The organism is Enterococcus sp. BSD2780061688st2 D3, assembly GCF_005844145.1.
Classification (GTDB): Bacteria; Bacillota; Bacilli; order Lactobacillales; family Enterococcaceae; genus Enterococcus_B; species Enterococcus_B durans.
Genome location: NZ_SPHN01000001.1, coordinates 310,574 through 367,199, shown reverse-complemented (window position 1 = coordinate 367,199; position 56,626 = coordinate 310,574). Strand labels below are relative to the sequence as shown.

At 39.6% G+C, this 56,626-nt stretch carries 69 protein-coding genes (2 of these 69 cut by a window edge); 62 read left to right on the top strand and 7 right to left on the bottom strand.

Annotated features, from left to right (window positions below; translation table 11 throughout):
* From FGQ66_RS01700 to FGQ66_RS01690, 3 genes are all read left to right on the top strand, one after another.
* Positions 1-378, top strand: the 3' portion of a protein-coding gene (locus FGQ66_RS01700) for a hypothetical protein (RefSeq protein ID WP_138301466.1). Its footprint begins 39 nt before the window's first position; 378 of the gene's 417 nt are visible here — the last part of the coding sequence; its start codon lies off the left edge, out of view; it ends in the stop codon at positions 376-378.
* 83 nt (positions 379-461) lie between these two features.
* Entirely contained in the window at positions 462-671 is a 210-nt protein-coding gene (locus tag FGQ66_RS01695; RefSeq protein WP_086327818.1) for a DUF3173 domain-containing protein, read from the top strand.
* Positions 664-1,881 (top strand): site-specific integrase, encoded by a 1,218-nt coding sequence (locus FGQ66_RS01690; RefSeq protein WP_138301464.1) that lies wholly within the window; start codon positions 664-666, stop codon positions 1,879-1,881. The genes FGQ66_RS01695 and FGQ66_RS01690 overlap by 8 nt, the downstream gene beginning before the upstream one ends.
* Before the next feature lie 37 nt (positions 1,882-1,918).
* Here the strand turns inward: FGQ66_RS01690 and guaA are convergent, their stop codons facing one another.
* Together guaA and coaA are read right to left on the bottom strand one after the other, a co-directional pair.
* Positions 1,919-3,484 carry a glutamine-hydrolyzing GMP synthase gene (guaA, locus tag FGQ66_RS01685; protein ID WP_005880856.1) on the bottom strand — a complete coding sequence of 522 codons (1,566 nt, stop codon included), beginning with the start codon at positions 3,482-3,484 and terminating at the stop codon, positions 1,919-1,921.
* Positions 3,485-3,543: 59 nt separating this feature from the next.
* Positions 3,544-4,467: a type I pantothenate kinase gene (gene coaA, locus FGQ66_RS01680; protein WP_016177173.1), complete on the bottom strand. Its 924-nt coding sequence runs from the start codon at positions 4,465-4,467 to the stop codon at positions 3,544-3,546.
* A gap of 216 nt (positions 4,468-4,683) precedes the next feature.
* Between coaA and FGQ66_RS01675 the strand changes: the two genes are divergently transcribed.
* The 12 genes from FGQ66_RS01675 to deoD all read left to right on the top strand — a co-directional run bounded on the left by FGQ66_RS01675 (position 4,684) and on the right by deoD (position 17,450).
* Positions 4,684-5,289 (top strand): class I SAM-dependent methyltransferase, encoded by a 606-nt coding sequence (locus FGQ66_RS01675; RefSeq protein WP_005880853.1) that lies wholly within the window; start codon positions 4,684-4,686, stop codon positions 5,287-5,289.
* Between the two features lie 280 nt (positions 5,290-5,569).
* Positions 5,570-6,586, top strand: coding sequence for a LacI family DNA-binding transcriptional regulator (locus FGQ66_RS01670; RefSeq protein ID WP_081133705.1), 1,017 nt, complete (start codon positions 5,570-5,572; stop codon positions 6,584-6,586).
* A gap of 140 nt (positions 6,587-6,726) precedes the next feature.
* Entirely contained in the window at positions 6,727-8,028 is a 1,302-nt protein-coding gene (locus tag FGQ66_RS01665) for a pyrimidine-nucleoside phosphorylase (RefSeq protein ID WP_005880848.1), read from the top strand.
* Between the two features lie 15 nt (positions 8,029-8,043).
* On the top strand, positions 8,044-8,706 hold the full coding sequence (deoC, locus tag FGQ66_RS01660; RefSeq protein WP_016177176.1) for a deoxyribose-phosphate aldolase: 663 nt from the start codon (positions 8,044-8,046) through the stop codon (positions 8,704-8,706).
* Positions 8,707-8,722: 16 nt separating this feature from the next.
* The gene (locus FGQ66_RS01655) at positions 8,723-9,121 is read left to right on the top strand and encodes a cytidine deaminase (protein ID WP_171024541.1); all 399 of its coding nucleotides are present in this window, start codon (positions 8,723-8,725) and stop codon (positions 9,119-9,121) included.
* A gap of 65 nt (positions 9,122-9,186) precedes the next feature.
* Complete coding sequence (locus FGQ66_RS01650) at positions 9,187-10,275, top strand: BMP family lipoprotein (protein ID WP_005880842.1); 1,089 nt, start codon at positions 9,187-9,189, stop codon at positions 10,273-10,275.
* A 511-nt stretch (positions 10,276-10,786) separates the two neighbouring features.
* Positions 10,787-12,349: an ABC transporter ATP-binding protein gene (locus tag FGQ66_RS01645; protein WP_138301462.1), complete on the top strand. Its 1,563-nt coding sequence runs from the start codon at positions 10,787-10,789 to the stop codon at positions 12,347-12,349.
* Positions 12,342-13,475 (top strand): ABC transporter permease, encoded by a 1,134-nt coding sequence (locus tag FGQ66_RS01640; protein WP_005880838.1) that lies wholly within the window; start codon positions 12,342-12,344, stop codon positions 13,473-13,475. The genes FGQ66_RS01645 and FGQ66_RS01640 overlap by 8 nt, the downstream gene beginning before the upstream one ends.
* Entirely contained in the window at positions 13,475-14,431 is a 957-nt protein-coding gene (locus FGQ66_RS01635; protein ID WP_005880836.1) for an ABC transporter permease, read from the top strand. Before FGQ66_RS01640 ends, FGQ66_RS01635 begins: the two co-directional genes overlap by 1 nt.
* A 98-nt stretch (positions 14,432-14,529) precedes the next feature.
* On the top strand, positions 14,530-15,696 hold the full coding sequence (gene deoB / locus FGQ66_RS01630) for a phosphopentomutase (RefSeq protein ID WP_005880835.1): 1,167 nt from the start codon (positions 14,530-14,532) through the stop codon (positions 15,694-15,696).
* Between the two features lie 208 nt (positions 15,697-15,904).
* Positions 15,905-16,723 (top strand): purine-nucleoside phosphorylase, encoded by an 819-nt coding sequence (locus FGQ66_RS01625; RefSeq protein ID WP_081133708.1) that lies wholly within the window; start codon positions 15,905-15,907, stop codon positions 16,721-16,723.
* A 19-nt stretch (positions 16,724-16,742) separates the two neighbouring features.
* The gene (gene deoD, locus FGQ66_RS01620) at positions 16,743-17,450 is read left to right on the top strand and encodes a purine-nucleoside phosphorylase (RefSeq protein WP_005880831.1); all 708 of its coding nucleotides are present in this window, start codon (positions 16,743-16,745) and stop codon (positions 17,448-17,450) included.
* Between the two features lie 68 nt (positions 17,451-17,518).
* On the opposite strand, the gene gpmA is transcribed toward deoD, so the two are convergent.
* From gpmA to rpiA, 3 genes are all read right to left on the bottom strand, one after another.
* Positions 17,519-18,205, bottom strand: a complete 687-nt coding sequence (gene gpmA, locus FGQ66_RS01615) for a 2,3-diphosphoglycerate-dependent phosphoglycerate mutase (RefSeq protein WP_081133709.1) — start codon at positions 18,203-18,205, stop codon at positions 17,519-17,521.
* Between the two features lie 504 nt (positions 18,206-18,709).
* The gene (locus FGQ66_RS01610) at positions 18,710-19,291 is read right to left on the bottom strand and encodes a recombinase family protein (RefSeq protein ID WP_005880827.1); all 582 of its coding nucleotides are present in this window, start codon (positions 19,289-19,291) and stop codon (positions 18,710-18,712) included.
* Between the two features lie 131 nt (positions 19,292-19,422).
* On the bottom strand, positions 19,423-20,106 hold the full coding sequence (gene rpiA / locus FGQ66_RS01605) for a ribose-5-phosphate isomerase RpiA (protein ID WP_005880825.1): 684 nt from the start codon (positions 20,104-20,106) through the stop codon (positions 19,423-19,425).
* Positions 20,107-20,418: 312 nt separating this feature from the next.
* Here rpiA and rpsL point away from each other — a divergent pair, with 312 nt between their 5' ends.
* The 43 genes from rpsL (at position 20,419) to truA (ending at position 48,289) form a co-directional block, all read left to right on the top strand.
* Positions 20,419-20,832 (top strand): 30S ribosomal protein S12, encoded by a 414-nt coding sequence (rpsL, locus tag FGQ66_RS01600; RefSeq protein ID WP_002294318.1) that lies wholly within the window; start codon positions 20,419-20,421, stop codon positions 20,830-20,832.
* Between the two features lie 89 nt (positions 20,833-20,921).
* Complete coding sequence (rpsG, locus tag FGQ66_RS01595) at positions 20,922-21,392, top strand: 30S ribosomal protein S7 (RefSeq protein WP_005880823.1); 471 nt, start codon at positions 20,922-20,924, stop codon at positions 21,390-21,392.
* Positions 21,393-21,483: 91 nt separating this feature from the next.
* Entirely contained in the window at positions 21,484-23,571 is a 2,088-nt protein-coding gene (gene fusA / locus FGQ66_RS01590; RefSeq protein WP_005880821.1) for an elongation factor G, read from the top strand.
* A 174-nt stretch (positions 23,572-23,745) separates the two neighbouring features.
* On the top strand, positions 23,746-24,933 hold the full coding sequence (tuf, locus tag FGQ66_RS01585; protein WP_005880819.1) for an elongation factor Tu: 1,188 nt from the start codon (positions 23,746-23,748) through the stop codon (positions 24,931-24,933).
* Between the two features lie 190 nt (positions 24,934-25,123).
* Positions 25,124-26,611, top strand: coding sequence for a BglG family transcription antiterminator (locus FGQ66_RS01580; RefSeq protein WP_113845110.1), 1,488 nt, complete (start codon positions 25,124-25,126; stop codon positions 26,609-26,611).
* On the top strand, positions 26,595-27,080 hold the full coding sequence (locus FGQ66_RS01575) for a PTS sugar transporter subunit IIA (RefSeq protein ID WP_016177183.1): 486 nt from the start codon (positions 26,595-26,597) through the stop codon (positions 27,078-27,080). Before FGQ66_RS01580 ends, FGQ66_RS01575 begins: the two co-directional genes overlap by 17 nt.
* A 21-nt stretch (positions 27,081-27,101) precedes the next feature.
* Entirely contained in the window at positions 27,102-27,416 is a 315-nt protein-coding gene (locus FGQ66_RS01570) for a PTS fructose transporter subunit IIB (RefSeq protein ID WP_005880814.1), read from the top strand.
* 14 nt (positions 27,417-27,430) lie between these two features.
* Positions 27,431-28,510, top strand: a complete 1,080-nt coding sequence (locus tag FGQ66_RS01565; protein WP_138301460.1) for a PTS fructose transporter subunit IIC — start codon at positions 27,431-27,433, stop codon at positions 28,508-28,510.
* Positions 28,511-28,528: 18 nt separating this feature from the next.
* On the top strand, positions 28,529-29,380 hold the full coding sequence (locus tag FGQ66_RS01560) for a class II fructose-bisphosphate aldolase (protein WP_138301459.1): 852 nt from the start codon (positions 28,529-28,531) through the stop codon (positions 29,378-29,380).
* A gap of 16 nt (positions 29,381-29,396) precedes the next feature.
* Complete coding sequence (locus tag FGQ66_RS01555) at positions 29,397-30,296, top strand: ketose-bisphosphate aldolase (RefSeq protein ID WP_138301457.1); 900 nt, start codon at positions 29,397-29,399, stop codon at positions 30,294-30,296.
* A 359-nt stretch (positions 30,297-30,655) separates the two neighbouring features.
* Positions 30,656-30,964: a 30S ribosomal protein S10 gene (rpsJ, locus tag FGQ66_RS01550; RefSeq protein ID WP_005880808.1), complete on the top strand. Its 309-nt coding sequence runs from the start codon at positions 30,656-30,658 to the stop codon at positions 30,962-30,964.
* Positions 30,965-30,994: 30 nt separating this feature from the next.
* Positions 30,995-31,624, top strand: a complete 630-nt coding sequence (rplC, locus tag FGQ66_RS01545; RefSeq protein ID WP_005880805.1) for a 50S ribosomal protein L3 — start codon at positions 30,995-30,997, stop codon at positions 31,622-31,624.
* A gap of 27 nt (positions 31,625-31,651) precedes the next feature.
* Positions 31,652-32,275: a 50S ribosomal protein L4 gene (rplD, locus tag FGQ66_RS01540; protein WP_081133714.1), complete on the top strand. Its 624-nt coding sequence runs from the start codon at positions 31,652-31,654 to the stop codon at positions 32,273-32,275.
* Positions 32,275-32,565: a 50S ribosomal protein L23 gene (gene rplW, locus FGQ66_RS01535; protein ID WP_002290449.1), complete on the top strand. Its 291-nt coding sequence runs from the start codon at positions 32,275-32,277 to the stop codon at positions 32,563-32,565. The genes rplD and rplW overlap by 1 nt, the downstream gene beginning before the upstream one ends.
* 39 nt (positions 32,566-32,604) lie before the next feature.
* On the top strand, positions 32,605-33,438 hold the full coding sequence (gene rplB / locus FGQ66_RS01530; protein WP_005880801.1) for a 50S ribosomal protein L2: 834 nt from the start codon (positions 32,605-32,607) through the stop codon (positions 33,436-33,438).
* Between the two features lie 42 nt (positions 33,439-33,480).
* Positions 33,481-33,759, top strand: coding sequence for a 30S ribosomal protein S19 (rpsS, locus tag FGQ66_RS01525; protein WP_002288655.1), 279 nt, complete (start codon positions 33,481-33,483; stop codon positions 33,757-33,759).
* 22 nt (positions 33,760-33,781) lie between these two features.
* On the top strand, positions 33,782-34,129 hold the full coding sequence (rplV, locus tag FGQ66_RS01520) for a 50S ribosomal protein L22 (RefSeq protein WP_002288657.1): 348 nt from the start codon (positions 33,782-33,784) through the stop codon (positions 34,127-34,129).
* 13 nt (positions 34,130-34,142) lie between these two features.
* A complete protein-coding gene (gene rpsC, locus FGQ66_RS01515; RefSeq protein WP_005880799.1) occupies positions 34,143-34,799 on the top strand; it encodes a 30S ribosomal protein S3 in 657 nt (218 codons plus the stop codon).
* Between the two features lie 2 nt (positions 34,800-34,801).
* On the top strand, positions 34,802-35,236 hold the full coding sequence (rplP, locus tag FGQ66_RS01510; RefSeq protein ID WP_002288661.1) for a 50S ribosomal protein L16: 435 nt from the start codon (positions 34,802-34,804) through the stop codon (positions 35,234-35,236).
* Entirely contained in the window at positions 35,226-35,414 is a 189-nt protein-coding gene (rpmC, locus tag FGQ66_RS01505; protein WP_002288664.1) for a 50S ribosomal protein L29, read from the top strand. Before rplP ends, rpmC begins: the two co-directional genes overlap by 11 nt.
* A gap of 24 nt (positions 35,415-35,438) precedes the next feature.
* Positions 35,439-35,705, top strand: a complete 267-nt coding sequence (rpsQ, locus tag FGQ66_RS01500) for a 30S ribosomal protein S17 (RefSeq protein WP_005880796.1) — start codon at positions 35,439-35,441, stop codon at positions 35,703-35,705.
* A 57-nt stretch (positions 35,706-35,762) separates the two neighbouring features.
* The gene (gene rplN, locus FGQ66_RS01495) at positions 35,763-36,131 is read left to right on the top strand and encodes a 50S ribosomal protein L14 (RefSeq protein WP_005880793.1); all 369 of its coding nucleotides are present in this window, start codon (positions 35,763-35,765) and stop codon (positions 36,129-36,131) included.
* Between the two features lie 36 nt (positions 36,132-36,167).
* Complete coding sequence (gene rplX / locus FGQ66_RS01490; protein WP_005880792.1) at positions 36,168-36,476, top strand: 50S ribosomal protein L24; 309 nt, start codon at positions 36,168-36,170, stop codon at positions 36,474-36,476.
* Between the two features lie 28 nt (positions 36,477-36,504).
* Entirely contained in the window at positions 36,505-37,044 is a 540-nt protein-coding gene (gene rplE / locus FGQ66_RS01485) for a 50S ribosomal protein L5 (protein ID WP_005880790.1), read from the top strand.
* 18 nt (positions 37,045-37,062) lie between these two features.
* Positions 37,063-37,248 (top strand): type Z 30S ribosomal protein S14, encoded by a 186-nt coding sequence (locus FGQ66_RS01480; protein ID WP_002356214.1) that lies wholly within the window; start codon positions 37,063-37,065, stop codon positions 37,246-37,248.
* A gap of 35 nt (positions 37,249-37,283) precedes the next feature.
* Positions 37,284-37,682, top strand: coding sequence for a 30S ribosomal protein S8 (gene rpsH / locus FGQ66_RS01475; RefSeq protein ID WP_002288675.1), 399 nt, complete (start codon positions 37,284-37,286; stop codon positions 37,680-37,682).
* Positions 37,683-37,713: 31 nt separating this feature from the next.
* Positions 37,714-38,250 (top strand): 50S ribosomal protein L6, encoded by a 537-nt coding sequence (gene rplF / locus FGQ66_RS01470; RefSeq protein ID WP_113845115.1) that lies wholly within the window; start codon positions 37,714-37,716, stop codon positions 38,248-38,250.
* A 162-nt stretch (positions 38,251-38,412) separates the two neighbouring features.
* On the top strand, positions 38,413-38,769 hold the full coding sequence (gene rplR / locus FGQ66_RS01465; protein ID WP_005880747.1) for a 50S ribosomal protein L18: 357 nt from the start codon (positions 38,413-38,415) through the stop codon (positions 38,767-38,769).
* A 20-nt stretch (positions 38,770-38,789) separates the two neighbouring features.
* Entirely contained in the window at positions 38,790-39,290 is a 501-nt protein-coding gene (rpsE, locus tag FGQ66_RS01460) for a 30S ribosomal protein S5 (RefSeq protein WP_002288681.1), read from the top strand.
* Positions 39,291-39,304: 14 nt separating this feature from the next.
* Entirely contained in the window at positions 39,305-39,484 is a 180-nt protein-coding gene (gene rpmD / locus FGQ66_RS01455) for a 50S ribosomal protein L30 (protein WP_005880745.1), read from the top strand.
* A gap of 57 nt (positions 39,485-39,541) precedes the next feature.
* Positions 39,542-39,982: a 50S ribosomal protein L15 gene (gene rplO, locus FGQ66_RS01450; protein ID WP_005880742.1), complete on the top strand. Its 441-nt coding sequence runs from the start codon at positions 39,542-39,544 to the stop codon at positions 39,980-39,982.
* Positions 39,982-41,277, top strand: a complete 1,296-nt coding sequence (gene secY, locus FGQ66_RS01445) for a preprotein translocase subunit SecY (protein WP_081133715.1) — start codon at positions 39,982-39,984, stop codon at positions 41,275-41,277. The genes rplO and secY overlap by 1 nt, the downstream gene beginning before the upstream one ends.
* Before the next feature lie 65 nt (positions 41,278-41,342).
* A complete protein-coding gene (locus tag FGQ66_RS01440; protein ID WP_005880738.1) occupies positions 41,343-41,990 on the top strand; it encodes an adenylate kinase in 648 nt (215 codons plus the stop codon).
* Between the two features lie 191 nt (positions 41,991-42,181).
* A complete protein-coding gene (gene infA, locus FGQ66_RS01435; protein ID WP_002288695.1) occupies positions 42,182-42,400 on the top strand; it encodes a translation initiation factor IF-1 in 219 nt (72 codons plus the stop codon).
* Positions 42,401-42,432: 32 nt separating this feature from the next.
* Complete coding sequence (gene rpmJ / locus FGQ66_RS01430) at positions 42,433-42,549, top strand: 50S ribosomal protein L36 (protein WP_002288710.1); 117 nt, start codon at positions 42,433-42,435, stop codon at positions 42,547-42,549.
* A 17-nt stretch (positions 42,550-42,566) separates the two neighbouring features.
* Entirely contained in the window at positions 42,567-42,932 is a 366-nt protein-coding gene (rpsM, locus tag FGQ66_RS01425; RefSeq protein ID WP_002288713.1) for a 30S ribosomal protein S13, read from the top strand.
* Between the two features lie 27 nt (positions 42,933-42,959).
* Positions 42,960-43,349: a 30S ribosomal protein S11 gene (rpsK, locus tag FGQ66_RS01420; protein WP_002288714.1), complete on the top strand. Its 390-nt coding sequence runs from the start codon at positions 42,960-42,962 to the stop codon at positions 43,347-43,349.
* Between the two features lie 79 nt (positions 43,350-43,428).
* Positions 43,429-44,367 carry a DNA-directed RNA polymerase subunit alpha gene (locus FGQ66_RS01415; protein ID WP_005880735.1) on the top strand — a complete coding sequence of 313 codons (939 nt, stop codon included), beginning with the start codon at positions 43,429-43,431 and terminating at the stop codon, positions 44,365-44,367.
* Positions 44,368-44,394: 27 nt separating this feature from the next.
* Positions 44,395-44,775 (top strand): 50S ribosomal protein L17, encoded by a 381-nt coding sequence (gene rplQ / locus FGQ66_RS01410; protein WP_005880733.1) that lies wholly within the window; start codon positions 44,395-44,397, stop codon positions 44,773-44,775.
* Positions 44,776-45,049: 274 nt separating this feature from the next.
* The gene (locus FGQ66_RS01405) at positions 45,050-45,889 is read left to right on the top strand and encodes an energy-coupling factor ABC transporter ATP-binding protein (protein ID WP_016177188.1); all 840 of its coding nucleotides are present in this window, start codon (positions 45,050-45,052) and stop codon (positions 45,887-45,889) included.
* Positions 45,865-46,734, top strand: coding sequence for an energy-coupling factor ABC transporter ATP-binding protein (locus FGQ66_RS01400; protein WP_081133717.1), 870 nt, complete (start codon positions 45,865-45,867; stop codon positions 46,732-46,734). Before FGQ66_RS01405 ends, FGQ66_RS01400 begins: the two co-directional genes overlap by 25 nt.
* On the top strand, positions 46,724-47,521 hold the full coding sequence (locus tag FGQ66_RS01395; RefSeq protein ID WP_138301455.1) for an energy-coupling factor transporter transmembrane component T family protein: 798 nt from the start codon (positions 46,724-46,726) through the stop codon (positions 47,519-47,521). Before FGQ66_RS01400 ends, FGQ66_RS01395 begins: the two co-directional genes overlap by 11 nt.
* A 21-nt stretch (positions 47,522-47,542) precedes the next feature.
* Positions 47,543-48,289, top strand: a complete 747-nt coding sequence (gene truA, locus FGQ66_RS01390; protein ID WP_115234970.1) for a tRNA pseudouridine(38-40) synthase TruA — start codon at positions 47,543-47,545, stop codon at positions 48,287-48,289.
* Positions 48,290-48,338: 49 nt separating this feature from the next.
* Here the strand turns inward: truA and FGQ66_RS01385 are convergent, their stop codons facing one another.
* Both FGQ66_RS01385 and rpmB read right to left on the bottom strand, forming a co-directional pair.
* A complete protein-coding gene (locus FGQ66_RS01385) occupies positions 48,339-51,002 on the bottom strand; it encodes a YfhO family protein (protein WP_138301453.1) in 2,664 nt (887 codons plus the stop codon).
* Between the two features lie 382 nt (positions 51,003-51,384).
* Positions 51,385-51,573 carry a 50S ribosomal protein L28 gene (gene rpmB / locus FGQ66_RS01380; protein ID WP_005880725.1) on the bottom strand — a complete coding sequence of 63 codons (189 nt, stop codon included), beginning with the start codon at positions 51,571-51,573 and terminating at the stop codon, positions 51,385-51,387.
* Positions 51,574-51,843: 270 nt separating this feature from the next.
* Here rpmB and FGQ66_RS01370 point away from each other — a divergent pair, with 270 nt between their 5' ends.
* The 4 genes from FGQ66_RS01370 to plsX all read left to right on the top strand — a co-directional run.
* On the top strand, positions 51,844-52,206 hold the full coding sequence (locus FGQ66_RS01370) for an Asp23/Gls24 family envelope stress response protein (protein WP_005880723.1): 363 nt from the start codon (positions 51,844-51,846) through the stop codon (positions 52,204-52,206).
* Positions 52,207-52,258: 52 nt separating this feature from the next.
* Entirely contained in the window at positions 52,259-53,941 is a 1,683-nt protein-coding gene (locus FGQ66_RS01365) for a DAK2 domain-containing protein (RefSeq protein ID WP_005880721.1), read from the top strand.
* A gap of 121 nt (positions 53,942-54,062) precedes the next feature.
* On the top strand, positions 54,063-56,105 hold the full coding sequence (gene recG, locus FGQ66_RS01360; RefSeq protein WP_258547432.1) for an ATP-dependent DNA helicase RecG: 2,043 nt from the start codon (positions 54,063-54,065) through the stop codon (positions 56,103-56,105).
* Positions 56,106-56,152: 47 nt separating this feature from the next.
* Positions 56,153-56,626: the beginning of a phosphate acyltransferase PlsX gene (gene plsX / locus FGQ66_RS01355; protein ID WP_005880717.1), read on the top strand. 528 nt of this gene lie beyond the right edge of the window; the window shows 474 of its 1,002 coding nt (coding positions 1-474); the start codon lies at positions 56,153-56,155; its stop codon lies beyond the right edge, outside the window.

Here is a 56,626-nt window from a genome sequence, read left to right as displayed (position 1 = left end):
TTAGGGATTTTTGGGGCTTGTGGTAGTCAAACCAATAAACTTGATGAGAAGGCGCAAAAAGCGGAAAAAGAGGTGCTTAGTTATTGGAATGAACTACACAAAGAAAAACGAGAAGAAGAACATGGTTCTACATTTGAAGGAAAGCTAACAGAGAAAGATGTAGAAAAAGTTTATTACTCTGGAAAAGATTTTAATGAGTATATTTTTGTCACAAAAGTTCCATTGTATTCTGATCCTCAATTAAAGGAAAAAGAAAATGAAATTACTAATTACTATATGTATAAAAATGGTGATTCAAATTTAATTAGTGATAAAGAATTTGAACAATTGATTAAAGATAAAAGTAGTAATTTCGTGAAAATTTACGAAGCTGATTAAATAATATAGAATAAAAATAACAAGACAACACTACTATTTTTAGTAGTGTTCTTTTTTGTTTGAATAAAAAATGAGGTGTTTAAATGGTAGTTATAACAAAAAATGAATTAATGAGACTAGGATATGGAAAGTATCAGTCTGAAGGAATCATACGACAAGCAAAAGCAATTATGGTTTCAAAAGGTTATACCTATTATGAAAATAGAAGATTGGGACTGGTGCCTGTTGAATCTGTAGAAGAAGTTTTAGGTATGAAGATAGAGGTAGCGGAGGATTTGCAGAATCATGGTTAATTTTAAAAAAGATAACAATGGGAAATATTATTTTACTGCTAGTTTGGGATTCGACAAACGAACAGGAAAAAGAGTACAAAAAAAACGGAGAGGGTTTAAAACAATTAAAGAAGCAAAAAAAGCGTACGCCGAACTTGTTTCTAATTATGGAAAAGAAGCAGAAACTTCTCAAAGCACTATGCTATTTGAGGAGTTTTTTTATAAATTATTCCTACCTTATTATCAAGGGAAAGTGGAAGAAAGGACATATAAAAATCGGTTATCTACAATCAAAAAAACTTTCTCTTATTTCTTTAAAATGGAGTTAAGAGAAATACGACCAATTGACATTCAAAAGTGGCAAAATAGTTTATTGAGCAAATATAAAAACTCTTATGTAAGAAACATATATGGGATTTTCCAGATGTCATTAGATCGAGCAGTTGTTTTGGGATTACTTGAAAAGAATCCTGCAAAAATTATTGGAAATGTGAAGAAAAAGAAAACTACAGTTGATTTTTGGACAAAAGAAGAATTTGAAAAAGTCATTTCAACTTTTTATATTAATGATTTGTACCAACATTTTGGTTTTATTTGTATTTGGTTACTTTTTATGACCGGTATGCGTTTGGGAGAAGCCACTGCATTAGGTTGGAAAGATATTGATTTTGAAAATAAAAACTTGCGTGTGAATAAAACACTTTATTATAAGAATGCCAAAACCTATGAGTTTGTAGAACCAAAAACAGCTTCTAGTATCCGTACAATCGAACTAGATGATGATACAATTGCTTTTTTAAAAGCTTGGAAGGAACGTCAAGACTCAATAGGAGGTATGTCGTTTGTACTTTCTTATAATGGAACACCAACTCAGAAATATACAATCCGTCATATTATGAGAAGACATGCAACACTTGCTGGTGTTCATATGATCCGCATACATGGGTTAAGGCACAGTCATGCTTCTTTGCTTATATCACAACAAAAAGATGCACTTCGAATTAAGGAAAGGTTAGGACATGCTGATGTACAAACGACTTTAGGAACTTATGGTCATTTGTATCCAAATTCATTGAGAGAGATAGCGAATGATTTGACTGGATCTATCCAAACTAATTTTTCTAAAAGCAACCTGACACCTGAAACTAAGAATCAGTTTACGACAGATAAAAAAAGGAATAATGAACACAAGTGTGACCAAACTGTGACCACACCAAAAGAAAAACGCTAGAAAACCTATAATATAGGCATTTCTAGCGGTTTGTTTATTATTCCCACTCCACAGTTGCAGGTGGTTTAGACGTAATATCGTACACGATACGGTTGACGTGTGCCACTTCGTTGACGATACGAACAGAGATTTTTTGCAAGACGTCCCAAGGGATGCGAGCAAAGTCAGCTGTCATGCCATCGATGGAAGTAACAGCGCGGATACCGACAGTGTAATCATACGTACGGCCATCGCCCATAACACCAACAGAACGGATACCTGGTAAGACTGTAAAGTATTGCCAGATGTCACGATCTAATCCAGCCGCAGCGATTTCTTCACGCAAGATTGCATCAGATTCGCGGACGATTTCTAATTTTTCTTCACTGATTTCACCTAGTACACGGATACCTAGACCTGGTCCAGGGAAAGGTTGACGCCATACGATTGAATCGGGCATACCTAATTGTGTTCCTAATTCACGGACTTCATCTTTGAAGAGTGTGTTCAAAGGTTCGATCAATTCAAATTGCATATCTTCTGGAAGACCACCAACGTTGTGGTGAGACTTGATTGTTTGAGCTGTCTCAGTACCACTTTCGATCACGTCAGTATAAAGTGTGCCTTGTGCCAAGAAAGCAACGCCTTCTTCACCAGCTAATTTCGTTGCTTCATCATCAAAAACATACACAAATTCATTTCCGATGATTTTGCGTTTTTGTTCAGGATCAGAAACACCAGCTAGTTTATCTAGGAAACGTTTTTTGGCATCGACTTTGATGATGTTCAAGCCAAATTTACCGCCTAGGCTTTCCATTACTTGGTCAGCTTCGCCTTTACGCAATAGGCCATGGTCAACGAAGATCGATGTTAATTGATCACCGATTGCTTTTTGTAAAAGAACGCCGACAACACTAGAGTCTACGCCGCCTGAAAGACCAAGTAAAACTTTTTTGTCGCCTACTTGTTGACGGATTTTTTCGATTTGCATATCGATGAAGTTATCCATTGTCCAGTTGCCTTCGCAATGGCAGACATCAAATGCAAAGTGACGTAATAATTCGATCCCGTATTCGGAATGACGCACTTCTGCATGGAATTGGATACCATAGAAGTTGCGTGTTGTATCTTGGATTGATGCAATTGGGCAATCTTTGCTTGTTCCGACGATTTCAAAACCTTCAGGAACTTTTGTTACCAAGTCACCATGACTCATCCAAACAGTTTGTTGTTTTGGTGTTTCATTGAACAACACAGCATCGTCAGCAGTTACTTCTAAGAGTGCTTTTCCGTATTCGCGGTTTTTGGCTGGTTCAACTGATCCACCTAATTTATAAGTGATCAATTGCATACCATAACAAATCCCTAATACTGGAATTCCTAAGTTAAAGATCTCTGGATCGATTCCAAAAGCATTTTCATCATACACACTGTTTGGTCCACCAGAAAGAATGATCCCTTTCGGATTCATTGCTTTTACTTCTTCTGCAGTAATGCGGTGGCTCAATAGTTCGGAAAAGACTCCCAAATCACGGATGCGTCGTGTAATCAATTGGTTATACTGGCTACCATAATCTAATACGATAATCTTTTCAACGTTTGTCATATCGGCAACGTTTGTCACATTTATTACCCCTATCCCTTTAAATTTTATCTCAAAATAGATGAAACTATTTTAAAATGCTAATATTTTCGCATGAAAATCGAATCGATGATATGATTTTCAGTTTTATGGAGAATTATATCTGCTCTGCTGCGAGTAGGCAAGATATATTCGTTTAAATTCTTTAAATTCACATTTTTCCATACTTCTTTTGCCATTTTGAACGCATCTTCGCGATCGCCGATAGCAAATCGATAGTAATAGTTTTGTGGATTTTGAAAAGCTGTATCGAGCAAGGCACCGAAACGATCAAGGTACCATTTTTCGATCAGTGATGAATCTGCGTCAACGTAAACGGAAAAGTCAAAAAAGTCGCTGACGTAAATTTGTTGGTTGGCTGGTAGTTGAAGCGTGTTGATTCCTTCAACGATCAGAATATCTGGTTGTTGGATCAACTCATATTCATCAGGAATGATATCATAGACGTCATGTGAGTAGACTGGGACTTTGATTTCTTCCTGACCGGATTTGACTTTATTTAGGAAGTCAATGAGCATTTCCATATTGTAACTTTCTGGGAATCCTTTACGATCCATGATCCCTCGTTCTTTTAAGACCTTGTTAGGGTAGAGAAAACCGTCAGTTGTAATCAACTGAACATTTCTCCGCTTAAAGGTACGAGATAAGATTGTTTGCAGTAGGCGAGCAGTGGTGCTTTTACCAACGGCGACACTTCCGGCGATCCCAATGATGAATGGTGATACCTCCACGTATTTATGAAGAAAAAGACCTTTACTCAAAGTAAGAGATTCAAATTCTTTCATATAAAGATAGATCAGATGAGCAAGAGGAACATAAATGTCTCGAACATCTTGCATCGAAATACGGTCATTCAAACTCTTGATTTTATCTAATTCATCTTGGGTCAATGGTGCTTGCCCGTTACGATAAAATTCACGCCATTCTTCTCTTGCGACACGGTAGTAATTCATTGGATCATTCATAATAGCCTCATAGCCTCCTGCATTCTCCCATCAATGGATTTATTTTAACACAAAACATTCCTAAACCCCACCACTTGGGAGGAAAGCTTTGTCTTTTTTGGGTATTTTTCCATAGTCGGAAGAAAAAATAACTCTCAAGGGTTCTAGTCTGACTTGCACCTCTGTACATAAAACGATAGACTATGGACAACTAACAAAGTAAGAAGGGTGGACATTATGACAAACCACTATTATTCAGAAAACCCCGATACAGCCCATGATTTTGAGGAATGGCCGTTTGAATTAAAGGGAAAAATATTCCGATTTGTGACTGATTCTGGCGTATTTTCACGTGAAACAGTCGATTACGGTTCACGTGTATTGATTGATGCATTTGACTGGGAAGAATTACCAAGTGAAGGGAAGATATTAGATGTTGGTTGTGGCTATGGACCAATCGGATTAGCTATTGCTTTTGCGAGTCAGCGAATGGTGGAGATGGTCGATATCAATTCACGGGCAGTTGAGTTGGCACAGGGAAATGCCAAACGGAACCAAATTAAAAATGTGGAGATCCACCAATCAAATATCTATGAAGATGTCCAAGAAGAAGGCTATGCTGCTATTGTCAGTAATCCGCCTATCCGTGCAGGGAAAAAAGTGGTCCATGAAATATTGACGGAGGCGTATCCGCGATTAAAAACAGGTGGAACATTGACGATCGTGATCCAAAAGAAACAGGGAGCACCGAGCGCACAGAAAAAAATGCTAGAAACTTTTGGGAATGCGGAGATCATTACCAAAGACAAAGGCTACTACATTATCAAAAGTGTGAAAGAATAAATGAAATAATGGGATATCGTGACTATTCATCGTTTTTTGCTCTTTTTAGAAAAGCAGCGATGTGAATGGATATAAATTTTTTTTCTATGAGTAGAATATTTTGAGAGATGATTTATACAGATTTAGGAGGCTGAGGCATAGAATGTCTCGGCTTTTTTTGTTTCGTTGAAGCTTAGATAAAAAAGGGGAAGTAAGTAAAGCATTCTGTCTATTTTCTAGCTATTCTTTTTGAAAGGGTTTTGGTAAACTAAAAAAGAATTTATACAAAGGGGGAGAAGAAGTGAAATTAACGATCAGAGATATCGCAGAGATGGCTGGCGTTTCTGTGACGACTGTCTCACAGATATTGAACAATAAAGGAAGTCGTTTTAGTGATAAAACCAGAAAAAAAGTATTGGAGATCGTGAATGAGCATCACTACAAACCTGATTATTTTGCCTCCAATGTGATCAATCGTCATTCTAAGACGATCGGGATGATCGTGCCTGATGTGACCGACTTTTTCTTCTCTAAATTGATTGAAGGGGTCGAAAGTTATTTAAATCCGTTGGGGTATGTGATCATGCTGTGTAATTCTCGGCATAGTCAGGAGAATGAAATCAAATATTTACAAGAACTCTCTCATCGCTCGGTAGATGGCATCTTATTGGCTACCCCGAATGTCTTGCCTGATGCGTATTCTTTAGATAGTGGGTTTTATACGAACATGCCGATCATCTTGATCGATCGGGGACTAAACCGTAGAGACAATGGGCGCTTGCTTGTGAAAGAATATGAAGGGGCTTACCAAGCGGTATCGTTGTTCATTGAAAATGGACATACTAAGATCGGTATGCTGAAGGAAACAACTGGTTACTATCAATTGGAAGAGCGGTTCAATGGATATCGCCATGCGCTAAAAGATCATGGTATTCCTTTTAACGGCAAGCTTGTTGAACAGGGTGAATTGACGGTACAAGGTGGTTATGAATCTTCCAAGAGATTGCTACGCCACAAAGATATTACTGCAATTTTTTGTGGGAATGATGCGATGGCGATTGGTTGTTACCAAGCAATCGATGAGTTAGGGAAAAAAATCCCGGAAGATATTTCAGTCATTGGGTTTGATGGGCTAAAACTTTCTGAATATATGATCCCCAAATTGACAACGGTTAAACAACCAAGTTTTGATATTGGTTTTTATGCTGCTCGCTTTTTGATCGACACGATTGAATTTCCTCAACGCAAAGTTCCGAACAAAGTCTTTGAAACAAAATTAATTATTCGTGAGAGCATAAAAACATTGACAACGGGCTAACTGGGCGGTATATTGCTTATGTAAGTGTTTACAAAGGCTAAGTATAGCCCTTTGCATTTTTAGTAAACTGGTTTACTAAAGTGGTTTACCTTTTATAAAAATCCTGTATAATACCGAATGAAGACAAGGAGGATCAGGCAATGCGAATGGTGGATCTGATTGAAAAAAAGAGGGACGGAAACGAATTATCAACGAAAGAAATCGACTATATTATTACGAATTATACGAGTGGTAACATTCCTGATTATCAAATCAGCGCATTGCTAATGGCGATCTTCTATCAAGATATGACGGATCGAGAAATTACTGACTTGACACTGGCAATTGCACATTCAGGGGATGTGATCGATTTGAGTCCATTAGATGGGATCAAAGTCGACAAACATTCGACTGGTGGTGTAGGAGATACGACAACGTTGATCTTAGCGCCGTTAGTAGCTAGTGTGGGTGTAACAGTGGCAAAAATGTCTGGCAGAGGACTTGGTTATACGGGCGGAACGCTAGATAAATTAGAAGCGATCCCAGGGTTTAAGATCGAACTTTCTGATGAAGAATTTATCCGGATCGTCAATGACAGCAAGGTTGCGGTTATTGGTCAATCGGGAAATCTTGCACCAGCAGATAAAAAGTTATATGCCTTACGGGATGTGACAGCGACAGTTGACTCGATTCCTTTGATCGCAAGTTCGATCATGAGTAAAAAAATCGCCGCGGGAGCGGATGCAATCGTATTAGACGTCACTACTGGTGATGGGGCATTTATGAAGAACATCGAGGATGCCCGACGATTAGCGAAAACAATGACCAGTATTGGTAAACTAGCGAATCGACAAACAGTTGCAGTGATTTCTGATATGTCTGAACCATTGGGTGAGGCAATTGGCAACAGTCTGGAAGTCGTCGAAGCTATTGATACATTAAAAGGCAACGGGCCGGAAGATTTGGTGGAAATGTGTTACGCATTGGGAAGCCAAATGATGGTATTAGCAAAACAAGCGGCTACGATCGATGAAGCAAGAGTACAACTTAAAGAAGCGTTGGAATCTGGCAAAGCTTTGTTGAAATTCAAAGAAATGATCCAAAATCAAGGGGGCGACCCAAGTGTGGTGGATCAGCCTGAACGATTGCTGACGGCGAAGTATGTAAGCGAGCTTCCTGCGAAGGAAAGTGGCATTGTGTCGAAACTTGTTGCGAATGAGTTGGGGATTGCCGCAATGATGTTGGGAGCTGGCCGTAAAACGAAAGATGATGCTATCGATCATGCGGTAGGGCTTAAATTAAATAAAAAAATCGGCGATCCTGTCCAAGAGGGCGAATCTTTATTAACGATCTATAGTAATGAAGAAGATATCTCTTCTGTGAAAGAATTGCTTTATCAAAATATTGAAATCAGTGATTCGGCTGAGAAGCCTACTTTAATACACGACATTATCACAGAATAAAAAGGAGAGAAAAAAATGGAATTGAATCGAATGATCGACCATACAATTTTAAAAGCAGATGCTTCAGAAACGGATGTCATGCGTATCATTGAAGAAGCAAAGAAATATCATTTCTATTCTGTCTGTATCAATCCAACATGGGTTTCTTTAGCAAAAGAAAATCTAAAAGGTGAACCGGTAGCGGTCTGCACGGTGATTGGGTTTCCTCTAGGGGCTAACACATCAGAAACAAAGGCTTTTGAAACAACAAATGCCATTGAAAACGGCGCAGATGAAGTAGATATGGTCATCAATATTGGTGCATTGAAATCACAACAATATGGAAAAGTACAACAAGATATCGAAGCAGTAGTTGAAGCAGCCAAAGATCGTGCATTAGTGAAAGTGATCATTGAAACAGCGCTACTAAACCATGAAGAAATCATCAAAGCTTGCGAACTTGCGAAAGCAGCTGGAGCAGATTTCGTCAAAACATCTACTGGTTTTTCAACTGGTGGTGCCAAAGTAGAAGATGTTCGATTGATGCGTCAAACTGTAGGCCCAGAAATGGGTGTGAAAGCATCAGGTGGCATCCATAATGAAGCGGAAGCTTTAGCAATGGTTGAAGCTGGAGCAACACGGATCGGTACTAGCGCAGGCGTTTCGATCATGTCTGGCTCAACAGGTGAAGGATACTAATTTTAAGGAGAAGCTTATGTCAGAAGTGAAACAAGAGTGGATCGATACTGCAATAGAGGCCTTGGATAAAGCCTACGTTCCATATTCCCATTTTCCTGTAGGAGCATGTTTAGTGACTGAATCAGGGCGAACGTATCAAGGAATCAACATCGAAAATGCATCATTTGGCTTAACAAATTGTGCCGAGCGTACAGCATTCTTCAAAGCAATCTCTGAAGGAGAAAGGTCATTTACACACTTGGTTGTGTCTGGGCATACACCAGATCCGATTTCTCCTTGCGGTGCTTGTCGGCAAGTCATGGCTGAATTTTGTTCACCGGATATGCCAGTAACTTTGATTGGCGATAACGGTGTCATGAAATCCACAACTGTGGAGGGATTGTTACCTTACGCATTTACAGAAAAAGATTTATAACTCACGTTCATTCAGTCAGCTGACTGTTGAAAAATAAAACAATTATTTTAGGGGGCTTTACAGAAATGAAAAAAGCAAAATTATTTGGTTTAGGTGCTGTAGCGTTATCTGCTGGGTTATTATTGGGCGCATGTGGCAACGGCGGCGATTCAGACTCTACTGATTCCACTGGTGGAGGCAGCTCTTCAAAAACAACAACTGCAGCATTGATCACAGACACAGGTGGTGTCGATGACCGTTCATTCAACCAGTCAGCTTGGGAAGGACTAGAAGCTTGGGGGAAAGACCATGATCTTTCACGCGGAAATGATGGATTCCAATACTTCCAATCATCAAATGAATCGGATTATATTCCAAATATCGACCAAGCCTTGAATGCCGGATTTAAAACAATTTTTGGGATTGGTTATAAATTAAAACCTGCAATCGAAGAACAAGCTGGTTCTAATCCTGAAACAAACTTTGCGATTATCGATGACGTAATCGAAGGAAAAGACAATGTCGTTTCAGCAACATTTAAAGATAACGAAGCTTCTTATCTTGCAGGGATTGCAGCAGCATACACAACTGAAACAAATACTGTTGGATTTATCGGCGGGGTAAAAGGTGAAGTAATCGACCGTTTTGATGCTGGATTTAAAGCCGGTGTTGATGCAGGAGCGAAAGCTTTGAATAAAGATGTAAAAGTCTTGAACCAATATGCAGGTGACTTCTCAGCACCAGATAAAGGTCGTTCAATTGCACAAGGTATGTACGCTCAAAATGCGGATATCATTTTCCATGCTTCAGGTGGTACTGGTAACGGTGTATTCCAAGAAGCTAAATCATTGAATGAATCTGGCGACAAAAAAGTTTGGGTAATCGGTGTTGACCGTGACCAATCTGACGAAGGCGACTACACTTTAAATGGCGAAAAGAAAAACTTCACATTGACATCTACACTTAAAGGTGTGGGAACTGTTGTAGAAGACTTAGCACAAAAATCAGCTGATGGTAAATTCCCTGGTGGCAAACACACAGTTTATGGATTGAAAGAAGACGGTGTGGGTATCACTGAAGGTCAACTTTCAGATGAAGCGAAAAAAGCAATTGATGAAGCAAAAGAAAAAATCATTTCAGGAGATATCAAAGTACCAGAAACTCCTAAAAGCTAATTAAGTTTTATTCGATAGAGGTCGGGACAGAAGTGTTTCACTCCGAAAAATAAGAAGGGATTCACGGGAATTGTTTTTCACATCTTTGTGGATTTTCAGATTATTTCTCGAAGGTGGTGCTTTTGTTCCCGCCATTTATTCATAGAGTGTGAGGCAAAAGTATTGCTTACTTTTGTCCCATATTCTATGAATAAATATATTTTGATCTATTGTTTCTTTATCAAGGTGTTGTAAGAAGTGGGTTCTTGTCATCGGAGCAAAGCGCTTCTTTCACAACCTCTATTAAACGGTGTTCAAAGGCCAACTCCTTGAAATAAGCCTGAATTTTTAAAAATATGAAAAGCTATTTTAAAAAATTCTTTCTTATTATCATCGGAGCAAAGCGGCCTTTTCACAACCTCTTGATAAGGGAACAATCCCCTGAAGTATTTTGCTTCATTTTAAGATTTATATAGAAATAGAAATCTTTGTTAATCGTTGCCTAGACAGAAATCGTTAGGATGTGAAAAATGTGGTTCAAGAAAATATTGTCATAGAAATGCGGAATATCACCAAACAATTTGGTACATTCAAAGCAAATGACAACATCAATTTACAAGTGAGAGCTGGTGAGATCCACGCTTTGCTTGGAGAAAATGGTGCCGGGAAATCAACATTGATGAATGTACTATCGGGTCTTTTAGAACCGACTTCAGGTGAGATCCTGATGCATGGGAAAGAAGTGAAGATTACAAGCCCAACAAAAGCTAATCAGCTAGGTATCGGAATGGTCCATCAGCATTTTATGTTAGTGGATGCTTTTACGGTCACAGAAAATATTGTTTTGGGTAGCGAACCCAGCCGAGCAGGGGTGCTTAATCGCCGCAAAGCTCGTGAAGAAATCAAAAAACTTTCAGAGCAATATGGGTTGTCGGTTAATCCAGATGCCTATGTTCGTGATATCTCTGTAGGGATGGAACAACGGGTCGAAATTTTAAAAACACTTTATCGTGGAGCAGATGTATTGATTTTTGATGAACCAACCGCTGTATTGACTCCTCAAGAAATTGATGAATTGATTCTTATCATGAAAGAGTTAGTGAAGGAAGGCAAATCCATCATTTTGATTACGCACAAATTAGACGAAATCAAAGCTGTAGCTGACCGTTGTACTGTTATCAGACGTGGACAAGGGATCGGTACAGTCAATGTGAAAGATGTCTCTTCTCAACAATTAGCAGATATGATGGTGGGACGTACTGTTTCATTTAAAACAATGAAGAAAGAAGCACGTCCGCAAGAAGTAGTATTGTCCATTGAAAATCTAGTAGTCAAAGAAAATCGAGGACTAGACGCAGTCAAAGATCTTAGCTTAGAAGTACGGGCTGGTGAAGTGCTAGGGATTGCGGGAATCGACGGGAATGGTCAATCTGAGTTGATCCAAGCATTGACAGGCTTGCGAAAAGCAGAAAGTGGCACAATCCGCTTGAAGGGTGACGATATCACCAATAAGAAACCGCGTAAAATCTCAGAGTCTGGCGTAGGTCATGTGCCTGAAGATAGACATAAATATGGACTGGTACTAGATATGACTTTAGCTGAAAATATCACTTTACAGACGTATTATCAAAAACCATATAGTAAGAATGGGTTACTGAATTACTCGGTCATCAACGAGCATGCACGCGACTTGATCGAAGAGTACGATGTACGGACAACAAATGAAATCGTACCGGCAAAAGCACTCTCAGGTGGAAATCAGCAAAAAGCGATCATTGCACGTGAAGTAGATCGTGATCCAGATTTGCTGATTGTTGCGAATCCTACTCGAGGGCTAGATGTAGGAGCCATTGAATTTATTCATAAACGTTTGATTGAACAAAGAGATAAATTCAAAGCTGTTTTATTGATTAGTTTTGAGTTGGAAGAAATCTTGAATGTGTCGGATCGAATCGCCGTGATCCATGAAGGGAAAATCGTCGGTATCGTCGATCCAAAAGAAACATCTGAAAATGAACTAGGATTACTTATGGCGGGCTATTCTTTGGAAGAAGCAAGAAGAGAGTTAGAAAAGGTTGGTGGCGCACATGAATGATCGCAGTGAGAAGTTTCGTAATCTGCTAGTACCGGTATTTTCAGTAATTTTAGGATTGATCTTAGGCGCTATTTTGATGGCTGCTTTTGGATTTAAACCAATTCAAGGTTATTCTTCGATGTTGAATGCTTCACTTGGTTCACAACGAAGTATCGGAGAGACATTAAGACAAGCAACGCCATTGATTTTTACAGCGTTAGGTTTCTCGGTAGCTAACTCTGCGGGCTTCTTTAATATCGGGCTTTCAGGACAAGCGCTTTGCGGTTGGATCGTTAGTGTCTGGGTAGCATTGGCATTTCCTGATCTGCCAAAAGTGGTTTTATTGCCGCTTTGTGTGATCTTAGGAGCCTTAGCAGGAGCAATGGCAGCAGCTATTCCTGGTTTGCTACGTGCCTTTTTCGGAACAAGTGAAGTAATTGTAACGATCATGATGAACTATATTTTACTTTATCTTAGTACATTCGCCTTACATGACGTGATGCCGGAAAGCTACCGTTCTAGTTTGGATTCATCAAACTTAGTTGGACAAAATGCCTCATTGAGAGTGCCTTGGCTTACTCAAATGTTCGGTGGTTCCCGTGTAAATGCAGGATTGTTTTTAGCACTTATTGCTTTGTTCCTCGTTTGGTTGCTTATGAAGAAGACAACGTTGGGATTTGAAGTGCGTTCGGTCGGATTAAATCCTTTTGCTTCGGAGTATGCAGGGATGAGCAGCAAGCGTACGATTGTTTTATCTATGGTGATTTCAGGCGCTTTAGCAGGGCTAGGCGGAGTAGTTGAAGGACTAGGAACATACCAAAACTTCTTCGTTCAAACCACTTCACTATCCATCGGTTTTGATGGGATGGCGGTTTCGCTATTAGGTTCTGGATCAGCAATTGGAATCCTTCTTTCAGCGATCTTGTTCAGTATCTTGAAGATCGGTGGACTGGGAATGCAGACAGGTGCAGGAGTACCATTTGAGATCGTGAATGTTTCGATCGCCTTGATTATTTTCTTCGTTGGAATCAATTTCTTGATTCGCTTTATCATGGCGAAACTATTCCAAGGAAAGAAACAAGCAGCAATCGTTGCAACGGTCGAGTCGAACCCAACAAGTCAGAATAAAGAAGGAGGAGAGCTCTAATGTCAACAGTCGAATTGATTGCTTTGATCCTTACATCTACACTCGTTTATTCAACGCCTTTGATCTTGACCTCTTTAGGTGGAACTTTTTCTGAGCGCAGTGGGATCGTTAACGTAGGTTTAGAAGGTATCATGGTCATGGGTGCATTTAGTGCGGTTGTTTTCAACTTGACGATGAGCCCTGAATTAGGTGCAATGACGCCTTGGATCGCTATCCTAGTTGGTGGGGTCGTCGGTGTCTTATTCTCCTTGCTGCATGCAGTAGCAACGGTTAGTTTACGTGCAGACCACATTATCAGTGGTACGGTCATCAACTTGATGGCTCCCGCATTAGGTGTATTTTTAATCAAAGCATGGTATGGTAAAGGTCAAACGGATAACATCTCCGTAAACTTAGGGTATTTCTCCTTCCCAGGTCTATCAGATATTCCTGTGATCGGGCCGATATTCTTTAAAAATACCTTTTTACCAGCTTATTGTGCGATCTTGATTGCTGTTCTTGCGTGGTTTATCATCTTTAAAACCAAGTTTGGACTACGTCTACGTTCGGTTGGTGAGAATCCTCAAGCCGCAGATACACTAGGAATCAATGTATATGCGATGCGTTATTCAGGTGTATTGATCTCAGGTCTTCTAGGAGGAATGGGCGGTGCTGTTTTTGCCCAGTCTATCTCAGGTAATTTTTCTGCCGGAACGATTGTTGGACAAGGGTTCATTTCAATGGCAGCAATGATTTTTGGTAAGTGGAATCCGCTAGGCGCAATGGCCGCTTCTTTATTCTTCGGTTTTGCGCAAAGCTTAAGTATCATCGGCGCACAATTGCCAGTGATTTCTTCAATACCGCCAGTTTTATTACAGATCGCGCCTTATCTATTAACGATCATCGTTTTGGTCATTTTCTTAGGAAAAGCATCTGGGCCTAAAGCAAACGGTAAAAATTATATCAAATCAAAATAAACTTTTAGTGCATAAAAAGGGCGGGTTACGGGAACTATTTTTCGGCTCGTCCTTTTTGATTTATATAGTTAAAAAATAAAAGGAAAGAAGGAATATTCATGTTTAAACGCGTACATTTGATCGTCATGGATTCAGTTGGAATCGGAGAAGCACCCGATGCAGAAAAATTTGGTGATAAAGGTTCAGATACACTAGGCCACATCGCAAAAGAAGCAGGTTTGACCATTCCTCATTTAGAACAATTGGGACTAGGAACGATTCGTCCATTAGAAGGAGTAGAAGCTGTAGCTGATCATCAGGGGTATGCGACAAAATTAGAAGAAGTGTCTGTTGGTAAAGATACGATGACAGGTCATTGGGAGATCATGGGTCTAAATATCAAAACGCCATTTCGTGTGTTCCCTAATGGATTTCCAGAGGAGCTTCTAAAACAAATCGAAGAATTCTCCGGTCGTAAAATCGTTTGTAACAAACCATATAGTGGAACCGCTGTTATTGATGATTACGGCGAACATCAAATGAAGACAGGCGATTTGATCGTGTATACCTCAGCAGATCCAGTTTTGCAAATTGCGGCACATGAAGAAATCATTCCTTTAGAAGAATTATATCGGATCTGCCAGTTTGTCCGTGACATCACGAAAGATGATCCATATATGATCGGTCGGATCATTGCTCGTCCTTATGTCGGCGAACCAGGCAACTTCACACGGACAAGTAACCGCCATGATTACGCACTAGATCCATTTGGCCATACGGTATTAGATTCATTGAAGGATGCAGGCAAAGATGTAATTGCTGTTGGAAAAATCAACGATATCTTCAATGGTCAAGGGATAACAGAATTTGTTCGCACGAAGAGCAACATGGATGGTGTCGATCAATTGCTAAATGTCATGAAAAAAGATTTTACAGGGATCAGTTTTACGAACCTAGTTGATTTTGATGCCTTGTATGGTCATCGTCGTGATGTAGTAGGGTACGCACATGCGATCGAAGATTTTGATTTACGAATACCTGAATTATTGGATGCAATGACAGAAGATGACTTGCTGATGATCACGGCTGACCACGGAAACGATCCAACATTCCCTGGAACAGACCATACACGGGAATATGTTCCATTACTTGTCTACAGCAAAAAAATGAAGGAACAAGGCAGCTTGCCTCAAGGATACTACTCTGACATTTCTGCAACGATCGCAGAGAACTTCGATGTTCCAGCAACTGAAAATGGCGAAAGTTTCTTGAAACTGTTGAAATAATCAAAAAACGAGCGTGGGACAAAAGTAAGAAACACTTCTGTCCCAGCCTCGATTCAAGAAGAGTTCATGTAAAGGATTTTGTAAAAGAGCCATCTTGCTTTAAATGATAAAAATCAGCTGTTGAGAATGTGGAGACCATTTGTTTGAACAAAAGGAAGAATTCTACAAATGATCAATAGAGAAAAATTTTTAAAATAGGAGAAAGTAAATGACCCAATTAAGCGAAATGTTACAAGAAACGACGCAATTTATTCAGTCACAAGGAGTAAAAGAAATCGATTTTGGCTTGATCCTAGGTTCAGGATTAGGTGAATTAGCAGAGGAAATCGAAGAAGCTATCACGATTCCTTACGATCAGATTCCCTTCTTTCCAACATCAACAGTTGTTGGGCATGCAGGTCAACTTGTTTACGGCACGTTATCAGGAAAAAAAGTATTAGCGATGCAAGGACGTTTCCATTTTTATGAAGGCCATTCGATGCAGACAGTGACATATCCCGTTCGTGTCATGGCAGCATTAAAGGCACACTCAGTGATAGTCACAAATGCTTGTGGCGGGGTGAATGAATCATTTGCTCCTGGCGATCTAATGGTGATTACCGATCATATCAATTTCACGGGCCAAAATCCATTGGTTGGACCAAATGATGATGAAATCGGTCCGCGCTTCCCGGATATGAGCGATGCGTACACAGCTAGCTATCGTGAAATCGCACAAAAAGCAGCGGAAAACTTAGCGTTGAATCTAAAAGAAGGCGTATATATGGGATATTCTGGTCCAACTTATGAAACACCCGCAGAAATCCGGATGTCACGAACAATGGGGGCAGATGCTGTCGGTATGTCTACGGTTCCGGAAGTGATTGTAGCGGCACACAGTGGTTTGAAAGTATTAGGGATTTCATGTATTACGAATCTTGCAGCAGGAATGCAAGCAAATCTGAATCATGAAGAAGTAGTAGAAACTACGCAACGTGTCAAACAATCTTTTAAAGCACTGATCAAAGAAGTATTAGTGTTACTATAAAACCAAAGGAGCAAGGAATATGAGTGTGCATATCGAAGCAAAACCGGGAGAAATCGCAGATAAGATCCTACTACCAGGAGATCCATTACGGGCAAAGTATATCGCTGAAACATTTTTAGAAAACCCTGTATGTTATAACGAGGTTCGTGGAATGCTTGGCTTTACAGGTACGTATAAAGGAGAACGAGTTTCTGTGCAAGGAACAGGAATGGGGATGCCTTCTGCAACGATCTATGCCCATGAACTGATCCATTCATATGATGTGAAGAAATTGATCCGAGTAGGGACTTGTGGCGCATTATCAAAGGATGTCCATGTTCGCGATTTAGTTTTGGCACAAGGAGCAGCTACTAGTTCTTCCATGATCGAAAAGAATTTCCAAGCATTTCATTTCCCGCCAATCAGTGATTTCGATCTACTATTAAAGGCGTATGGACTAGCGAAGGATAAAGGGTATAGAACACATGTTGGCAACGTACTTTCAGAAGATACGTTTTATAAAGATGATCTGACTGAAACATTCAAATTAGCTGAACTAGGTGTTTTAGGTGTTGAGATGGAAGCAGCTGCCTTATATTATTTAGGTGCAAAATATCATGTTCAAACACTGGCGATCATGACAGTCAGTGACCATTTGATTACTGGAGAAGAAACATCCGCAGAGGAACGCCAGACAACATTCAATGAAATGATCGAAGTTGGTTTGGAAACAGCGATTGCAAAATAAAAAGAAAAAAACCTTAGGGATCAACGGGTAAGTTGATTTCCTAAGGTTTTTTGACCTATAATTTTTGATTATAAGTAGTATTTTTTAGCAACTGTTAAATCATCGTTTAATTCATAAACAAGTGGTTGACCAGTTGGGATTTCAAGATCCATGATGTCTTCATCAGAGATTCCTTCAATGTGTTTTGCTAAAGCACGTAGAGAGTTACCGTGTGCAGCTACTAAAACAGTTTTGTTGTCTAGTAAAGCTGGAGCGATTTCGTCTTGCCAGAATGGTAAAGCACGTTCCAAAGTAACTTTTAAGTTTTCGCCACCAGGAATATCGCGTTTGTCTAACATTGCATAACGACGATCGTTTGCAGCAGAACCTTCGTCACTTTCGTCCATTAATGGAGGAAGAGTGTCGTATGAACGACGCCAGATGTGTACTTGGTCATCTCCGTATTTTTCAGCTGTTTCTTTTTTGTTCAAACCTTGTAACTTACCATAATGACGTTCGTTTAAGCGCCATGATTTGATTTGAGGAACCCATAATTGATCTGAGTATTCTAAAATCAAGTTACATGTTTTGATTGCACGAGTTAAAACAGAAGTATAAGCAACGTCAAATTCGATTCCAGCTTCTTTGATTTTGCGTCCGCCTTCTTTTGCTTCTTCGATTCCTTCTGGTGCTAAGTTTACGTCAGCCCAACCAGTAAATTGGTTTAATGCATTCCATTCACTAAGACCATGACGAGAAAAAACTAATTTTGGCATGTTTAGCTCTCCTTTAAGATAGGTTTTATTTCTGAAAATTTCAGTTCTGCTTTATTGTACAATTTTTTTGCCTAGATTTCCATTGAAAAATGAAGTTAGTTCCTTGAGAAAAGGATCATTAGAAGATAAAAGAACAAAAAACAGCGTAATACGCACTTTTTACATTTCGAATCACCTGATGAGAGATCCATTCGTAAACGAGGGTACCATAAAAGAAAAACAACGAAATTTTATAGAAGTAAACAGGAAATAATAAGTACACCGCATCATTGTTAGAACGAATCTTCTCTATGTTTACGAGTCTTTCTGAAAAAAAGGTCGCTACATAAAAAAGAAGTATCAGAACATCTTCACATGTTCTTGATACTTCTTTTTTAGAGCAGAGTCTCTTGCCTCGGATAACCATTGCTCATGATCACGGAACTAAGTCCGAGAATCCTTCAACCTCACTAAGTGGAGAGATTCATTTTTTCTATTTCAGTCAAAATGAGTTGGCACAATCAGTTAAGATAACTGCTGGATCTCTTTTTCTGGGAGGTTGATATATTTATAACACGTTCCGACTGATACGCCACATTTTGAAGAAATCAATTGAATCGTTTCTTTTTTCTCGTAGTAAAGTCTGCGGATTTTTTTGATTGTTTTTGGATCGATTTTTGGTCGTCCGCCAATTTTTCCTTTTTTACGTGCTTCGTCGAGGCCTACTAAAGTGCGTTCTTTGATCAATGAGCACTCCATAGTAGCTAAGCCTTCCATTAACTGAAAATAAATTTTTCCCATTGGTTCACGAGTATCGATTTCTTCGTGAAGACTGACAAGGTGTAACCCACGGTCTTTGAATAATTGCGTTAGTTCTGTTAATTGTCGGGTCGACTTTCCTAAACGATGCAGCTGGCAGATCACTAAAGTATCACCTTGGCGCATTTCTTTGATGACTTTTTCTAAACAAATGTTATCAGACATGGCATCCTTCGACTCATATGTCTCGTGAAAAATTTCTTGACAACCAAAATTAGAGAGTTGTTCAACCTGTGATGTTAGATCAACATCATTTATGGTTGTGCGTGCATAACCAATAATCTTCATGGTGATTCCTTTCTAGCAATGATTTTCTGACTATCTATGACAGTAAGAATGTAGCATAAAGTCTTTTAAAAAGATAGTTTTTTATGTTTGTTTAAACGCGTCGTTTTTTTACAGAAATCGTAAAAAAATTTCTATTTTTGAAAAGGGGTATCGGTTACTGTGACGCCTCCATCGGCACCGACGATGACTTTTGTCACCATATTCAAAAATAGTCCATGTTCGACTACACCAACGAGTTGGTCAAGATATGTTGCTAAGCTTTCAGGATCTTCAATGACATCAAGATGAAGGTCAATGATGTAATGGCCGCCGTCAGTGACTAAAGTTTCGCCAGTTTCAGTTGATCGGAGCACAGGATTGTAGCCTTTTTTTGTGAAGATACGCATCAATTGTTGTGAACCGTAGGGAATGACTTCTACAGGAAGAGGGAACTTGCCCAGTTTAGCCACCAGTTTCGATTCATCAACGATCCAAATGGTTTGTTTTGAATAAGTTGCTACGATTTTTTCGAAAAGAAGTGCTGCGCCGCCACCCTTGATTCCTTGGAAATCTTGGCTGATTTCATCCGCGCCGTCAATCGTCAAATCGACCTCTGTAACTTCATCAATACTCTTTAAAGGGATGCCGAGTGTTTCAGCTTGTTCTTTTGTTGCATTTGAAGTAGTTACACCAGTGATCTTCAATCCTTCTTCACGCATTCGACGGCCGATTTCTTCTACCATATAGTAGGCAGTTGAGCCTGTACCTAATCCGACGATCATTCCGTCTTTTACAAATTTTGCAGCTTCGATACCAGCTAATTGTTTTAGATTCATTTTTTGCTTCCACCTTTTTTTGAGTCTGATCTTTCATAGCTATTTTATATGGAAACCGTATAAAAAGATACCAAACATTTGGAGTATTTTGTTGGTTTGAAAAAAAAGTACAACACTAGTTGACATCCTTTTTTATTCATGATATTCTAACCAAGGTGCTTTATCTACAGGTCTCTATTTAAGAGGCGTGCTGACTGTTTATCAAAGCATATTTGATAAAGATGCATAGATTGCATTTATTTTTTATCGCAAAAAAAGAACCACCTGGATGTGTGGAACTAGACGCGAATAGTGGGAAGGAGGAAACAAGGAATGCCTACAATTAACCAATTAGTACGTAAACCTCGTAAATCAAAGGTGGAAAAATCAAATTCACCTGCTTTGAACAAAGGATATAACAGCTTTAAGAAAACTCAAACAAACGTGAACTCTCCTCAAAAACGTGGGGTAGCAACTCGTGTGGGTACTATGACACCTAAAAAACCGAACTCAGCTTTACGTAAATATGCTCGTGTTCGTTTGTCAAACTTAATTGAAGTTACTGCTTATATCCCAGGGATTGGTCACAACTTACAAGAACACAGCGTGGTACTATTACGCGGTGGACGTGTAAAAGACTTACCAGGGGTACGTTACCACATCGTTCGTGGCGCACTAGATACTGCTGGTGTAAACGATCGTAAACAAAGCCGTTCTAAATACGGTACTAAAAAACCTAAAGCTTAATTTTAATTATTAAACAAATGAAACTTGCTTCTACTTAATAAGTAGCGGAGCAATTACTATGAATATTATTTCGGAAGGAGGAGTTACGGATGCCACGTAAAGGTCCTGTTGCAAAACGTGATGTTTTACCAGATCCTATTTATAACTCAAAATTAGTAACTCGCTTGATCAACCGTGTAATGGTTGACGGAAAACGCGGTGTTGCAGCTAATATCATTTATAACGCCTTTAAGATTGTTGAAGAATCTACAGGTAACGACCCACTAGAAGTATTTGAACAAGCAATGAAAAATATCATGCCTGTTCTTGAAGTTAAAGCTCGTCGTGTTGGGGGTTCAAACTATCAAGTACCAGTTGAAGTTCGCCCTGAACGTCGTGTGACTTTAGCGCTTCGTTGGATTGTTAACTACGCTCGCTTGCGCGGTGAACATACAATGGAAGAACGCTTAGCAAAAGAAATCATGGATGCTGCAAACAACACTGGTGCTTCTGTTAAAAAACGTGAAGACACTCATAAAATGGCTGATGCCAACCGTGCGTTTGCTCACTATCGCTGGTAAGATCCTCTCTGCGTGGTCGGTTTTATACCGACCATCAGAAAGTATCCTTATTTTTAGCAACTAGATAGTAAAGAGAGGAGAAACAAGGAGAATGACCAGAGAATTTTCTTTACACAACACTCGTAATATTGGTATCATGGCCCACATCGATGCTGGTAAAACGACTGCTACTGAACGTATCTTGTACTATACTGGTAAAATCCATAAAATTGGTGAAACTCATGAAGGAGCTTCACAAATGGACTGGATGGAACAAGAACAAGAACGTGGGATTACGATCACTTCTGCTGCTACAACAGCACAATGGAAGGGTCACCGCATCAACATCATCGACACACCAGGACACGTAGACTTCACAGTTGAAGTTGAACGTTCATTACGTGTACTTGATGGTGCTGTAACAGTTCTTGATGCACAATCAGGTGTTGAACCTCAAACTGAAACAGTTTGGCGTCAAGCAACAACTTACGGTGTACCTCGTATCGTATTCGCAAACAAAATGGATAAAATCGGTGCTGATTTCTTATATTCAGTATCAACATTACATGATCGTTTACAAGCAAATGCTCATCCAATCCAATTACCAATCGGTGCGGAAGATGACTTTACAGGTATTATCGACCTTGTAACAATGAAAGCCGAAATTTATACAAATGACTTAGGGACTGAAATCGAAGAAAGAGAAATCCCTGAAGAATACCGTGAATTAGCGGAAGAATGGCGCGAAAAATTAGTGGAAGCTGTAGCTGAAACTGATGAAGATCTTACTTTGAAATACTTAGAAGGTGAAGAAATCACTGAAGCTGAGTTAAAAGAAGGAATCCGTCGTGCAACTCTTAACGTTGATTTCTACCCAGTATTATGTGGTTCAGCATTTAAGAACAAAGGGGTTCAATTATTATTGGACGCAGTTCTTGCTTACTTGCCATCACCGTTAGATATCCCTGCTATCAAAGGGATTGACCCTAAAACTGATGAAGAAGTTGAACGTCCAGCAGACGACAGCGCTCCTTTCTCAGCTTTAGCATTTAAAGTTATGACTGACCCATTCGTAGGTCGCTTAACTTTCTTCCGTGTGTACTCTGGTGTCTTGAAATCAGGTTCATACGTACAAAACGCTACAAAAGGCAAACGCGAACGCGTAGGTCGTATCTTACAGATGCATGCTAACTCACGTTCTGAAATCTCTGAAGTTTACGCTGGAGATATCGCAGCTGCAGTTGGTTTGAAAGATACAACTACTGGGGACACACTATGTGATGAAAAGAATCTAGTTATTCTTGAATCAATGGAATTCCCAGAACCAGTTATCCAAGTCGCTATTGAACCAAAATCAAAAGCTGACCAAGATAAAATGGGTGTCGCTTTGCAAAAACTATCTGAAGAAGATCCTACTTTCCGCGCTGAAACAAACGTTGAAACAGGCGAAACAATCATCGCTGGTATGGGTGAACTTCACTTAGACATCATCGTTGACCGTATGCGTCGCGAATTCAAAGTTGAAGCTAACGTAGGTGCTCCTCAAGTATCTTACCGTGAAACTTTCCGTTCTGGCACTCAAGCCGAAGGTAAGTTTGTACGTCAGTCTGGTGGTAAAGGTCAATACGGTCACGTATGGATCGAATTTACACCAAACGAAGAAGGCGCAGGCTTTGAATTTGAAAATGCGATCGTCGGTGGGGTTGTTCCACGTGAATACATTCCAGCTGTTGAAACTGGATTGAAAGATGCTATGGAAAATGGTGTCTTAGCTGGATATCCATTAGTTGATATCAAAGCTAAACTTTACGATGGTTCATACCATGATGTCGATTCAAATGAAACTGCCTTCCGTGTTGCTGCTTCTATGGCATTACGTGCAGCAGCTAAGAAAGCTAATCCAGTTATCCTTGAACCAATCATGGCTGTTGAAGTCGTTATCCCTGAAGATTACTTAGGTGATGTTATGGGACACGTTACTGCACGTCGTGGTCGCGTTGAAGGTATGGAAGCACGCGCTGGCGGACAACAAGTTGTTCGTGCGATGGTTCCACTTGCTGAAATGTTTGGTTATGCTACAACTCTTCGTTCAGCTACTCAAGGTCGTGGTACTTTCACTATGACATTTGACCACTACGAAGATGTACCAAAATCAGTTCAAGAAGAAATCATTAAGAAAAACGGCGGAAAAGCTGAATAATTTCTTAAAACCGGATCGTCCGTTTAACGGATTATCCAAAGAGACTATATTTTTAATATAGTTTCGTGTAAAATAATTATCGATGATATGGGCATGTGGGTGACCGTCTGGTTGCCACATACCTATCAGACAAATAAAAAAAATTATATTGTATTTTTAGGAGGACATTTTAAAATGGCAAAAGAAAAATTTGACCGTTCTAAACCACACGTTAACATTGGTACTATCGGACACGTTGACCATGGTAAAACAACTTTAACAGCAGCAATCACAACAGTACTATCTAAGAAAAACGGCGGCCAAGCTATGGCTTACGATCAAATCGATGGTGCTCCAGAAGAACGCGAACGCGGAATCACAATCTCAACAGCTCACGTTGAATACGAAACTGACGCTCGTCACTACGCTCACGTTGACTGCCCAGGACACGCGGACTACGTTAAAAACATGATCACTGGTGCTGCACAAATGGACGGAGCTATCTTAGTAGTTTCTGCTGCTGATGGCCCTATGCCTCAAACTCGTGAACATATCCTATTATCTCGTCAAGTTGGTGTTCCTTACATCGTTGTATTCTTGAACAAAGTAGATATGGTCGATGACGAAGAATTACTAGAATTAGTTGAAATGGAAGTTCGTGACTTATTAACAGAATACGAATTCCCTGGTGACGATGTTCCTGTAATCGCTGGTTCAGCTTTGAAAGCTCTAGAAGGCGACGCTTCATACGAAGAAAAAATCCTTGAATTAATGGCTGCAGTTGACGAATATATCCCAACTCCAGAACGTGACAACGACAAACCATTCATGATGCCAGTTGAAGATGTATTCTCAATCACTGGTCGTGGTACTGTTGCTACAGGTCGTGTTGAACGTGGACAAGTTCGCGTTGGTGACGTTGTAGATATCGTTGGTATCGCAGAAGAAACAGCTCAAACAACAGTTACTGGTGTTGAAATGTTCCGTAAATTATTAGACTACGCTGAAGCTGGAGACAACATTGGTGCTTTACTACGTGGTGTTGCACGTGAAGACATCCAACGTGGACAAGTTTTAGCTAAACCAGGTACAATCACACCTCATACAAAATTCTCTGCAGAAGTATACGTGTTGACTAAAGAAGAAGGTGGACGTCATACTCCATTCTTCACTAACTACCGTCCACAATTCTACTTCCGTACAACTGACGTAACAGGTGTTGTTGAATTACCAGAAGGAACTGAAATGGTTATGCCTGGCGACAACGTAACAATGGAAGTTGAATTAATCCACCCAATCGCTATCGAAAACGGTACTAAATTCTCAATCCGTGAAGGCGGACGTACAGTTGGTGCCGGTGTCGTTACAGAAATCAAAGCTTAATTAGATTAAGCCTAAAAAGTTACATCTACTCGGACGTTGAAGTCTGGAATGAAAGATCTCTTGATCTTCATTCCAGGCTTTTTTTATTTTCTCGAAGAAGCTAAATGTTTCAACTGTCCAAATTAATGGACAGAACAAAAAATCAGATAAGAGGAATTTCGATTATAGTTATGGACAAGGGGGGAGTCAAATGCAGCTAAGTAGAAGAGAAAAAGAAATGATCGAGTGTTTTATCAAACATGGATTGACCCTTACAGCCCAAGAACTAGCTGGATTTGCGAATGTTTCCACTAAGACGATCTATCGGGCAATCAGAAAAATCAATGAGGCATCTAAACATGGAGATATCATTTTGGCAGAAGTCGGTAAAGGGTTCCGTTTAGATTATGCTAACTATTTAAAAGAAAATGTGAAGAATACTGAAAGCAGAAGTAGACAGGGACCTTTGGAAAGAAGAAATGAAATATTGTTAACTTTATTGTTCAAATCACCGAAAAAGTTATTGATCCATGAGTTGTTCCATCCTTATTACATCAGTGATCCAGTAATCAGTAATGATCTGAATAAAATCAGCTTGTTCTTGAAAGACAATGACCTGAAACTCAAGCGTCACGGACAGAGAGTAGGGATCGAAGGGACAGAACGAAATATTCGCAAAGTCGTCAACATGTTGTTGAGCTTCAATTTATTAGAGGATAAACAATCTTTCACAAATAACTACTCGACCAATTCATTTGATATCAACTTTATTACAACGATGCTGGAATATATTGAGCAACAATTGGTCAGCGGAATTGCGTATCCTTATGGGATGAATATCTTTTCGCATATTTATATTTTATTGAAACGTTGTCGGGAAGGAAACATTCAATTAGAAGATGAATCTTGGTGCCTAGAAGAAGAAGACCAGAGAATCATTCAATACAATCAAGAACTATATGAGTTAGCACGTGTAGTGATGGATAAAATGGGGAATTATCTAAATATCTCTTTACCAGAAAGTGAGACATTTTATCTCTTTCAATACTTGGTGTCTTCTAGAGTAGAAAATGGCGCAATCAGCTATCAGAATCTATTCAGTGAGGCGAAAGAGATCACGCAATTTTTCTCTATGAATATGAGTCAACTAATGGGGATTGCTATTGACCAAGAATTGTATCAGCAAGATCTATATAACCATATCCAACCCCTATTGTACCGATTGAAACACCATATCATCATCAAAAACGATTTATTGAATGATATCGAATCAGAATATACCCAAACATTCAAACAAGTAGCCTATGTCAGTCAAATGGTTCAACAAGTATTTCATACGAACCCTATCTCAAAAGATGAAATCGGCTTCTTGACCCTTTATTTTGTGAAATACAAGGAACTGATCCCCATAAAAAAAAGAGTGTTGATCATGTGCAGTAGCGGTGTCGGGACTTCAGAATTATTAAAAGTGAAAGTCAAAAAGGCATTTCCTGAATTAGAGATCATTGCTGTTGTATCTGCACGTCAGTATCAAAAAAATCAGACACAGTTTTCTAATATCGACTTGATTCTAACGACTGTCCATCTCACTATTTCTTCTGAAACACCGATGATTTTAGTGAATTCAGTATTTACGAAACAAGACGAAAATCGTGTGAAAGAGAAGTTAGGAGAGATAGAAAATGGGAGTGAAAAATGAAACAGAATTTAGTATTGCTGATGTGATCACCGAGGAGTTGATCTATCTAGAAATGAAAGCGAAAACAAAAGAAGAAGTAATTCGTGAATTGAGTGAATTACTAGAAAAAAACGGTAGTATCACGAATGTTGACGAGTTTTTAAAAGATGTCTTTCAACGTGAAAAAGAGGGGATGACAGGTATTGGAAATGGGTTAGCTATTCCCCATGGCAAATCCAAAAGTGTACTTAAAACATGCTTGGCAGTCGGTAAAGTTTCAACACCGATCAAGTGGGAAACATTAGATGATCAGCCAGTCCAAGTGATTATTTTGTTTGCAGTTAAAGACACAGATGCAAACACCGTCCACATCAAATTATTGCAAAAGGTAGCCATGTTGTTAGCAGAAGAAACGTTTATTGACAACTTGATACATGCAACAACTAAAACAGAATTCATGGCTCTACTAGCAAAAGAGCCATCTGAATAATAAAAAAGGAGGAAAGTAAATATGAAGATTGTTGGAGTAGCCGCATGTACCTCAGGAATTGCCCATACGTATATCGCTAAGCAGAAACTAGAAAAAGCCGCTAAAAGTTTAGGGCATGAGGTCCACATTGAAACACAAGGAACGATTGGAACTGAAGATGAACTAACAGCAGAAGAAATCGCACAGGCAGACGTGGTGATCCTTGCTACAGATATAAAAATCGGGGGCAAAGAACGCTTCAGTGGAAAAAAGGTCATTGAAATACCAACGAGTATGGTGATCAAAGCACCTAAAGGATTGATAGCGAAAATCGAGACGGAAATCAATAAAACGTAAAGGGGAGAAGTGGAATGTTTCAGCGCTTGCAATTAAAAAAGCATGCATTAACAGCTATTTCGTATATGTTGCCCATCGTGGTCACCGCTGGACTATTGATAGCAATCGGTAATTTGACTGGTGGAAAGGTCATAACAGATTATCAAACAACGTATACTGTACCAGACGCTTTGGTTTCTTTAGGTGTATTAGGGATGGGTTTATTGGCGCCTGTTATCTCAGCGGCAATTGCTTATTCCATTGCTGATCGACCAGGAATTGGCCCAGGATTATTTATGGGATTGATTGCTAATGCCATTGGGGCAGGCTTTTTAGGTGGAATGCTAGGCGGGTATTTAGTCGGCTTTTTCGTTTTGTTTTTAGTGAAGCATGTAAAGGTACCAGCTTGGGCACAAGGATTGATGCCGATGATGATTGTCCCACTCGTTTCTACGCTGATCGTAGGACTGCTTTTGTTCTTTGTGGTGGGTCTTCCGATTGTTTGGGCAACAGAAGCACTTACTGAATTTTTACGTGAGTTACAAGGTTCTGGGAAATTTTTATTTGGAGCAATCGTGGGTGGAATGGCAGCTTTTGACTTTGGTGGTCCAGTAAATAAAGTTGCTTCATTATTTGCGGATGGATTATTGCTGGAAGGTGTGCAGGAACCGGAAGCGGTCAAAGTCCTTGCTTCGATGGTCCCACCATTTGGCGTCACCATCTCGTGGATACTATCAAAAATAGCACGTCAGACAAAATATTCTAAGGAGGAAGAGGACAATATCAAATTAGCTTTTCCGATGGGGTTATGCATGATCACAGAGGGAGTGATCCCTATTGCAGCAGTTGATCCGATACGTGTGATGATTTCTTGTACGGTAGGAGCGGCGGTCGGTGGTGGTCTAAGTATGTCTTGGGGAGTTGGTTCTCCTGTTCCTTCGGGAGGCGTATTTATTATTCCAGCAATGAGTGATCCGTTGAAATTCACTCTAGCGTTGCTCATAGGCTCGGTTGTTTCAGGAATTCTGTTATTTGTACTGAAAAAAGCACCCGCTGCTAGCACATTAGTGGAAGAGGAAGAAGAAATCGATTTTTCTTCGATTAAAATATCCTAACGAGTAAAGGAGAATACCATGTATGTTTCAATGAAAGAAATGCTAAAAAAAGCCAATCGAGAAAACTATGCAGTCCTGGCGATCAATTGCTTTAATTTAGAAACTGCACAAGCAACTATTCAGGCAGCAGAAGAGATGCATGCACCGATTATCATTGATTTGTTACAAGATCATTTGAAAGAACATCTCAGCCATCTTTATCTAACAAAGCCGCTCATCCGCATGGCAACAGCGGCAAAAGTACCTGTGGCATTAAACTTGGATCATGGGCAAGATGTGGCTTTTGTAAAACAGTGCCTACATGAAGGGTTCTCTAGCGTCATGATGGATGCTTCGAGGTATGCGTTGCATAAGAATATCGAGATTACTAAAATGATTGTTCAGTTTGCGCAAACGTATAATGCAAGCGTAGAAGCAGAAGTTGGCAATATGGGTGCTGTGAACGGCGATCAGTTTACCGATACTAAAATGTATACAGATCCTAAAGAAGCGATTCATTTTATTAATGAGACTGGTGTGGATTGTTTAGCCATTTCTTATGGGTCGAGCCATGGAGAGTATCCCAAAGGCTATCAACCTAAGTTTCAGTTTGATATCATCAGCAAAATCAAAGAAGCAACCCATTTACCGCTTGTTTTACATGGGGGTTCAGGAGCAGGTGAGGCGGTGATCCTGCGTTCTGTCAAATTAGGTATCAATAAGATCAATGTTGGATCAGATTTTATGAAGGCTCAAAAAAACTCTCTTTTTCAACTATTAAAAGAAAATCAGACGATCGAGTATCCTGACTTGCTCCGTCAAGCATCCTTAGCAGGAAAAGAAGTAGTAAAAGTCTATATCGAACTTTCGGGTTCTAAAAATAAAGCATAAGAATGGAGATAAATAAATGTTAATCAATATGAATCAACTATTAGAAATTGCCAAAGAAAACCACTTTGCAGTAGGGGCATTCAATGTAGCAGACAGCAATTTCTTACGAGTAGTCATTGAAGCTGCTGAAGAAAACGATGCACCAACGATTATCGCAGTCCATCCGACAGAATTAGATTTTACCAAAGATGAGTTTTTCCAGTATGCAGTTAGCCGAGTGAAAAATAGTCCAGTTCCATTTGTTATCCATATGGATCATGGCGATAATCTAGCCAGTATTATGCGGGCGATCCATTGTGGGTTCAGCTCAGTCATGATCGATGGTTCCTTGTTGCCGTTTGAAGAAAATATTGCTGTGACGAAAGAGGTCGTGGATATTTGTCATAAAATAGGTGTTTCGGTTGAAGGGGAGCTAGGAACGATTGGGAATACAGGAACTTCAGTCGAAGGGGGTGTCTCGAAGGTCACCTATACAAAACCGGAAGATGCAGAAGAGTTTATTGCGCGTACAGGCATTGATACTCTGGCAGTAGCGATTGGCACAGCGCATGGTATCTATCCTAAAGATGTCAAGCCAGAATTGAAGATGGATATCCTTGAACAAATCAAAGAAAAAGTAGCGATCCCGTTAGTCTTGCATGGTGGATCAGCAAATCCAGATGAAGAGATCGAAAAAGCGGTGCAGCTCGGTATCCAAAAAGTAAATATCTCCTCTGATTATAAATATGCGTTTTATAAAAAATGCCGTGAGATACTTGCTTCAACAGAGCTATGGGATCCAAATGCCATCTATCCAGAATGTATTGAAGAGGCGAAGAAAGTGGTTAAACAAAAAATGACGCTGTTCCACTCCATTGGGCAAGCGCAACTCTATCGCCAAGCGAATATCAAACCTTGGCGCCAAGAACTGAATTAGCAGACGACCGAGTCGATCCTAGTACTGGCTTTTCTATTATCTAAAAAAGATTCTTTCTATTTTATATAGAAGGAATCTTTTTTAGATAATACTATATTTTAGTAGAAACATGCCTAAATGAAAACTTATGAAAACAAATTAGTATTTACAGGAAAAAAGCCTTGCTTTGTGGATTTAGATATATTATAATTACAAAGGTGCGTTTACCAAACGTAAACGACACGGACGTAATCAAGTTGATTTCGTCGGCTAAGAAACGAGAGGTTGCGACACGCCCGGACGCTTTGCCACGAACGAGCGTGACGGAAATTTTCGTGGAGCTATGTCTACTTTTCAAAATAGACGAAGGAGGGAACAAGATGGCAAAACAAAAAATTCGTATCCGTTTAAAAGCGTATGAACACCGTATTTTAGATCAATCTGCGGATAAAATCGTGGAAACTGCAAAAAGAACTGGAGCTAGCGTGTCTGGTCCAATTCCATTACCAACTGAACGCAGTCTTTACACAGTTATTCGTGCGACTCATAAATACAAAGATTCACGCGAACAATTCGAAATGCGTACACACAAACGTCTTATCGACATTGTGAACCCAACACCAAAAACTGTTGATGCTTTGATGAAGCTAGACTTACCATCTGGTGTTAACATCGAAATCAAACTATAAAACTAAAATAAAATTAATGGAGGTGTACTCATGACCAAAGGAATCTTAGGGAAAAAAGTGGGAATGACACAAATCTTCACTGAATCTGGCGAACTAATTCCAGTAACTGTTGTAGAAGCTACTCCAAACGTAGTACTACAAGTTAAAACAATGGAAACTGATGGCTACGAAGCTATTCAAGTTGGTTACCAAGATATGCGTGAAGTTTTATCAAACAAACCTGCGAAAGGTCATGTTGCAAAAGCAAACACGACTCCTAAGCGCTTCATTCGTGAATTCAAAAATGTTGAGCTAGGAGAATATGAAGTAGGAAAAGAAATTACAGTAGATGTTTTCCAAGCAGGAGACATTATTGATGTAACAGGTACTACGAAAGGTAAAGGATTCCAAGGGGTTATCAAACGTCACGGCCAAAGCCGCGGACCAATGGCTCACGGTTCTCGTTACCATCGTCGTCCTGGGTCAATGGGTCCAGTTGCACCTAACCGTGTATTCAAAAACAAACGTCTTGCTGGCCGTATGGGTGGCAACCGCGTAACAATCCAAAACTTGGAAGTTGTTCGCGTTGATGCAGAAAGAAACGTAATCTTGATCAAAGGAAACGTTCCTGGAGCTAAAAAATCATTAATCACTATCAAATCAGCTGTGAAAGCTAAATAATAGTAGGAAGAAAGGAGGAACTAAGGAATGCCGAATGTAGCATTATTCAAACAAGATGGAAGCCAAAACGGTGAAATCACACTTAACGAAGAAATCTTCGGAATTGAACCAAATGAAAGTGTTGTTTACGATGCAATCGTTATGCAACGTGCGTCATTAAGACAAGGAACACATGCGGTTAAAAACCGTAGCGCTGTTCGAGGCGGTGGACGCAAACCATGGCGTCAAAAAGGAACTGGTCGTGCTCGTCAAGGATCAATCCGCTCACCACAATGGCGTGGAGGTGGAGTAGTCTTCGGACCAACACCACGTTCTTACAGCTACAAACTTCCTAAAAAAGTTCGTCGTTTAGCAATGAAATCTGTTTTATCAGAAAAAGTTGCTGAAAATAACTTGGTAGCAATCGAAGGTTTAAGCTTCGACGCACCAAAAACAAAAGAATTCAAACAAGTTCTTGCTAACTTATCTATTGACTCTAAAGTATTGGTTGTTCTTGAAACAGGTAACGACTTTGCTGCTTTATCAGCACGTAACTTACCAAACGTTTCTGTAGTAACTTCTGATAACGTTAGTGTTCTAGATGTTGTTTCAAGTACAAAAGTGTTAGCAACACAAACTGCTCTTACTCAAATTGAGGAGGTGCTTGCATAATGAACTTACTAGACGTAATCAAACGCCCAGTGATCACTGAAAAATCAATGCTTGCCATGGATGACAAGAAATATACTTTTGAAGTGGACACTCGCGCAAACAAAACTTTAGTAAAACAAGCGGTTGAAGCTGCTTTTGACGTTAAAGTCAAAAACGTGAACATCGTGAACGTACGTGCGAAATTCAAACGTATGGGCAAATATGCAGGTTATACAAAAAAACGTCGCAAAGCGATCGTTACATTAACCGAAGATTCAAAAGAAATCCAATTATTCGAAGCTGCTGAATAAGCACTTACTAGATAACTCATTAAATTAGGAGGGAAAAACGTGGCGATTAAAAAGTACAAACCTACCTCAAATGGTCGTCGTAACATGACAGGTTCTGATTTTGCTGAAATCACAACATCAACACCTGAAAAATCATTGTTACAACCATTGAAAAACCATGCTGGACGTAATAACAACGGCCGCATCACTGTACGTCACCAAGGTGGCGGACATAAACGCCAATATCGCGTGATCGACTTCAAACGTAACAAAGATAACGTTGTTGCAACTGTTCAAACGATCGAATATGATCCAAACCGTTCAGCTAACATCGCGTTAGTACACTATGAAGATGGAGTGAAAGCTTACATCTTAGCACCAAAAGGACTACAAGTTGGAATGAAACTTGTTTCAGGTCCAGAAGCAGATATCAAAATCGGAAATACTCTTCCTTTAGAAAATATTCCAGTTGGTACTGTTATCCACAATATTGAAATGAAACCTGGTAAAGGTGGACAATTGATCCGTTCTGCTGGTACAAGTGCTCAAGTACTTGGTAAAGAAGGCAAATACGTATTGATCCGCTTGAACTCTGGTGAAGTTCGTATGATCTTAGCTGCTTGCCGCGCTACAATCGGTTCAGTAGGTAACGAACAACATGAACTTATCAATATCGGTAAAGCAGGACGCTCTCGTTGGATGCGCAAACGCCCAACTGTACGTGGTAGCGTAATGAACCCTAATGATCACCCACACGGTGGTGGTGAAGGTAAAGCTCCTATCGGACGTAAAGCACCAGTTTCTCCTTGGGGTCAACCAGCTCTTGGTTACAAAACTCGTAACAAAAAAGCACAATCAGACAAACTTATCGTTCGTCGTCGTAAAACTAAATAATTACTTTGACCATGTGTCGCACATTTTGAGAGGAGGTTCACCATGGGTCGTAGTTTAAAGAAAGGACCTTTCGTTGATGAGCATTTAATGAAAAAAGTTGAAGCTCAAGCAGGGGTTGAAAAGAAAAAAGTTATCAAAACTTGGTCTCGTCGTTCGACAGTATTCCCAAGTTTTGTTGGATATACCATCGCAGTATACGATGGACGTAAACACGTACCAGTTTACATCCAAGAAGATATGGTAGGACACAAATTAGGTGAATTTGCACCAACAAGAACTTATCGTGGCCATGCCGCAGACGATAAGAAAACTAAACGCTAATTTGAGGGGAGGATAAAACCAAATGGCAGAACAAATCACATCAGCTAAAGCAACTGCAAAAACAGTTCGCACTTCACCTCGAAAAGCCCGTTTAGTAATTGACCTTATCAGAGGTAAAAGTGTTGCGGATGCAATTTCAATCTTGAAATTCACACCAAACAAATCTGCTGGAATCATTGAAAAAGTATTGATGTCAGCAGTTGCGAATGCAGAAAATAATTTTGACTTAGATGTTGAAAACTTGGTAGTATCTGAAGCATTTGTTAACGAAGGACCAACAATGAAACGTTTCCGTCCACGTGCAAAAGGATCAGCTTCTCCAATCAACAAACGTACAAGTCATATCACGGTAGTCGTATCAGAAAAATAAGGAGGGATAATCAGTGGGTCAAAAAGTACATCCAATTGGAATGCGTGTAGGCATCATCCGCGACTGGGATGCAAAATGGTATGCTGAAAAAGAGTATGCAGAGTTCTTACACGAAGATCTAAGAATCCGTAAATTTATTTCAACTAAACTTGCTGATGCTGCTGTATCAACAATTGAAATCGAACGTGCTACAGGCCGTGTTAACATTTCAATTCACACAGCAAAACCAGGTATGGTTATTGGTAAAGGCGGATCTGAAGTCGAAAACCTAAGAAAAGAATTAAACAAACTAACTGGTAAAAGAATCCATATCAACATCGTGGAAATCAAAAAACCAGATCTAGATGCAAAATTAGTAGGTGAAGGAATCGCACGTCAATTAGAAAACCGTGTTGCTTTCCGTCGCGCTCAAAAACAAGCCATCCAACGTTCAATGCGTTCTGGCGCTAAAGGAATCAAAACTCAAGTATCTGGACGTCTAAACGGAGCAGATATCGCTCGTTCAGAAGGATACTCAGAAGGAACTGTTCCTCTTCATACTTTACGTGCGGACATTGATTACGCATGGGAAGAAGCAGATACAACATACGGAAAACTAGGAGTTAAAGTGTGGATCTATCGTGGAGAAATTCTTCCAACTAAAAAAAACACTGAGAAAGGAGGGAAATAATCATGTTAGTACCTAAACGTGTAAAACACCGTCGTGAATTCCGCGGAAAAATGCGCGGGGAAGCTAAAGGTGGTAAAGAAGTAGCATTCGGTGAATACGGTTTGCAAGCTGTTGATTCACATTGGATCACTAACCGCCAAATCGAAGCTGCTCGTATCGCAATGACTCGTTACATGAAACGTGGTGGGAAAGTATGGATTAAAATTTTCCCTCACAAATCTTATACTGCCAAAGCAATTGGGGTACGTATGGGTTCTGGTAAAGGGGCACCTGAAGGATGGGTTGCACCAGTAAAACGTGGTAAAATCATGTTTGAAATCGCAGGCGTTCCTGAAGAAGTGGCTCGTGAAGCGTTACGTCTAGCTTCTCACAAATTACCAATGAAAACTAAGATCGTAAAACGTGAGGAAATGGGTGGTGAATCGAATGAAGGTTAAAGAAATCAGAGAATTAACCACTGCCGAAATGCTTGATCAAGAAAAACAATTAAAAGAAGAATTGTTTAATCTTAGATTCCAATTAGCAACAGGTCAATTAGAAAACACTGCACGTATTAAAGAAGTACGTAAATCGATTGCACGCATCAAAACTGTGTTGCGTGAACAAGCTAAGTAATTATGGAAGGAGGCCATTAAGCGTATGACTGAAGAAAGAAATCAACGCAAAGTTTATCAAGGTCGTGTGGTTTCAGACAAAATGGATAAAACAATTACCGTTGCTGTCGAAACAAAGAAAAACCACCCTATCTATGGCAAACGCATGAACTATTCTAAGAAATACAAAGTACATGATGAAAACAACACAGCAAAAGTTGGCGACATCGTGAAAATTATGGAAACTCGTCCATTATCAGCTACAAAACGTTTCCGTTTGTTGGAAGTAGTCGAAGAAGCAGTTATTATCTAATAACACGAGATTTTCCTATATAGATTGAATGCAAAATCTGAAAGGAGGATACACAACGTGATCCAAGCAGAAAGTCGTTTAAAAGTCGCTGATAATTCAGGCGCACGTGAAATATTGACGATCAAAGTCCTTGGTGGTTCTGGTCGTAAAACTGCTAGTATCGGTGACGTGATCGTAGCTACGGTTAAACAAGCAACGCCAGGTGGGGTTGTCAAAAAAGGTGACGTCGTAAAAGCCGTTATCGTTCGAACAAAATCAGGAGCTCGTCGTACAGACGGTTCATATATTAAATTTGATGAAAATGCTGCAGTGATTATTCGTGATGATAAAAGCCCTCGTGGAACACGTATCTTTGGGCCAGTTGCACGTGAACTACGTGAAAACAACTTCATGAAGATCGTTTCACTAGCACCAGAAGTTTTATAATTTTGAGACACTTATCAAAGGAGGTGCGAAACAGTTATGTTTGTTAAAAAAGGCGATAAAGTTAAAGTTATCACTGGAAAAGACAAAAATAAAGAAGGCGTTGTATTATCAGCGTTTCCTAAAAAAGATAAAGTCATTGTCGAAGGTGTAAATGTTGTTAAAAAACACCAAAAACCTTCTCAAGCTGCTCCTCAAGGTGGAATCGTTGAGATGGAAGCTCCAATTCATGTTTCTAACGTGATGGTGATCGACTCTACTGGCGTAGCTGGCCGAGTTGGCTATAAAGAAGTAGATGGCAAAAAAGTCCGAGTTTCTAAAAAAACCGGTGAAGTTTTAGATAAATAATAAGTTTAAGGAAGGAGGGTCTTACTGAATGAACCGCCTAAAAGAAAAATATCTTAAAGAAGTAACTCCATCATTGATGGAAAAATTTGACTATAGCTCTGTTATGCAAACACCTAAAGTTGAAAAAATCGTCATCAACATGGGTGTTGGTGATGCGGTATCAAACGCTAAAAACTTAGATAAAGCAGTTGAAGAATTAACTTTGATCACTGGACAAAAACCGATGATTACAAAAGCTAAAAAATCAATCGCTGGATTCCGTTTACGTGAAGGAATGCCAATTGGTGCAAAAGTTACATTGCGCGGAGAAAGAATGTACGAATTCTTAGACAAATTGGTTTCAGTTTCTCTACCACGTGTACGTGACTTCCATGGTGTAAGTAAAAAAGCCTTTGACGGTCGTGGAAACTATACTTTAGGTATTAAAGAACAATTGATCTTCCCAGAAGTAGATTATGATTTAGTAGATAAAGTACGTGGTATGGACATCGTTATTGTAACGACAGCTAACTCAGATGAAGAATCTCGTGAGTTGTTGACACAATTAGGCATGCCATTCCAAAAATAATTAAAGGAGGCGAACTACGTGGCTAAAAAATCAATGATTGCTAAAAACAAACGTCCTGCAAAACATTCAACACAAGCTTATACTCGTTGCGAACGTTGCGGACGTCCACATTCAGTTTATCGTAAGTTCCATCTTTGCCGTATTTGCTTCCGCGAACTTGCCTATAAAGGTCAAATTCCCGGCGTGAAGAAAGCTAGCTGGTAAAAAGTAAATTCGCATAAGAAGGAGGTAAAAGATCAATGGTCATGACAGATCCAATTGCAGATTTTCTAACTCGTATCCGTAACGCAAACATGGTTAAACATGAGTCTTTAGAAGTTCCTGCATCAAAAATTAAACGTGACATCGCTGAAATCTTGAAACGTGAAGGTTTCGTTCGTGATGTTGAATATATCGAAGATGACAAACAAGGCGTGATCCGTGTTTTCCTAAAATTTGGTAAAAACGGCGAGCGTGTTATCACAAACTTAAAACGTATCTCTAAACCAGGTTTGCGTGCTTATGTCAAAGCTGACGAAGTACCAAAAGTATTGAACGGTTTAGGTATCGCAATCATTTCGACTTCTGAAGGTGTTGTCACTGATAAAGAAGCTCGTGAAAAAAATATTGGCGGCGAAGTTATCGCTTACGTATGGTAATCAAGTAGAATCTACAAGGAGGTGTCTTTAAGTGAGCCGTATTGGAAATAAAGTCGTTGTGATCCCTGAAGGAGTAACTGTTACTCAAGATGGAAACAACGTTACAGTTAAAGGACCAAAAGGTGAATTAACACGTGTTTTCTCTTCTGATATCAAAATGAATATCGAAGGAAACGAAGTGACATTCACTCGTCCGAACGACAGTAAAGAAATGAAAACAATTCATGGAACAACTCGTGCCAACTTCAACAACATGGTTGTAGGTGTCAGCGAAGGATTCCAAAAAGCGTTAGAATTGATCGGGGTTGGGTACCGTGCACAATTACAAGGATCAAAACTTGTATTGAACGTTGGTTACTCACATCCAGTCGAAATCACACCACCAGCTGGAGTAACTGTTGAAGTACCAGCAAATACACAAGTAATTGTTAAAGGTGCGAACAAAGAAGAAGTTGGCGAATTAGCTGCGAACATCCGTGGAACTCGTCCTCCAGAACCTTATAAAGGTAAAGGTATTCGTTATGTTGGCGAATATGTACGCCGTAAAGAAGGTAAAACTGGTAAATAATAGTTTTGAAAATTGCATAGAAGCCAGCAGCAGGAAAAAAATATTTTGCAGAAGTTTTTCTTCGATCAAAAGAAATTTTGCTTGTGCCGCAGCTTCTATTTTTCGGGACTTTCAGTTTATTGCTTGATCAAGCAATACAATAAAATTAAAGAGGTGACAATTGTGATTACAAAACCAGATAAGAACAAAACACGTCAAAAGAGACATCGTCGTGTACGTAACAATATCTCTGGTACTGCTGAGCGCCCACGCTTGAACGTTTTTCGTTCTAACAAAAACATCTACGCTCAAATTATTGATGACGTAGCGGGTGTAACGCTAGCAAGTGCCTCTACCTTGGATAAAGAAATTTCAGGTGGAACAAAAACAGAAGCAGCACAAGCTGTCGGTAAATTGGTTGCTGAACGCGCAACTGAAAAAGGCATTAAAGTAGTAGTCTTTGACCGTGGTGGATACCTTTACCATGGCCGTGTGCAAGCTTTAGCTGAAGCTGCTCGCGAAAATGGACTAGAATTTTAGAAGAAGGAGGAATACCATTCATGGTTTATATCGATCCAAAACATTTGGAATTAGAAGACCGCGTTGTTGCAATTAACCGTGTAACAAAAGTTGTTAAAGGTGGACGTCGTCTACGTTTTGCTGCTTTAGTTGTTGTCGGTGACAAAAACGGACACGTAGGATTTGGTACAGGTAAAGCACAAGAAGTACCTGAAGCAATCCGTAAAGCAATTGAAGATGCGAAGAAAAACTTAGTTGAAGTACCTATGGTTGGTTCAACAATCCCACACGAAGTAATCGGTGCTTTTAGTGGTGGTAGAATCCTAATGAAACCTGCTGTTGAAGGTTCTGGGGTTGCTGCTGGTGGACCAGTTCGTGCCGTATTAGAATTAGCTGGGGTAGCAGATATCACTTCTAAATCTTTAGGCTCAAATACACCAATCAACGTTGTTCGTGCAACTGTTGAAGGTTTGAAACAATTGAAACGTGCTGAAGAAGTTGCAGAACTTCGTGGCAAATCTGTTGAAGAATTAATCGGATAAGGAGGACAAACATAATGGCTGAATTAAAAGTTACTTTAAAACGCAGTATTATCGGACGTCCTCAAAACCAACGCGATACAGTCAAAGCGTTAGGTCTTACTAAGATTAACAGTTCAGTGGTTAAGCCTGCTAACGATGCTATCAAAGGCATGATCAATACTGTTTCTCATTTAGTGGACGTTGAAGAAGTCTAATTAAACTTAAATAATCTAAGAAATTAAGAACTAGAATATTAAGGAGGTGCCAAACCTATGAAACTTCATGAATTGAAACCTGCAGAAGGTTCACGCCAAGTACGCAATCGTGTTGGACGTGGTACTTCTTCTGGTAACGGAAAAACTGCTGGACGCGGTCAAAAAGGACAAAAAGCTCGTTCAGGCGGTGGTGTACGTCTAGGATTTGAAGGTGGACAAACGCCATTATTCCGTCGTTTACCAAAACGTGGATTCACAAACGTGAACCGTAAAGACTACGCAGTTGTTAACCTTGATGTCTTGAATCGCTTTGAAGACGGTGCTGAAGTAACACCAGTTGCTTTAGTAGAAGCTGGAATCGTGAAAAACGAAAAAGCTGGAATCAAAGTATTAGCTAACGGTGAATTAACTAAAAAATTAACTGTGAAGGCCGCAAAATTCTCTAAAGCAGCTGAAGAAGCAATTGTTGCTGCTGGTGGATCAATCGAGGTGATCTAATGCTTAAACTATTAAAAGATGCTTTTAAAGTAAAAGATATTAGATCAAAAATCCTATTCACAGTGTTTGTTCTATTTGTATTTCGTCTAGGCGCACATATTACTGTGCCTGGCGTAGATGCTAGTTCATTGCAAAATCTTTCTTCTTTGCCATTTTTCAATATGTTGAACTTAGTCAGTGGTAGTGCGATGCAAAACTTCTCTATTTTCTCAATGGGGGTTTCACCTTACATTACAGCGTCTATCGTCATCCAATTGCTACAAATGGATATCGTTCCACGTTTCGTGGAATGGTCAAAGCAAGGGGAAGTTGGTCGTAAAAAGTTAAATCAAGCAACACGATACCTGACATTAGTATTGGCATTTATCCAATCAGTCGGTATCACTGCTGGGTTTAACCAATATGCCCAATTAGGTTTTGTCAATAACCCTAATGTGTCAACGTATGTAACGATCGGTCTGATCTTGACTGCCGGTACAATGTTTGTCACTTGGTTAGGAGAACAAATCACCGAAAAAGGTATTGGTAATGGTGTGTCAATGATCATCTTTGCAGGGATCATTTCTAGACTACCTGAAAGTGTCAAAGAAATTTATGAAGATTACTTTATAAACATTGATCCTTCAGATATCTGGAAATCTGCAATTTTCGTTGCCATCTTACTTGTTGCGATTTTATTGATCGTAACGTTTGTCACATTTTTCCAACAAGCTGAACGCAAGATCCCGATCCAATATACGAAACGCGTAGCAGGCGCTCCAACAAGTAGTTATCTACCGTTGAAAGTGAATGCGGCTGGGGTTATCCCGGTTATCTTCGCCAGCTCGTTTATTGCTACTCCTAATGCGGTATTACAAGCATTGAGTGGTCGGTTTGGATCTGAAAATTGGTATAAGATAATGATGGAGATCTTTAACTATAACACGGCGCCAGGTGCGACGATTTATACGATACTGATCGTTGCATTTACGTTCTTCTATGCTTTTGTTCAAGTGAACCCTGAGAAATTAGCGGAAAACTTACAAAAACAAGGAAGTTATATACCAAGCGTACGCCCTGGTAAGGGGACTGAAGAGTATGTCTCAAGCTTATTGATGCGTTTAAGTACAGTCGGTGCAATTTTCCTTGGTTTGGTGGCTTTATTACCGATCATTGCTCAAATGGTCTGGAATTTGCCTCAATCTATCGGGTTAGGTGGTACCAGCTTACTGATCGTTATCGGTGTTGCTTTAGAAACTGCGAAACAGTTAGAAGGCTTAATGCTGAAACGTAAATATGTTGGATTTATTGAGTAAGAGTAAGAAAGCGTGTTGAGGTTTTTCCTCAACACACGTTCTCACATTTATTAGGAGGGTAAACAATGAACCTCATTTTAATGGGGCTACCAGGCGCGGGTAAAGGAACACAAGCAGAAAAAATCATTGATGCTTATCATATTCCGCATATCTCAACAGGAGACATGTTTCGTGCAGCAATGAAAAATGAAACAGCTCTTGGCTTGGAAGCAAAGTCTTATATTGATAAAGGTGCATTAGTTCCTGATGAAGTAACAAATGGAATCGTGAAAGAGCGTTTAGCTGAACCAGATACGGAGAAAGGCTTCTTATTAGATGGCTTTCCACGTACGATTGAGCAAGCAGAAGCTCTGGACGCAATGCTGAAAGATTTAAATAAAAAAATTGATGCTGTCATCGATATCCATGTTGGTGAAGAAGTATTGGTTGAGCGTTTAGCTGGCCGATTCATCTGCCGTAACTGTGGAGCAACTTACCATAAAATTTTCAACCCTACAAAAGTTGAAGACACATGTGATCGTTGTGGTGGGCATGAATTCTATCAAAGAGAAGATGATAAACCTGAGACGGTTAAAAATCGTCTGGCTATCAACATCAAAAATAGTGAACCAATCTTGGCTTATTATAAAGAACAAGGTTTGCTACACACTATCGATGGTGATCGTGAAATCGATGCTGTATTTACTGATGTACAAAAAATCATTGAAAAATAGCACGATTGCCCGTAGCCGACTTGCATTAAGCAGTTACTCTTGTCAAGTTCAATAAATTATGATAGAATATGTCAGTCCGACTTCTAGAGAAATCCTCTAGATGATCCATTTTGAGAATTTTGAGGTGGGAACTGCAGTTTCCGCCATTTTATCGTGTGAAAATGCGAAACAAGTACAAGGAGGTACTGTGCGTGGCAAAAGAAGATATGATTGAAGTCGAAGGTACAGTCGTCGAAACTTTGCCGAATGCAATGTTTAAAGTTGAACTAGAAAACGGACACCAAGTTCTTGCTACTGTTTCAGGTAAAATTCGTATGCATTACATCCGTATCTTACCTGGTGACAAAGTGACGGTTGAATTGTCTCCGTACGATTTAAACCGTGGCCGTATTACTTATCGCTTTAAATAATTGTACTCCGTAAAACTACAGGAGGTATTATCATGAAAGTAAGACCATCAGTAAAACCAATGTGCGAACATTGTAAAGTAATTCGTCGTAAAGGACGCGTTATGGTGATTTGCCCAGCAAATCCAAAACATAAACAACGTCAAGGATAATTGGAGGTGCAATAAATATGGCTCGTATTGCAGGAGTAGATATTCCTCGTGATAAACGTGTAGTAGTTTCACTTACTTATATCTATGGTATTGGTAACACTACTGCTAAAAAAATCTTAGCTGATGCTGGTGTATCTGAAGATGTTCGCGTTCGTGAATTAACGAATGAACAAACAGATGCTATCCGTGCGGAAGTAGATAAATTAAAAGTTGAAGGTGATCTTCGTCGTGAAGTGAACTTAAACATCAAACGCTTGATGGAAATCGGTTCATACCGAGGCATCCGTCATCGCCGTGGTTTGCCTGTTCGTGGACAAAACACGAAAAACAATGCACGTACTCGTAAAGGCCCAGCTCGCGCTATCGCTGGCAAGAAAAAATAATTCTTAAGTGAAGGAGGTTAAAACTTCATGGCAGCAAAAAAAGTGAATCGTAAACGCCGTGTGAAAAAGAATATAGAAGCAGGTATTGCACATATCCATTCTACATTCAACAACACTATCATCATGATCACTGATACTCACGGAAATGCATTAGCGTGGTCGTCAGCTGGTTCATTAGGCTTCAAAGGAAGCAAAAAATCAACTCCTTTTGCCGCTCAAATGGCAGCAGAAACAGCTACAAAAGCAGCAATGGAACACGGATTAAAGACTGTTGAAGTAACAGTTAAAGGACCTGGTTCTGGACGTGAAGCAGCAATTCGTTCATTACAAGCTACAGGTTTAGAAGTGACTGCAATTCGTGACGTGACTCCAGTTCCTCATAATGGTGCCCGCCCTCCAAAACGCCGTCGTGTTTAATGAGTGCCGCTCATTTTGAGTTCTATTAGTAACGTCATTGAACAAGACACTTTTCGTTTTGAAAGGGGTAAAGATAAGAATGATTGAGTTCGAAAAACCAAGAATCGCAAAAATTGATGAAGAAAAAGATTATGGCAAGTTCATCGTTGAACCTCTTGAAAGAGGCTATGGGACTACTTTAGGGAATTCCCTACGTCGTATTTTATTATCTTCTTTGCCAGGTGCTGCCATCACTAATATTCAAATCGATGGTGTACTGCATGAATTCTCTACCATTAAAGGTGTACGAGAAGACGTCACTCAAATCATCTTGAACATTAAAGGTTTAGCACTGAAAATGTATGGCCAAGAAGAAAAAACCCTTGAAATCGATATTACCGGACCTGCTACAGTAACTGCTGGCGATATTATCGTTGATAGTGAGGTAGAAATTCTTAACAAAGATATGTACATCTGTAGTGTCTCAGAAGGTGCTACGTTCCATGCTCGCTTAACAGTGAAACCAGGACGTGGTTATGTTCAAGCAGATGAAAACAAAAAAGAAGATATGCCGATCGGCGTACTTCCAGTCGATTCAATCTACACACCAGTTCGTCGTGTAAACTACCAAGTAGAAAACACTCGTGTTGGACACCGTGAAGATTTTGATAAATTGACGATGGAGATTTGGACAGATGGTTCAATCGAACCATTGGAAGCAATGAGTTTATCTGCAAAAATCATGACTGAACATTTAGATATTTTTGTTAACCTGACTGATGAAGCGAAAAATGCTGAAATCATGGTCGAAAAGGAAGAAACACAAAAAGAAAAAATGTTGGAAATGACAATTGAAGAATTAGACTTATCTGTTCGCTCTTACAATTGTTTAAAACGTGCAGGAATCAATACTGTACAAGAACTTACGAATAAATCTGAGCCAGAAATGATCAAAGTCCGTAACTTAGGACGTAAATCATTAGAAGAAGTGAAAGCAAAATTACACGACTTAGGTTTAGGTTTACGTAAAGAAGATTAAAACCTTTTACGAAGGAGGGAAACCAACGTGAGTTATCGTAAACTAGGACGCACATCTAGCCAACGTAAAGCGATGTTGCGTGATTTAACAACTGACTTATTAATTAACGAACGTATTGTGACTACTGAAGCTCGTGCGAAAGAAGTTCGCTCAACTACAGAAAAAATGATCACTTTAGGCAAACGTGGAGACTTGCATGCACGTCGTCAAGCTGCGGCTTTTGTACGTAATGAAGTTGCTAGCGTACGTGAAGAAAATGAGGATATCGTCATTGAATCAGCTTTGCAAAAACTATTCAACGATATTGCACCTCGTTATGCTGAACGTCAAGGTGGCTACACTCGTATCTTGAAGACAGAACCAAGACGCGGTGATGGTGCACCAATGGTTGTCTTAGAACTTGTCTAAAATCACACTAATAACATCACTTTATAGATGATTCTTTTAGAGTGTTATGATGTTGGAAGTTAACTCTTCCGAGTCTAGCTCAGCGCTACTCCTCAAGTCGAATCGATTTGAGGAGTATGCACTCATCATAAAGTGTTTTTTTGTACCTTCAATTAACTGTCTTGACATCTATTTGAAGGTACAAAAAAACACTTTAATTAAAACGGAAACAATTGAAAAATCAGGTATTTTTTGATAGTGTTAGTAGGAACTTTAGGATGGAGAAGGAGTAATTATGGAGCCAATTATTGAATTAGGAAAGATTAATTACAAATACCAACCAGATGACCCCCGTTTTGCGTTAAAAGATATTTCATTTACGATCAATCAAGGTGAATGGATCGCAATTATCGGGCACAATGGTTCAGGTAAATCAACACTCGCAAAGACGATCAATGGTCTGCTTTTGCCAGAATCAGGCACGGTAAAGGTAGGAAAGCAGTTACTAAATGAAGAAAACATCTGGTCTATACGTCGAATGGTCGGCATGGTTTTCCAAAACCCTGACAACCAGTTTGTCGGATCAACAGTGGAAGATGATGTTGCTTTTGGTCTTGAGAATCAGGGTATCCCACGTGAAGAAATGGTGGTTCGTGTAAAGGATGCACTTGAAAAAGTCCGTATGAGTGACTTTGCAAAAAGAGAACCTGCACGATTGTCTGGTGGACAAAAACAACGAGTTGCTATTGCAGGGGTTGTTGCGTTACGGCCAGATATCATCATTTTAGATGAAGCGACTAGCATGTTAGACCCCGAAGGACGAGAAGAAGTTATTTCGACGATCAAAAAGATTAAAGAAGAAAGCAACTTGACGGTCATATCTATCACACATGATATCGATGAAGCAGCGAATGCCAATCGGATATTTGTCATGAAACAAGGTGAGCTAGTTAATGAAGGAACACCAGAAGAAATTTTTTCTGCTGGTCCTGAACTGATCAATCTTGGGTTGGATCTTCCTTTTCCTGAAAAATTAAAGAGTGCATTAAAACAACGAGGTTTTGTCGTTCCAGAAGAGTACATGACTGAAGAAGGGATGGTGGACTGGTTATGGACATCCGTTTTGAAAAAGTAGATTTTACGTATCAGCCCAATACGCCATTTGAACAAAGAGCGCTATTTGATATTGATATGACGATTGAAGAAAATAGTTATACAGCTCTAGTCGGCCATACAGGTAGTGGTAAATCGACCCTACTTCAACATCTAAATGCATTGGTCAAGCCTACGAGTGGAATCGTACATATTGGCGATCGACAAATCAAACCTGATACGAACAATAAAAATTTAAAACCGATCCGTAAAAAAGTCGGGATCGTTTTTCAATTTCCGGAAGCACAATTATTTGAAGAAACAGTCGCTCGAGATATTGCGTTTGGTCCTAAAAATTTTGGAGTCAGTGACGAAGATGCGCTTCAGTTAGCAAAAGAGATGCTTGGGCATGTTGGTTTAGATGAGACTTACTTAGAACGTTCGCCATTTGAATTGTCTGGTGGACAAATGCGGCGAGTGGCTATTGCTGGCGTCTTAGCAATGAAACCAGAGGTACTCGTTTTAGATGAGCCAACAGCAGGACTTGACCCGCAGGGAAGAAAAGAAATGATGGATATGTTCTGGCGTCTGCATAAAGAGCAGAATATTACGATCGTACTAGTCACCCACTTGATGGACGATGTGGCGAACTACGCCGACTATGTCTATGTACTTGAAAAAGGGAAAATTGTCGAAAGTGGACGACCCCATCAAGTTTTTCAAAATCTTACCTGGTTAAAAGACAAGCAATTAGGTGTTCCTACTGCTACCGAGTTTGCAGAAAAATTAAACAATCGCGAGAAGCTATTTTCCGAGTTGCCGATCACTGCTGAAGAGTTGGCAGATAAGATTGTTGAATTAGCAGGAGGAAATGCACATGATGAATAAATTGATTTTTGGTCGGTATATGCCAGGGAATTCCTTGATTCACCGATTAGATCCTCGTGCAAAATTATTAGCCAGCTTCTATTTTATCGGTATCATTTTTTTAGCAAATAATTGGCAGACTTATGCACTATTAGCAGTTTTCACGTTGCTTGCTGTTTTTCTTTCGAAAGTCGATATCAAATTCTTCATTCGTGGTATTCGACCGTTGATCTGGTTGATCTTATTCACCGTAGCTTTACAAGTCTTATTTACAAGCGGTGGCGCGACTTATTGGAGTTGGGGGATCTTTAACATCACTGAATTTGGTGTGATGAACGGACTCTTCATTTTTTGCCGTTTCGTATTGATCATCTTTATGTCGACATTATTGACATTGACCACGCCTCCTTTAGAATTGTCTGATGCAATTGAATATCTGTTAAGACCCTTAAAGGCTGTGCGTTTTCCAGTACACGAAATCTCCTTGATGTTGTCGATCGCCTTACGTTTTGTTCCTACTTTGATGGATGAAACAGAAAAAATCATGAATGCGCAACGCGCACGTGGCGTCGATTTTGGAGAAGGTAGCTTAGTTCAAAAAATGAAAGCTGTCATTCCCTTGTTGATCCCGTTATTTGTCAGCAGTTTTAATCGTGCAGAAGATTTGGCGACAGCTATGGAAGCAAGAGGCTATCAAGGTGGTGAAGGACGAACGAAATACCGTATCCTTCATTGGCACAACCGTGATACGTACGTCATTCTTGCATTTGTATTATTGACGATCGCGTTGATTTTTTTAAGAAGCTGATTTAGTAGAAAAGGTGAATGTATGACACGCTACAAAGCAATTATTGCATATGATGGAACGAACTTTAATGGATTTCAAAAACAGCCAAATGGTCGTACCGTACAAGAAGAAATAGAAAAAACATTAACAAAGATGGCGAATGGTAAAGAAATCACTGTTTTTGGGTCTGGTCGTACAGATGCAGGAGTACATGCAATGGGGCAAGTGATCCATTTTGATTACCCCGAAGAGCGTCCGTTAGAACGCATGCGTTTTGCTTTAGATACGCAGTCACCAGAAGATATTGCAGTGAAAAAAGTAGCAATTGTCTCAGAAGATTTCCATGCTCGTTATCTTGTAAAAGAAAAAACGTATCAATTTCGAGTGGATATAGGCAAACCGCGTAGTCCATTTCGACGCCATTATGCCAGTTATTTTCCTTATCCAATAGATGTGGAAAAGATCCAACGAGCGCTTCCTGATTTATTAGGAACACATGATTTCACTTCTTTTTGTGCTTCTGGTAGTTCTATCGAAGACAAAGTTCGAACGATCTATGAGGCGAAAATGGAAGTGAATGAAACCGGCGATGAGCTTTTGTTTACTTTCCGCGGCAATGGTTTTCTTTACAAAATGATCCGTATCTTAGTTGGAACATTGCTTAAAATTGGGAATGGACGTTTGGCAGAGGATAGTATTCCTGAAATCATAGCGAAAAAAGATCGTAATGCTGCTGGACCGACTGCTCATCCAGAAGGGCTATATCTTTACGAAGTCAAATACGAATAAAAAAACTCCTTTAGTATCTGATGATGATCAGACGACTAAAGGAGTTTTTTTATTTTCTTCTACGATGTGAGGTCCTTTGCGGAGCTGGTTGTTCGATTTCAGTAACTCGTTTAAATGAACTATTACGCTTTAGATACCAGACGTAGAGAATGAACAGGGCAAGACAGAGAACGAATAAGATGGTACCGAGCATAAATCCCTGAGGTAAATAACTAAACGTGACAGTGTGCTTACCTGCTGGAACTTTGATCATCAAGAAGGCATCTTTAAAGTTTTCTACCTCTACTGACTTGCCATCAACTTTGGCTTTCCAACCTGCATCATAAGGAATCGTTGTGACAAGCATCTTATCTTCAGGAGTATTGACTGTTCCTGTAGCGGTACGTCCTGTAGTGTCCATCTCAACACCGTTGTCCTTGATCTGGTTCATGGCAGCTTGATAAGCTACAACATCTAAGCCGATGACTTTGGGTGCCATAAAACTAACTTCTTTTGTGCCATAAAAACTAGCAGTAAAGGTGACTGTCGTTTCTTGCGGATAATAACCAAGATCGTAATATTGCCCAGAGATATTGATTTGGGTCTTGCGTGACATCCCATTTACTGTAATGGTAGCAGTTGAACTTTCTAATTGTGCATAATTCGTTGGGAAAAGGCTCAAGTAAGCTTGTGTATTTGCTGGTACTTTCACTTCCCAAGTTAAGACTTTTGGCTGATTTTCAGCTGTTTCGCCATAAGTCACACCTGTTGATGTATTGCTGACTGTGACATTTTGCTGGCTTTTTAATGTTGGTGTATAGAATGTATAATACTGTTCGTTCAAACCAGACAGTTGGTTGATCAAATTTGTTTGACTAGTCAAATTGTCTGTCAGTGGCTGTTCCACATCATTGATCGACAAAGGAGCAGTAAAGGCTAAAGGTAAAGCATTGATATTTTTATAGAGCGTGTAATCACCGCTTTGATCTTCTCGAATAAAGCCGTATTTACTAAAGCTGCTGTCGTTTTTCGCGATATTGTATTTGATTCCTGTAAAACCATCCATCAACAAAGTATTATTCGCATAGCGAATGTTCAAATTCGTTCCGCGAGAACGAAACCCTAATGTATCCAGATAAGAAGAAGAGTTTCGGTTTCTGATAGAAGAAAACAAACTGATCCCGCTATAACCATAATTGATCGAATCATTCGGTGAGATGGGGTCAAGGTTTTCTAAACGATAAAATGTATCTGATTCTTTTTTTGTTTTGTCAACTAATGTTTTCAATGAGGGCGCAGGGTCAGTATACAAACTTCGCGATGCGTAATTCCAATCATCTAAAATACCATGGATCATGCTGTTCGTATTGACACTTGCTTCTGCAGTCATGAGCAATAATAACAATAGACTGAGGTATTTAACTGACTGTTTGTGATGGTGGAAAAAACCGATCGTCAAAGCATAGAGCCCTAAGAAAACAACAGTCAAAACAAAGGAAGTCGTTGTGACATAAGAATAACTACCTGCTGGTTTCAGTCCCCAAGCAGTAGTGAAGACTGCTGCAAGAAGAATGCTGATCCCGACTAGTAATCCCTGATCTTCTTTCGTCAGTACTTCCCAAGCTTTGGCAGCTAGTAAAATAACTAAGAAAGAAAATAGGTACGCATAACGGAATAAGAACATATTCGGTGCGTGCATCCCATGCCAGAATAGATTCAAAGGAACGATATAAAAACTAGCAATCAACAGTGCAAACAAACTACCAAATAAAAGTTTGTTTTTGACAGTGATTTTTCGGCTGATAAAATAAAACAGGCACAGTACTAATGGAAACAATCCGGCGTAAATAAAAGGAATCGAACCATATTTGGTTGTATCATAAACGCCCACCATATTTTTCATGATCAGATCCAAGTAGGAAGTGGCCTCTGTTTTGAACGTCGTGATCTGAGTCAGTGCTTCTCCATTAGAGCGCAGATCAAGGATAGCAGGCAAAATAATGATCATTGAGGCACCACCAGCTAATAAAGAGGTAATGCCGTAAGGAAGAATCGTTTTTTTATATACCGACCAATTACTTAGAAGTCTAACAACAAAGTAAAGGAAGGAAAAGACACCGATCATGAATCCCATATAAAAACTCGATAGAAAGAGTAAGAGATAGCTGACAAATAGGACGATCGGTTTTTTTAAATCCATTACTCGATGAATCCCTAGAATGATCAAGGGAAGGTAAATAAAGGCATCTAACCACATGATGATTTCTGAGTGTGCAGTGATGAAAGAAATCGATGCATAGCTAACACTTAGCGCAACATGGCCCCAACGAGGTATCTTGTATGTTCTTGCAAGAAACCAAAAGGATAATCCTGCACAGCCGACTTTTAAAATCGTAAGAAAATAAAGGGCATCAGGCATCATCTGATTAGGGAACAACACCACAAGCGGCGTGAAGATCCCGCCTAGATAGTACGAGATCAAAGAAAGGTAATTCAAACCGAGAGAGGCATTCCATGTATAGAAAATACTTTGCTTTCCAAGTAACATATTCCGAAAGCTTGCATGAAAGTTAGAAAATTGTGAAAAGGCATCACTCGCAAGAATGCTGCGGTCGCTTCCAGGATAGATACCGATACTTAGATAAACAAGTGTGAGTATCAGTAAAGGAATCAGGAAGCTAGCTAATGCGTAGCGACCATTCTCTTTAAGAAAAAGTTTTAATTTTGTTTTCATATTCAAACCACCAATTTCTATGATAATGAAGATACTTCTAGTTTATCACATTCATCTTTTTCTCCACCTTAAAAGACTTTACATTTCATAAAAAAATAAAAAAACAAAATAAATAATATAAAATCGTCAATTATTATAGGAAGCATAACGAAAGAATTGAATTTATCTAGACGAAATACTAGCTAAATGAACTATCAATAGAAGAATATACCTATGTTTCGTAAACAGTTGAGCAATCATAAAAAGACAAATACCCGATACTTTTAAGTGGTATGAAAAAATACCTAAAGCAAGAACTCAATGAAGAGTCTACTTTAGGTATTTTTACTTATTATATGTAAATAAAAACCGTTCAACAATGAACGGTTCAAACTTTATTCAATTAAACGCGTTCAACTTTTCCTGATTTCAAAGCACGAGTTGACACCCAAACTTTTTTAGGTGTTCCGTCGATCATTACGCGAACTTTTTGTAAGTTAGGTTTAACAGTACGTTTTGTTGAGTTCATAGCGTGTGAACGGTTGTTTCCACTTTTTGTCTTGCGACCTGTAAAGTAACAAACTTTTGCCATGTAAATTTCCTCCTTTGCTTTGATTTGGAGCAATAGAATAATTCAGCTCATACCAGACTAACATATCATATAGAATAGTAATTTGCAAGCACATTTTCACTGATAGAATTGACATTTGTCAAGAATAATTGTAAATTATACAAGGTTATTTCTAAAAAATTCGTGGGTTTTTGAGTACTTTAGGGTAACTACCTTTTATTTCAGGTTGCGCTATGATAAAATATGATAGAAGAAAAATGGGAGTATTTTACCCGTTAAGGAGGCTCATTCATGGCTGTAAAAATTCAAACGTCAGCTGGAACCATTGAAATTACCAATGATGTGATTGCAACAGTTGTTGGTGGCGCCGCGACAGATGTGTTCGGTGTTGTAGGAATGGCCAGCAAAAATCAAATCAAAGATAATATCACTGAGATTTTACGTAAAGAAAATTATGCTAGAGGTGTAGTCGTTCGTCAAGAAGATAACGGTATCGCGGTGGACGTTTATACGATTATTAGCTATGGTACAAAAATTTCGGAAGTTTCACGTAATGTTCAAGAAAAAGTAAAATACAACTTGGAGGCATTATTAGGTGTAACAGCCAATTCTGTTAATGTCTTTGTCCAAGGTGTTCGTGTACTGCCAGACTAGGCAGGAGGCTTGCTGATTCATTCAGCAGTCGATCTGAAGGAGGATTATCTAGGTGAGTTTAACAGAAATCAGTGCAAGCCAATTCCAGGAAATGGTTCAGGCGGGCGCGAATCGTCTGCAAATAAATGCAGAATATGTCAATTCGTTAAATGTATTTCCAGTTCCTGATGGAGATACTGGTACAAATATGAATTTATCCATGACTAGCGGAGCAAAAGCAGTAGTTGACTCTACTTCTGAAAAAGTAGGAGATCTAGCAACGATGCTATCTAAAGGATTATTGATGGGAGCTCGAGGAAATTCAGGCGTTATCTTGTCTCAATTATTCCGCGGTTTTTCCAAACAAATTCCAGATGTAACAGTATTAAATGCTACCGATCTAGCGGCGGCTTTTACACATGGTGTTGAAACAGCTTATAAAGCGGTCATGAAACCAGTGGAAGGAACGATCCTGACAGTAGCGAGAGAAGCTGCCAAAGCTGGCGAAAAGAAAGCAAAATCAACCGATGATGTAATAGAAGTGATGACTGCTGTTGTCAAAGGCGGAAAACGTGCTTTAGCTAAAACACCTGACTTATTGCCAGTATTAAAAGAAGTAGGTGTAGTCGATAGTGGTGGACAAGGATTACTGTTTGTCTATGAAGGTTTTTTGAGCGCTTTGAACGGTGAATTCCAAGCAGATGAAGTCTATGAACCATCTCCAGCAGAAATGGATGACATGGTCAATGCGGAACATCATCGTAGTGTCCAAGGACAATTAGCTACAGAAGATATCCACTATGGCTACTGTACAGAAATCATGGTGAAAATCGGCGAAGGACCAACCGTTGATAGCCAATTTGATTATGAAGAGTTCCGCAATTACTTAGACGGATTAGGCGATTCATTATTAGTAGTCAATGATGAAGAAATCATCAAAGTACATGTTCACACAGAAAATCCAGGTGAAGTATTGAACTATGGACAAAAATTTGGTTCATTAGTGAAAATAAAAGTGGATAATATGCGTTTGCAACATGAAACGATTTTAGAGCATGATGAAGATGTCAATGCGTTTGCACAACAAAAACCGACACGTACACCTTATGGTATCGTAGCAATCGCTGCTGGCGAAGGGATCCAAGAGTTATTTAAAAGCTTAGGTGCAAATTACGTGATCAGTGGCGGTCAAACAATGAATCCAAGTACAGAGGACATTGTCAAAGCCATTCAAGAGGTCAATGCAGACAAAGTTATCGTGTTGCCAAACAACAAAAATATTTTCATGGCTGCTGACCAAGCAGCTGAAGTTGCTGAAATCCCAGTAGCAGTCGTGCCATCAAAGACGATCTCTCAAGGATTGACAGCGATGCTATCATTCAATGATCAAGTATCATTAGATGAAAATAAACAAACAATGACAGAAATGCTTTCAAGTGTAGTGAGCGGTCAAGTGACACATGCTATTCGTGACACAACGATTGATGGCGTAAAAATCACTGAAGGTGACTTTTTAGGAATGATCGATGGGAAAATCGTGATCTCTAATCCAGATATCGTGGAAACTTCATTAGATACTCTAGAAAAAATGATCACTGAAGACACAGAAATCGTAACGATCTTAGCTGGTGAAGGCGGCTCAGTTGAGCAAGCAGAAGCTTTGACAGCTAAGTTAGTCGAACGTTATCCAGATTTGGAATTCGAGATCCATCAAGGAGACCAACCTGTTTATCCATATCTATTCTCAGCAGAATAAGAACGTAGCAAAGAATGATCGAATTAGTAAGGGCTGTGCCAGAGAAATGGTACAGCCCTCTTTCTAAGGAATGGCTGAAACAGAATAAGACAGCCAGTTGGGAAATGACGAAGAGGAGGAAATGACCATGCGATCTTTGAATGATCCAGTTACGGTGTTGGCTGGTGTGGGAGAGAAAAGAGCCGTGAGTCTTGCCAGTTTAGGCATACATACGATTGAAGATTTACTGACCTATTATCCTTTTCGCTATGAAGATATCCAAGAAAGAAATTTAAATGAGATCCAAGACCAAGAGAAAGTAACCTTAAAAGGACTTGTGGTTTCTCCACCTGTCATGAGCCGATTTGGATACAAAAAAAGTCGATTACAGTTTCGAATGATGCAAGATCATGCAGTGTTCAATGTTTCTTTTTTCAATCAACCTTATTTAAAAGATAAAATCATTTTATCAGAAGAAATCGCCGTCTATGGAAAATGGGATGCAAAACGAAAAGCGTTAAATGGAATGAAAATCTTGGGTTCTCAAACATTAGATGATTTTTCTCCTATCTATCATGTCAATAAATCGATACGCCAAACGACCTTAGTTGATCTGATAAAAAAAGGATTTGAAGAATACGGACAATTACTTGAAGAAAATCTGCCGATCTACTTAGTCGAGAAGTATCGTTTATTGGATCGACCAACAGCTGTTCGAAGTATGCATTTTCCCAAAAATCATGAAGAAAATCATCAGGCGAAGCGACGAATCGTTTTTGAGGAATTCTTTTTGTTCCAAATGCGACTTCAAGGACTAAAAAAAGCCGAAAAAGCAGAAAAAAATGGACTGGAGATCTTATACGATATCCAACGATTAAAAGAGTTTACCAAGAAATTGCCCTTTGAATTAACGAATGCACAAAAACGCGTAACGAATGAAATTTGTCGTGACCTGAGAAGCCCGCAGCATATGCAACGTCTTTTACAAGGGGATGTAGGAAGTGGGAAAACGATTGTAGCTGCCATTGCTTTGTATGCTACGATCACAGCGGGATTCCAAGGCGCATTGATGGTACCCACTGAAATTTTGGCACAACAGCATATGGAAAGTTTACAGCAATTGTTTGATCCAACAGAAGTAAAGCTTGCTCTTTTAACTGGTTCAACGAAAGCCAAAGAACGAAAGGAACTAATGGAACAGCTAGAAACCGGAGAAATAGACATTATAATAGGTACACATGCGTTGATCCAAGAAGGCGTGGAGTTTCAAAATCTGGGGTTAGTGATCACAGATGAGCAGCATCGCTTTGGAGTCAATCAACGAAAAGTGCTTCGGGAGAAAGGTTGGCGGCCAGATGTGTTGTTCATGACTGCAACGCCGATTCCTCGTACGTTAGCAATTACCGCGTATGGAGAGATGGATGTTTCGATCATCGATGAGCTGCCAGCCGGGCGGATTCCCATCGAAACACGTTGGGTGAGAACGCCGCAATTAGACAGTGTATTGGATTGGACACATAAAGAATTAGCTAAGGGACATCAGATGTACGTGATTTGTCCATTGATCGAAGAATCCGAAGCACTGGATGTGAAAAATGCGGTAGAAATCTATGAGAAATTAAGTGAGCTGTTTGCACCTCAGTATGAAGTGGGATTATTACATGGTAAAATGAAGAATCAAGAAAAAGATGCGATCATGGAAACCTTTAAAGAAAATAAGATGCAAATCTTAGTTTCGACGACCGTTATCGAAGTCGGAGTAAATGTTCCAAATGCCACAGTCATGCTGATCATGGATGCGGATCGTTTTGGACTAGCACAGTTGCATCAATTGCGTGGCCGAGTTGGTCGTGGTAGTGATGCTTCCTATTGTGTGTTAGTCGCTAATCCTAAGAATGAATTGGGCGTTGAACGGATGAAAATCATGACAGAAACAAATAATGGCTTTGTATTAAGTGAAAAAGACTTAGAATTACGTGGTCCTGGAGAAGTCTTTGGCTTTCGCCAATCAGGGCTGCCTCAATTTGCGATTGCCGATCTTGTGGCTGATGGCAATGTGTTGGAAGTCGCCCGTGAAGAAGCGCAGAATGTTTGGCAAATTAAAAATTGGCAGGTACTACCAGAATATCGGCCTTTGGTAGATAGTCTAGAGGTAGAAAATCAAGATAATCATTATTTTGATTAGCAGACTATGCTATACTTTATAGTGATGATAAAAAAGGAGTGGAAATAATGAGAATCGCCGTAGATGCAATGGGTGGCGACCACGCACCACAAGCAATTGTGGAAGGTGTGGCTTTAGCACAACAAGATTTCCCAGATGTGGAATTTATCCTTTATGGTAAGGAAGCAGAAATCAAAAAATATTTGACAAATGAAAAAAATATCACGATCGTGCATACAGATGAAAAAATAAGCAGTGATGATGAACCAGTTAAAGCAATCCGTCGTAAAAAGACCGCTTCGATGGTTTTAGCGGCGCAAGCAGTGAAAAACGGAGAGGCAGACGCTATTTTTTCAGCCGGAAATACAGGAGCATTATTAGCTGCAGGATTATTTATCGTTGGCAGGATCAAAAACATCGAACGTCCTGGATTAATGTCCACATTGCCTGTTATTGGCAAACCTGATGCTGGTTTTGATATGTTGGATTTAGGTGCAAATGCTGAAAACAAAGCGGAGCATCTTCTACAATATGGTATACTT

Coding starts and splice junctions, on each gene's coding strand:
- FGQ66_RS01695 (WP_086327818.1), top strand. CDS start 462: ATGGTAGTTATAACAAAAAATGAATTAATGAGACTAGGATATGGAAAG.
- FGQ66_RS01690 (WP_138301464.1), top strand. CDS start 664: ATGGTTAATTTTAAAAAAGATAACAATGGGAAATATTATTTTACTGCT.
- coaA (WP_016177173.1), bottom strand. CDS start 4,467: ATGAATGATCCAATGAATTACTACCGTGTCGCAAGAGAAGAATGGCGT.
- FGQ66_RS01675 (WP_005880853.1), top strand. CDS start 4,684: ATGACAAACCACTATTATTCAGAAAACCCCGATACAGCCCATGATTTT.
- FGQ66_RS01665 (WP_005880848.1), top strand. CDS start 6,727: ATGCGAATGGTGGATCTGATTGAAAAAAAGAGGGACGGAAACGAATTA.
- deoC (WP_016177176.1), top strand. CDS start 8,044: ATGGAATTGAATCGAATGATCGACCATACAATTTTAAAAGCAGATGCT.
- FGQ66_RS01655 (WP_171024541.1), top strand. CDS start 8,723: ATGTCAGAAGTGAAACAAGAGTGGATCGATACTGCAATAGAGGCCTTG.
- FGQ66_RS01650 (WP_005880842.1), top strand. CDS start 9,187: ATGAAAAAAGCAAAATTATTTGGTTTAGGTGCTGTAGCGTTATCTGCT.
- FGQ66_RS01640 (WP_005880838.1), top strand. CDS start 12,342: ATGAATGATCGCAGTGAGAAGTTTCGTAATCTGCTAGTACCGGTATTT.
- FGQ66_RS01635 (WP_005880836.1), top strand. CDS start 13,475: ATGTCAACAGTCGAATTGATTGCTTTGATCCTTACATCTACACTCGTT.
- deoB (WP_005880835.1), top strand. CDS start 14,530: ATGTTTAAACGCGTACATTTGATCGTCATGGATTCAGTTGGAATCGGA.
- FGQ66_RS01625 (WP_081133708.1), top strand. CDS start 15,905: ATGACCCAATTAAGCGAAATGTTACAAGAAACGACGCAATTTATTCAG.
- deoD (WP_005880831.1), top strand. CDS start 16,743: ATGAGTGTGCATATCGAAGCAAAACCGGGAGAAATCGCAGATAAGATC.
- gpmA (WP_081133709.1), bottom strand. CDS start 18,205: ATGCCAAAATTAGTTTTTTCTCGTCATGGTCTTAGTGAATGGAATGCA.
- FGQ66_RS01610 (WP_005880827.1), bottom strand. CDS start 19,291: ATGAAGATTATTGGTTATGCACGCACAACCATAAATGATGTTGATCTA.
- rpiA (WP_005880825.1), bottom strand. CDS start 20,106: ATGAATCTAAAACAATTAGCTGGTATCGAAGCTGCAAAATTTGTAAAA.
- rpsL (WP_002294318.1), top strand. CDS start 20,419: ATGCCTACAATTAACCAATTAGTACGTAAACCTCGTAAATCAAAGGTG.
- rpsG (WP_005880823.1), top strand. CDS start 20,922: ATGCCACGTAAAGGTCCTGTTGCAAAACGTGATGTTTTACCAGATCCT.
- fusA (WP_005880821.1), top strand. CDS start 21,484: ATGACCAGAGAATTTTCTTTACACAACACTCGTAATATTGGTATCATG.
- tuf (WP_005880819.1), top strand. CDS start 23,746: ATGGCAAAAGAAAAATTTGACCGTTCTAAACCACACGTTAACATTGGT.
- FGQ66_RS01580 (WP_113845110.1), top strand. CDS start 25,124: ATGCAGCTAAGTAGAAGAGAAAAAGAAATGATCGAGTGTTTTATCAAA.
- FGQ66_RS01575 (WP_016177183.1), top strand. CDS start 26,595: ATGGGAGTGAAAAATGAAACAGAATTTAGTATTGCTGATGTGATCACC.
- FGQ66_RS01570 (WP_005880814.1), top strand. CDS start 27,102: ATGAAGATTGTTGGAGTAGCCGCATGTACCTCAGGAATTGCCCATACG.
- FGQ66_RS01565 (WP_138301460.1), top strand. CDS start 27,431: ATGTTTCAGCGCTTGCAATTAAAAAAGCATGCATTAACAGCTATTTCG.
- FGQ66_RS01560 (WP_138301459.1), top strand. CDS start 28,529: ATGTATGTTTCAATGAAAGAAATGCTAAAAAAAGCCAATCGAGAAAAC.
- FGQ66_RS01555 (WP_138301457.1), top strand. CDS start 29,397: ATGTTAATCAATATGAATCAACTATTAGAAATTGCCAAAGAAAACCAC.
- rpsJ (WP_005880808.1), top strand. CDS start 30,656: ATGGCAAAACAAAAAATTCGTATCCGTTTAAAAGCGTATGAACACCGT.
- rplC (WP_005880805.1), top strand. CDS start 30,995: ATGACCAAAGGAATCTTAGGGAAAAAAGTGGGAATGACACAAATCTTC.
- rplD (WP_081133714.1), top strand. CDS start 31,652: ATGCCGAATGTAGCATTATTCAAACAAGATGGAAGCCAAAACGGTGAA.
- rplW (WP_002290449.1), top strand. CDS start 32,275: ATGAACTTACTAGACGTAATCAAACGCCCAGTGATCACTGAAAAATCA.
- rpsS (WP_002288655.1), top strand. CDS start 33,481: ATGGGTCGTAGTTTAAAGAAAGGACCTTTCGTTGATGAGCATTTAATG.
- rplV (WP_002288657.1), top strand. CDS start 33,782: ATGGCAGAACAAATCACATCAGCTAAAGCAACTGCAAAAACAGTTCGC.
- rplP (WP_002288661.1), top strand. CDS start 34,802: ATGTTAGTACCTAAACGTGTAAAACACCGTCGTGAATTCCGCGGAAAA.
- rpmC (WP_002288664.1), top strand. CDS start 35,226: ATGAAGGTTAAAGAAATCAGAGAATTAACCACTGCCGAAATGCTTGAT.
- rpsQ (WP_005880796.1), top strand. CDS start 35,439: ATGACTGAAGAAAGAAATCAACGCAAAGTTTATCAAGGTCGTGTGGTT.
- rplX (WP_005880792.1), top strand. CDS start 36,168: ATGTTTGTTAAAAAAGGCGATAAAGTTAAAGTTATCACTGGAAAAGAC.
- rplE (WP_005880790.1), top strand. CDS start 36,505: ATGAACCGCCTAAAAGAAAAATATCTTAAAGAAGTAACTCCATCATTG.
- rpsH (WP_002288675.1), top strand. CDS start 37,284: ATGGTCATGACAGATCCAATTGCAGATTTTCTAACTCGTATCCGTAAC.
- rpsE (WP_002288681.1), top strand. CDS start 38,790: ATGGTTTATATCGATCCAAAACATTTGGAATTAGAAGACCGCGTTGTT.
- rpmD (WP_005880745.1), top strand. CDS start 39,305: ATGGCTGAATTAAAAGTTACTTTAAAACGCAGTATTATCGGACGTCCT.
- rplO (WP_005880742.1), top strand. CDS start 39,542: ATGAAACTTCATGAATTGAAACCTGCAGAAGGTTCACGCCAAGTACGC.
- secY (WP_081133715.1), top strand. CDS start 39,982: ATGCTTAAACTATTAAAAGATGCTTTTAAAGTAAAAGATATTAGATCA.
- FGQ66_RS01440 (WP_005880738.1), top strand. CDS start 41,343: ATGAACCTCATTTTAATGGGGCTACCAGGCGCGGGTAAAGGAACACAA.
- rpmJ (WP_002288710.1), top strand. CDS start 42,433: ATGAAAGTAAGACCATCAGTAAAACCAATGTGCGAACATTGTAAAGTA.
- rpsM (WP_002288713.1), top strand. CDS start 42,567: ATGGCTCGTATTGCAGGAGTAGATATTCCTCGTGATAAACGTGTAGTA.
- rpsK (WP_002288714.1), top strand. CDS start 42,960: ATGGCAGCAAAAAAAGTGAATCGTAAACGCCGTGTGAAAAAGAATATA.
- FGQ66_RS01415 (WP_005880735.1), top strand. CDS start 43,429: ATGATTGAGTTCGAAAAACCAAGAATCGCAAAAATTGATGAAGAAAAA.
- FGQ66_RS01405 (WP_016177188.1), top strand. CDS start 45,050: ATGGAGCCAATTATTGAATTAGGAAAGATTAATTACAAATACCAACCA.
- FGQ66_RS01400 (WP_081133717.1), top strand. CDS start 45,865: ATGGACATCCGTTTTGAAAAAGTAGATTTTACGTATCAGCCCAATACG.
- FGQ66_RS01395 (WP_138301455.1), top strand. CDS start 46,724: ATGATGAATAAATTGATTTTTGGTCGGTATATGCCAGGGAATTCCTTG.
- truA (WP_115234970.1), top strand. CDS start 47,543: ATGACACGCTACAAAGCAATTATTGCATATGATGGAACGAACTTTAAT.
- FGQ66_RS01385 (WP_138301453.1), bottom strand. CDS start 51,002: ATGAAAACAAAATTAAAACTTTTTCTTAAAGAGAATGGTCGCTACGCA.
- rpmB (WP_005880725.1), bottom strand. CDS start 51,573: ATGGCAAAAGTTTGTTACTTTACAGGTCGCAAGACAAAAAGTGGAAAC.
- FGQ66_RS01370 (WP_005880723.1), top strand. CDS start 51,844: ATGGCTGTAAAAATTCAAACGTCAGCTGGAACCATTGAAATTACCAAT.
- recG (WP_258547432.1), top strand. CDS start 54,063: ATGACCATGCGATCTTTGAATGATCCAGTTACGGTGTTGGCTGGTGTG.